The sequence below is a fragment of the Microbacterium meiriae genome (assembly GCF_025143875.1).
In the GTDB taxonomy this organism is placed as follows: Bacteria; Actinomycetota; Actinomycetes; order Actinomycetales; family Microbacteriaceae; genus Microbacterium; species Microbacterium meiriae.
In genome coordinates, this window is sequence record NZ_JAMBDU010000001.1 from 112548 (window position 1) to 166907 (window position 54360).

Sequence of the window (54360 nt, forward strand, 5' to 3'; positions counted from 1 at the left end):
CGACCGGCACCGAGATGATCGTGGCCGTGAGCGTGATGAGGACGGTGCCCCAGATCGCGTGCACGACGCCGCCGCCGTCGCCGACGACGTTGCGCATCGAGTAGGAGAAGAACTCGGCGTCGAAGCGCTCGATGCCGTTCGCCACCACGGTCCACAGCAGCGAGATCAGCGGCAGCAGGGCGATGAGGAAGGCCGTGGCGACGAGGGCCGTCATCAGGCGGTCCACGGCCTTCCGGCGGCTCTCCGCGATGGAGGAGATCACGGTGATGATCACCATGTAGAGCAGGATGCCGACGATGACGGTGCCCGCGATGTTGAAGTCGGCGAGCGGGGTGTCGGACCCGGCGGCGGCGACGCCGAAGACCGCGGCGGACACGACGAAGGAGACGCCGAGAAGGGCCCACGGCGCCCACTTCGGCAGACGGCCGGAGGTGAGGGCGGTGGTGCTCGCGGCGGGCGGAGCGCTGGTGAGGGCGGTCATGTCAGTTCGCTCCCGAGAACTCGGCGCGGCGGGCGACGATCCAGCGCGCCACCGCATTGACCGCGAAGGTCACGACGAAGAGGATGAGGCCGGTCGCGATCAGCGTGTTCACGCCGGTGCCGTGCGCCTCAGGGAAGGCGAGGGCGATGTTCGCGGGGATCGGCGTCGGGTTCGTGGCGGTCAGCACGAGGAAGCTGACCACCGCAGAGGGGGAGAGCACCATCGTCACGGCCATGGTCTCGCCGAGTGCGCGGCCGAGGGCCAGCATCGCGGCCGACACCATGCCGCCGCGGGCGAAGGGGAGGACGGCCATGCGGACCATCTCCCAGCGGGTGGAGCCGAGGGCGAGGGCCGCCTCCTCATGGAGCTTCGGGGTCTGCAGGAAGACCTCGCGGCAGATGGCGGTCATGATCGGGATGCACATCACGGCGAGCACGAGGGCGGCGGTGAGGATGGTCTTCCCGGTCGCGGAGACCTGACCGCCGAAGAACGGCACCCACGACGCGTTCTCGTTGAGCCAGACGTAGATCGGCTGCAGCATGGGCGCGAGCACGAGGCCGCCCCAGAGGCCGAAGACCACGGAGGGCACCGCGGCGAGCAGGTCGATGATGTAGCCGAGGAAGGCGGCGAGTCGGCGGTGCGCGTAGTGCGAGATGAAGAGGGCGATGCCGATCGCGATGGGCGCGGCGATCAGGAGGGCGATGAACGACGCCCAGAGCGTGCCGAAGACGAGGGGCCACACGTACACCCAGAACGACTCGCCCCGGAGGATGTGGTTGTCGGTGGTGTCGAGCTGGAAGGCCGGCAGGCTCTGGATGACGAGGAAGGCGGCGACGAGCGCCAGCACGACCAGGATGATGATGCCGGCCGCCAGCGCGGTGCCGGAGAAGACCCGGTCGCCGAGGCGCTGCTTGGCCTTGATCGGTGTGGGCGGCGCCGGTGTCGGTGCCGGTGCCGTTGTCGGCTCCTGCGCGGTCGTGCTCATGATCTCCCTGTTTCGGGCCGGGTGGAGATGGATCGGGTGCTGACCTGGCGGAGCCCCCGCGCCCGCTCGGGGACGCGGGGGCACCGTCGTCAGTGGATCGGCAGGATCAGCCGACCTGGATCAGGTCGATCGCGGCCTGGACCTGCTCGCGCAGGCCGTCCGAGATCGGGGCGCTGCCGGCGTTCTCCGCGGCGGCATCCTGGCCCTCGGCGCTCGCGACGTACGTGAAGTACTCCTTCACGAGCTCCGCGACGTTGCTGTCCTCGTACTGCTCGCAGCCGATGAGGTAGCTGACCAGGGCGATCGGGTAGGCGCCGTCCGCGGCAGCGGCCGGGTCGACGTCGAAGACGAGGTCACCCTCGCCACGGCCCTCGGCGAGCGGCGAGCCCTCGACGAGCTTCGCGGCGGCCTCGGCCGAGTAGGCGACGAAGTCCTCGCCGACGCCCACGGCGACCTGGCCGAGGCCGTCCGCCTGCGAGGCGTCGAGGAAGCCGATGGCGCCGTTGCCGGCGGTGAGAGCCTGCTTGACACCCGAGGTGCCCTGAGCAGCCTCGCCGCCCTGGATCGGCCACTCGTCCGAGACCTCGTAGGTCCAGACGTCGGGGGCCGTCGCGCTGAGGTACTTGGCGAAGGTCTCCTGCGTGCCGGAAGGGTCGGAGCGGTGCACCGGCGAGATGGCCAGGTCGGGCAGCTCGACGCCGTCGTTGAGGGCCGCGATGGCCTCGTCGTTCCAGTTGGTGATCGTGCCGGCGAAGATGCCCGCGATCGTGGCGGCGTCGAGGTTCAGCGTGTCGATGCCCTCGAGGTTGAAGGCGACCGCGACGGGGGAGATGTAGAGGGGGACCTCGACGATGTCGTCGGTGGTGCAGGCGCCGAAGCCGCCGGCGGCGATCTCCTCGTCGTTGAACGCGCGGTCGGAGCCGATGAAGTTGCTGCCGCCCTCGAGGAAGTTCTCGCGGCCGGTGCCGGAGCCGGTGGGCTCGTAGTTGACCGTCACGTCGGGGTTGGCCGTCTGGAATGCGGCGACCCAGGCCTCCTGGGCTGCGGTCTGCGAGGACGCGCCGGTCGCGTCGATCGTGCCGGAGAGCGTGGACTCCGAGGGCTCTTCGCTGGAGCCGCCGGTTCCGCCTTCGTTCGCGGCACAGCCGGCGAGGGCGAGAGCGGCGACGGCGCCGATGGCGCCGATTCGTGCGATTCGGGAGATCTTCACTGTGGATCCTTCGATCTTGGAGGGGTGGGGCCCGGTGCAGGGCACACAGTGACGCTAGGGGCGACGGTTAACGAGACTCTCCCGCGCAGGTGAACGGCAGGTGAACGGCCAGCGACTCTCTGGGGCCGATCCCCGTCGTTGTGCGGGTCCCAGGGGCGCCTCCTCCGTTCGAATCGCCCACTGTGCGCCATCCCCGGCCCGGATGCAGCCACGTGAGCGACTCGAACGAGGGAGGGGTCAGACCTTCGGCGCGTGGGTCTCGATCGAGATGATGCCGGAGCCGGGGTTCGTCGCCGAGACATGCGCCACGGAGAACGCGCCGGTCTCCAGATCGGCGGCGCTGCTGACGTAGGAGCCGTGCACGGTGCCGGTCGCGAGGGCGATCTCCGAGAGGAGCGCGGGGAGCACGGGGCCGTGACTGCAGAGCACCGCGGGCTTGCCGGCACGGATGCGGCGACCGACGACGGAGCGGAGGTCGGCGACGCCGTCCTCCCATGCGTCCTGGCTGATCTTCTCGGTGAGGACCGGCTTGCGGTCCAGGGCCTTGGCGAGCGGGGTGACGGTCTGCACGCAGCGCACCGCGTCGCTGGTGACGATCTTGCGCACGCCGAAAGCGCGGAGCGGTCCGACGATGGCCTTGGCCTGCCGCTTCCCGCGGTCGGTGAGCGGCCGGGCCGCGTCCGCCTTGTCCCACTCCGACCGGGGCAGGGCCTTCGCGTGCCGGAGGGCGATCACCGGGAAGGTCCGCAGCACGCCGTCGTCCACCAGCGCCGCGAACGCATCGAGGATCTCGAGGTCCACCGGGTAGCTCAGCGCGGCACGCGCCTTCTTCACGCTGACCCACTCGAGGGCGGCGATCTCGCGGTTCGGCACGAACGTCGAGGCGCGGATCGCGGCATCCGTGGCCTCGGCCGCCCAGTAGTGGACGACCTTCTGCTTGCGGGACGCGAGGTGATAGCGGCTGATCCCGACGGGGACGCCGAGGGCCACCCGGATGCCGGTCTCCTCGTGCACCTCGCGCACGGCGGTCTCCGCGAGCATCTCGCCCGGGTCGACCTTGCCCTTCGGGAGGGTGACGTCGCGGTACTTGGTGCGGTGGATGAGCAGGATGCGCAGCTTGCCGTCGACCAGACGCCACACGACGGCCCCGGCCGCATACACGGCCTTGTCCGCCCACTTCGCGTCCGCCGCGGACGCCGGGAGCTGGACCTGCCGCGCCGTCATCGAACCGCCCGCGCCCGACGACGTCGCTGGATCATCCCCATGGTCTTATCCTGCAGGTCGACGAGCGGCTTGCCATCGGCATCCACGGCGTGGCGCTCCCACACTCCGTCGCGGCCGAGATGCCACGACGAGGTCTGGTCGTCCATCGCCAGGTCGAAGAAGGCGGTCAGCTCCTTGAGGTGCGCGGGGTCGGTGACCCGCACCAGGGCCTCGACGCGACGGTCGAGGTTGCGGTGCATCATGTCGGCACTGCCGATGTACACCTGCGGGTCGCCGTCGTTCTCGAACGTGAAGATGCGGGAGTGCTCGAGGTAGCGGCCGAGGATGCTGCGGACCGTGATGTTGTCGCTGATCCCGTCGAGATCGGTCCGCAGGCTGCAGATGCCGCGCACCCACACGTCGACCTTCACCCCGGCGGCACTGGCGCGGTACAGCGCGTCGATGATCTCCTCGTCGACCATCGAGTTGACCTTGATGCGGATGTGCGCGGGCTTTCCCGACTCGGCGATCCGGCGTTCCGCGTCGATCAGCCGGACGAGGCCCTTGCGGAGGTGGAGCGGGGCGACGAGCAGACGCTTGAACTTCTTCTCGATCGCGTATCCGCTGAGCTCGTTGAACAGCCGCGTGAGATCCTTGCCGACCTGGGCGTCGGCGGTGAACAGCCCGAAGTCCTCGTAGATGCGGCTGGTCTTCGGGTTGTAGTTGCCGGTGCCGACGTGCGAGTAGTGCTGGAGCTTGCCGTCCTCCTCGCGGATCACGAGGGCGAGCTTGCAGTGCGTCTTGAGGCCGACCAGGCCGTACACCACGTGCACGCCGGCCTTCTCCAGCTTGCGCGCCCACACGATGTTGTTCGCCTCGTCGAATCGCGCCTTCACCTCGACGAGCGCGAGCACCTGCTTGCCTGCCTCGGCCGCGTCGATGAGGGCCTGCACGACGGGGCTGTCTCCGGAGGTCCGGTACAGCGTCTGCTTGATGGCGAGCACGTGCGGGTCGCGGGCGGCCTGCTCGAGGAACGCCTGCACGCTCGTGGTGAAGGACTCGTACGGGTGGTGCACGAGGACGTCGGACTTGCGGATCGCCTTGAAGATGTCGGCTCGGTTGCTCGACCCCGCGGGCTGGAAGGCGACGGCGGTGGTGGGCAGGTGCGGCGGGTACCGCAGGTCCGGACGGTCGATCCGCGACAGGTCGAACAGGCCGCGCAGGTCGAGGGGACCAGGGAGGCGATAGACCTCCAGGTCCGTGATGTCGAGTTCCCGGACCAGCAGGTCCATGGTGACATCGTCCATGTCATCGGTGATCTCGAGCCGGATCGGAGGGCCGAACCGACGACGCAGCAGCTCGGCTTCGAGTGCCTGGATGAGGTTCTCGCTCTCGTCCTCCTCGATCTCCACGTCCTCGTTGCGGGTGAGGCGGAACGCGTGGTGGTCGAGCACCTCCATGCCGGGGAAGAGGTCGCCGAGGTGGTTGGCGATGAGTTCCTCCAGCCGCAGGAAGCGCTTGATCTCGCCGCCGCCCGGCACCTCGACGAAGCGCGGCAGCATGGGCGGCACCTTGAGTCGCGCGAACTCCTGCCGGCCGGTCCGCGCGTTGCGGATGCGGATGGCGAGGTTCAGGGAGAGGCCGGAGATGTACGGGAACGGGTGCGCCGGGTCGACCGCGAGCGGCATCAGCACCGGGAAGACCTGCGCCCCGAAGTAGTCCGACAGCGCCCGGCGCTCGTCGTCGGTGAGATCGGACCACTCGGTGATCTCGATGCCGGAGTCGGCGAGAGCGGGACGGACGAGCGTCGTCCACGCGTCCGCGTGGCGGAGCTGGAGCGCGTGGGCCTCCCGCGAGATGTCGGCGAGGGCGTCGACGGGGGAGCGCCCGATGTTGGTCGGCACGGCGAGACCGGTCATGATGCGCCGCTTGAGCCCGGCGACACGCACCATGAAGAACTCGTCGAGGTTGCTGGCGAAGATCGCCAGGAAGTTCGCCCGCTCCAGCTCCGGCAGCGACGGATCCTCCGCGAGTTCCAGCACGCGCTGGTTGAACGCGAGCCAGCTCAGCTCGCGGTCCAGATAGCGGTGGTCGGGGAGCTGCGAGTCCGGCGCCTCGACGGCGTCGTCGAAGTCGTCGTCTTCGGCGTCACCGAGGCCGGCGTCGGCGAGTGCGGGATCGATCATGGGGTACATCTAAGCACCGGCAGGTGTCGGACGTGTGAACAGCGGTCAGCGCGAGCCGACCAGGCTGTCGTCCTCGTAGACGTTGAAGCGGTAACCGACGTTGCGCACCGTTCCGATGATCTGCTCCTGATCGCCGAGCTTGGCGCGCAGCCGCCGCACGTGCACGTCGACGGTCCTGGTACCGCCGAAGTAGTCGTACCCCCACACCTCGCTCAGCAGCTGCTCACGGGTGAACACCCGCGAGGGATGGGTCGCGAGGAAGTGCAGGAGCTGGAACTCCTTGTAGGTGAGGTCGAGCGGTCGCCCGTGCAGCTTCGCCGAGTACGACTGCTCGTCGATCGTGACCCCGGAGGCCTGCACGCGCGCCGGCTCCGCGACCTCGTCCCGTCGGGCGAGCGCGAGGCGCACGCGGGCGTCGATCTCGGCGGGGCCGGCGGTGGACAGCAGCACATCGTCGATGCCCCATTCGCCCGACAGTGCGCTCATGCCGCCCTCGGTCACGACGAGCAGGAGCGGCGCATCCTGCCCGGTCGCCCGCAGCAGACGGCACAGCGACTTCGCCCCGACGAGGTCGTGACGGCCGTCGACGATCACGATGTCGTACTCCGGGGCGTTGATGAGCTGGGCCGGCTCGGCGGGGATCTGCCGCGTGCGATGACTCAGCAGCTCGAGGGCGGGCAGCACCTGCTCCGAGAGCGGAGCATTGGTCAGAACCAGCACCAGGGCCACGCGCACTCCTCACCGGCGGGGGGATCGACGCCGTGCCGCCATGATAGCGGCCGCCGATGCGCAAGAATGGTGACATGTCAGAACCGGCTCTCGCGCCCCGCAACGCCTTCACCGGCGTGATCGCGGTCTGGGCGACCGCGTTCGTCGGCAGCATCGTCATCGGGATCTTCGCTCCGGAGGAGTGGCGGATCCCCTGGATGCTCGTGGGCTTCGGTGCGGTCGTGCTCCTCTCCTTCGCGGTGCAGCTCTGGTACGGCCGCACGCAGGGCTTCATCTTCCGCGTCGCGAGCAGCGTGACGGGCTCCCTGCTGCTGATGGGGATCATCTCCGTCGGCTTCGGCCTGGCCGCCCTCATCCCTGCCTGAGCCGGATCGCCGGGGGTAAGGTGGAGGTCATGGACATCATGGCGCTCGAAATCTTCTTCATCGGCCTGCTGGGCCTGGCGAGCCTCGCGATCGTGTTCGTCTCGGCCGTGGTGCTGCGCAACCTCTTCCGCGGCCAGCGCTGACGACATCGTGATCGAGCTCCCCACAGACCTCCCCGCCGACCTCGCCCCGCTGGCGTGGTTGATCGGCGTGTGGGAGGGCTCCGGGGTGATCGACTACCCCGTCGGGGAGGAGCGGCTGCAGGGGGAGTTCACCCATCGCGTGAGCTTCAGCCATGACGGCGGACCGTTCCTCAACTACGCGGCGACCGCGACGTTCGTCGGCGACGATGCCGCACCCGCCGTCCCACTGACCGCCGAGTCCGGGTTCTGGCGACTGGCGCGACCGGCTGCGGCGACCGATGCGGGTCCCGCCCTGCTCCCGCCGACGGCGACGCCCGTGACCCGCACCGTCGACGACGTCGAGACGCTGCGATCGCCCAACGGCGCCTTCCCACTCGAGGTGTCGCTGGCCCGCTCGGACGGCATGCTCGAGTACTACGTCGGTGAGATCAACGGTCCTCGTGTCGACCTCTCGTCCGACGCCATCGTGCGCGGCGCCGGTGCCAAGGACTACGCCTCCGCCTCGCGGATGTACGGGCTCGTCGACGGGCACCTGCTGTGGGCGTGGGACATCGCGGCCCTCGGCACACCTCTGCGGGCGCACGCCTCGGCGCGTCTCGCCCGCGTCTGAACGGAGCACACCGTGAGCAGCAGCGTCTTCGACGGCGTCCCCGGAGCGATCACGGGTGAGCGCGGGATCGCCCACTTCGGCGATCCCTTCCGCGAGCAGCGGCGTCTCGCAACCGGAACGGCCATCGCGCCCCTCGACGACCGGACGGTCATCGAGGTGTCCGGCCCCGAACGCCTCCCGTGGCTCGACTCCATCACGTCCCAGGCGGTGAGCGGCTTGCGCGCAGGGGAGAGCACCGAGCTCCTCGTGCTCGACCCGCAGGGGCGGGTGGAGCACGCGGCCGGCGTCCTCGACGACGGCATCTCGACCTGGCTCCTCGCGGACGCCGGCGACGCCGAGGGACTCGCGACGTGGCTGACACGGATGAAGTTCCGCACCCAGGCCACCGTCGAGCTGCGCCCCGACCTCGCGCTGCTCGGATTCGTCGACGGCGGCTCCGCTGCCGACCGCGTGCGCGGCCTCGACGGTGTGCGGGTGTGGGTCGACCCCTGGCAGCGCATCAGCGTGGGCGGCCACCAGTACGCCGCGGTGCCCTCCCACCCCGGGGCGGACCTCGCCTGGCGGATCGGCATCGTGCCCGAGACGGCGGCGCGCGCACTCGGCGCTGACCTCGACCGCGAGGACGTCGCCGGGCTGCTCGCCGCCGAGGCCCTGCGGATCGCCGCCTGGCGTCCGCGCTGGGCGGCCGAGGTCGACGAGCGGTCGTTGCCGCACGAGTCGGACTGGCTCCGCAGTGCCGTGCACTTGAACAAGGGCTGCTACCGCGGCCAGGAGACGGTCGCGAAGGTGCACAACCTCGGGCATCCGCCGCGGCGTCTCGCCCTGCTCCAGCTCGACGGCAGCGACGCCGTGCTTCCGGAACCCGGTGCTCCGGTGTTCGCGGGTGATGACGAGGTCGGGCACATCACCTCCTCCGCGCGGCATCACGAGGACGGGCCGATCGCCCTCGCCCTCCTGTCCCGCCGTGCCCCCGTCGGCGACCTCGTCGTCCGCGCCGAGGGGATCGACATCGCCGCGTCCCAGCAGATCATCGTGCCCGCGGACGCCGGCGCCACCGCGGATGTGCCGCGACTGACGCGGCTGTCCCGCCGTCCCACAGCGCCGGATCCCCGCGACGCCGGAGTCTGAGCTGACGGGCGCCGGTCAGACCGGTGCCACCGCCTCCCACGGCAGGGTGAGCTCTCCCAGTCGCCAGCGGCTCCGTCCGCCCTGCACGGGCCAGCCCTGCGCGCGCAGGGCGGCCACCGCGGCGAGGAAACGCTGCGTGGCTCCGAAGGTCGACAGGGGAGCGGCGCGCTCCCACTCCCGGTCCAGGTCGACGAGCAGTGCGTGGATGCGCTCGCCGGGGACGTTGCGATGGATGAGGGCCTTGGGCAGCCGCTCCGCGACGATGCTCGGGACCTCGAGTCCGCGGAGGCGAAGGGAGATGGAGAAACGGAGGGGAGCGCCGACGGGATCGACATCCACCCAGCTCGCGACGCGCCCGATCTCGTCGCAGGTCCCCTCCACCAGCAGTCCTTCCGGCGAGAGGCGGTGCGCCATCGTCCGCCAGGCGCCTGCGACCTCGGCTTCGTCGTACTGCCGCAGGACGTTCATCGCCCGGATGACGGCGGGGCGCCGGCCGTCAGGGAGCGGCACCTCGAATCCGCCGCGGGCGAAGGAGACGCGGAGGTCGGCGGGGAATGGAGTCCGGCCGGCTCGGACCTCGCCGAGCTGCTGCTCTGCGGTGGACACCCGCTCCGGATCGAGTTCCAGACCGCGCACCTCCGCGTCCGGCCGCACTCGTCGCAGTCGTGCGGCCAGCTCGAACGCGGTCACCCCGCTCGCCCCGAACCCGAGGTCGACGACGAGCGGGTCCGCGGCGCGACGGAAGGCGGGGGAGGCGGCGATCCACCGGTCGTTCCGACGCAGCCGGTTCGTCCCGGTCGTGCCGCGGGTCGGCCGACCGAGGGGAGATGACGCCATGCGTCCATCCTCCCTCCTCCGCCGCTGCGCCCGCTCCGCGCCCCCGGATAAACTGGCGACATGACTGCGAAGCGCACCCTGATCCTGCTCCGCCACGGCCAGAGCGAGTGGAACGAACTGAACCTCTTCACCGGCTGGGTGGACGTCCGCCTGACCGAGCAGGGCAAGGGCGAGGCCCGTCGCGGCGGTGAGCTGCTCGCCGAGTCCGGCATCCTGCCCGACGTGCTGCACACGTCGCTGCTGAGCCGAGCCATCCAGACCGCCGACATCGCGCTGGATGCGGCCGACCGGCTGTGGATCCCGGTGAAGCGGTCGTGGCGCCTCAACGAGCGTCACTACGGCGCTCTGCAGGGCAAGGACAAGGCACAGACCCTCGAGGAGTTCGGCCCGGAGCAGTTCCAGCTGTGGCGCCGCTCGTTCGACGTCCCGCCGCCCCCGCTGGACGACGCGAGCGAGTTCAGCCAGGTGGGCGACGCCCGGTACGAGGGCATCGACGGCGAGGTGCCGCGCACGGAATCGCTCAAGCTCGTCATCGACCGCCTCCTGCCGTACTGGGACGCGGAGATCGTCCCCGACCTCGAAGCCGGCAAGACCGTGCTCGTGACGGCACACGGCAACTCGCTGCGCGGCCTCGTCAAGCACCTCGAGGGGATCAGCGACGACGACATCGCCGGCCTGAACATTCCGACCGGCATCCCGCTCGTGTACGAACTCGACGAGAACAACGCGCCGACCGGTCCCGGCCGCTACCTCGACCCGGAGGCCGCCGCCGCCGGTGCTGCGGCCGTGGCCGCCCAGGGCAAGAAGTAACCGAGACCCCGGTTTCACGTCGAGACCCCCTGCTGCAGGCGACTGCAGCAGGGGGTCTCGGCGGTAAGGCGGGGTTTCGGGTCAGGCGTGACCGAGCTGCTCCTGCTGCTCCACCGCGAGGGCGATGTCCTCCTCCTCGACGTGCCAGTCACCCGTCGCGAGGTAGACGACCTTCTTGGCGACGGCGACCGCGTGGTCCGCGAACCGCTCGTGGTACCGGCTGGCGAGCGTCGCGTCGACCGTGGCGACGGCCTCGCCCTTCCAGTTGTCGCTGAGCACCTTCTCGAAGACGCTGGCGTGCAGCTCGTCGACGTCGTCATCGGCGTTGCGGATGGCGTCCGCGAACTTGAGGTCCTGCGTGCGCAGGAGCTCGGCGAGCGTGCGGGAGATCTCCACGTCCAGCTCGCCCATCTTCACGAAGGTGCCCTTGAGGCCCTTCGGGATCGCGCGCTCCGGGAACCGCAGCCGCGCGAGCTGGGCGATGTGCTCGGACATGTCGCCCATCCGCTCCAGGGACGCGCTGACGCGGAGCGCCGTGACGACGATGCGGAGGTCGCGCGCGACCGGCTGCTGCCGGGCGAGGATCTCGATGGCCTGCTCGTCCAGCGCGACCGCGAGCTCGTCGATCTTGGCGTCGTCGGCGATGACCTCCTCGGCCAGCGCGACGTCGCTCGTGGCGAAGGCGCGGGTGGCCTTGTCGATGGAGACCGTCACGAGCTCGGCGATCTCGACGAGGCGGGACTGCAGGTCCTCGAGGGACTGGTGGAAGACTTCGCGCATGGTGGGCGCAACCTTTCGTTCGGATCCCGGCTGACGGTCCAGCGCGGGGCGGCGGGGCGTCCGCATGGGGGAGGACTGCGCGCGCGCAGGCCTGAAGCGATTGTCTGCTCCGAAGGTTAACGAACGGTGCCCAGCGAGTGAATAGTACGTCTCCGCTCCCCGTGATGGCGCGGGAACCCGCCGGATCGACGGTGAACGCGCTCTACGCTGGAGTCATGACCCTGCCGCAGCTCGCGCTGTCCTCCCTCGCCATCGGGTTGGCGATCGGCGTGGGCCTCTCGCTCCTCGTGGTCTGGGCGTACCGCGCCCGGGCGCGGGCGGAGGAGGAGACCTCGATGGTCATCCCGACCGGGATCACCGACGTGCTGCGCAGCATGGACGATGCCGCGTGCGTCGTGGACGTCTCGGGGCTCGTGCTGGCCACCTCCAAGGCCGCGGCGCGTTTCGGGATCGAGGTCGGGTCGACGCTCGACAATCCGGAGCTCCGGCAGCTCGTGCGCGGTGTGCGCTCGACGGGGGAGACCGCGACGGCCTCGATGCGGATCACCCGCGGCGGTCTCAGTCTCGACCCCCGGCTCGTGTCGGCCAGGGCGAGCGCGATCGGCACGCGCCTCGTGCTCCTCATCATCCGGGACGTGACCGAGCAGGAGCGCCTCGATCAGATGCGCCGCGACTTCGTGGCCAACACGAGCCACGAGCTGAAGACGCCCGTCGGCGCGGTGAGCCTGCTCGCCGAGGCCATCGAGTCCGCCGCCGACGATCCCGCTCAGGTCCGCGCGTTCGCCTCCCGGATCTCGGCGGAGGCCGGCCGGCTCGGCCAGCTCACCGGGCGCATCATGAGCCTGTCGCGGCTGCAGGCGGAGGACGGGCTGACCGAGGTCGCGCCCGTCTCGATCGACGAGGTCATCGCCTCCTCGATCGAGGCCCATGTCGTGCAGGCGGACTCGGCCGGCGTCGAACTCGCCCGCGGCGGCGACCGCGGCGTGTGGGTCCGCGGCGACGCGCAGATCCTCATCGAGGCCGTCGGCAACCTCATCGCCAACGCGATCGTCTACTCGCCCCGCGGCTCCCGGGTGGGCGTCGGGGTGAAGGCCGACGACGACGTCGTGGAGATCGCCGTGTCCGACCAGGGCATCGGGATCGTCGAGGCCGATCGCGAGCGCATCTTCGAGCGGTTCTACCGTGCCGACGAAGCCCGCTCGCGGCGCACCGGCGGCACCGGCCTCGGGCTGTCCATCGTCAAGCACGCCACTCAGCGGCACGGGGGAGAGGTGCGGCTGTGGTCGCGCCCCGGCCGAGGATCGACGTTCACCATCCGCCTGCCCCGCATCGACGCCCCCGCGAACAGCGGGCAGGGCAAGAAGAGCAAGAAGAAGCGCGCACGCAAGGCCGCCCCCGCGACCGGGGCGACGCGCGTCCGAAACGGAGAGACCGCATGACCCGCATCCTTCTCGTCGAAGACGAGCCCGACCTCGCCGACCCCCTCGCGTACCTGCTGCGCCGCGAGGGCTACGAGGTCGAGATCGCCGAGGACGGTCCCGGTGCGCTGACGGCGTTCCGGGAGCGCGGCGCCGACATCGTGCTCCTCGACCTCATGCTGCCGGGGATGCCGGGGACCGAGGTGTGCCGTCAGATCCGTTCGACGTCGGCGGTGCCGATCATCATGCTGACCGCCAAGGACTCCGAGGTCGACATCGTGGTCGGGCTCGAGCTCGGCGCCGACGACTACATCACCAAGCCCTACTCGTCGCGGGAGCTCCTCGCCCGGATGCGGGCGGTGCTGCGACGCGTCGTGCAGGCCGAGGGCGAGTTGGACGAACGGGTGCTGGAGGGCGGGCGCGTCTCGCTCGACATCGATCGGCACACGGTGTCGGTCGCCGGCGAGCAGATCAATATGCCGCTGAAGGAGTTCGAGCTTCTGGAGGTGCTGATGCGCAACTCCGGTCGGGTGCTCACGCGCGGCCAGCTCATCGACCGCGTCTGGGGGAGCGACTACTTCGGCGACACCAAGACGCTCGACGTCCACATCAAGCGCATCCGCTCGCGGATCGAGGAGAACCCCAGCGAGCCGGTGATGCTCGTGACCGTCCGCGGCCTGGGATATCGCTTCGAGGGCTGACGACAGACAGAAGAGGCCGGCACCCGCGGGTGCCGGCCTCTTCTGTTTGTCTGCGGACTCAGTCCTGCGGAGCGAGGTCCGAGTAGTACGGCAGCGTGCCGTCGAGGACCGGGATCTCGGTCGTCACACCGGCGGAGTCGCCGGACTGGAAGTGCATCGCGACGGTCGCGCCGGGCATCGTGTCGAGGCCGGTGATCTCCACGGGCTCCTCGTCGGCGCCGAAGCTGATCCTTCCGCCGGCAGGCACGGTGATCTGGAAGGGGTCGCCGCCCTCCAGCGAGACCGTGAGGGTGGCGCGGTCCTGCGACGGGTTGACCACGGCGCCGACGAAGTTGCCGACCGAGCCGTCCTCGTTCGCGATGATCAGGGCGTTGCGCACGGCGATGGGGCCGTCCTGATCGGAGACGTTCACGCCGTCGGAGGCGGCGTACTCGGTCTTCGTCGCCTGAGGGGTGATGAATGTGCACCCGGTCGCGCCGAGCAGAACGAGGGCGCTGATGGCGGCAGACGCGACAAGGCGCGATTTCACGGGTCCTCCTGAGGTCCGACGGGATATCCCTCCCCATTCTATGGGTAAGTCCGGAGCGCGCAGGGAACAGGGAGCGCGAACCTTAGCGCATATCCCCTGTGGTATCCTTGAGGTTGCCGAAAGGACATGTTTTTATGCTTTTTGAGGTTGGCGAGACCGTCGTCTATCCGCACCATGGCGCTGCGACCATCATCGAGGTCAAGGAGCGCATCATCAAGGGCGAGGCGAAGAAGTACCTGAAGCTCAACGTCACGCAGGGTGATCTCATCATCGAGGTCCCGGCTGAGAACGTCGACCTCGTCGGCGTTCGCGACGTGATCGGCAAGGAGGGCCTCGACCACGTGTTCGAGGTGCTGCGCGCGCCGTTCACGGAGGAGCCCACCAACTGGTCGCGCCGATACAAGGCGAACCTGGAGAAGCTCGCGTCCGGCGATGTCATCAAGGTGAGCGAGGTCGTGCGCGACCTCTGGCGCCGTGACCAGGACCGCGGCCTGTCCGCGGGTGAGAAGCGGATGCTGGCCAAGGCCCGGCAGATCCTCATCTCCGAGCTGGCGCTGGCCGAGAAGATCGATGAGGACAAGGCGGGCGCACTGCTCGACGAGGTCCTCGCGTCCTGAGACGTCCTCCACGAAAGGCGGGTGCTGCGGCACCCGCCTTTCGTCGTTCCCGCGGGTAACGTGAAGCTGTGAGCATCCTCCCCGTCCCGCACACCGCGATCATCGTCGTCGCCGCCGGCTCCGGCACCCGTCTCGAGGCGGGGGCACCCAAGGCCTTCGTCGGCATCGACGGGCGCACGATCCTGCGGCATGCCCTCGACGGTGTCTTCGCGGCGGCCCCGATGCAGGTCGTGGTGGTCGCCCCGTCGGGCTACGAAGGTGACGCGCAGACGGAGCTGCTGGCGGCTGCCGGCGATCGCGCCGACCTGGGCCGCGTGGTCACGGGAGGAGCGACGCGGCAGGAGTCCGTCGCCGCCGGACTCGCGGCCCTGTGGGGAGACATCACGACGGTGCTCGTGCACGATGCCGCCCGCGCCCTCACGCCGCCTACCGTCATCGATGCCGTGGCGGCGGCCGTGGTCGGCGACGCCGGAGCGGTGCCGAGTCTGCCCGTGGTCGACACGCTCAAGCGGGTGGCCGACGGCCTCGTCGTCGGCGCCGTGGATCGCGCGGAGCTCGCGGCCGCGCAGACGCCGCAGGGATTCCCGCGCCGATTGCTGGAAGCGGCGTACGCGGAGGCGACAGCCCAGGGCGCCGAGTACACGGATGACGCCGCGCTCTTCGCCGCAGCCGGGAATGCGGTGCGGCTGGTGCCCGGCTCGGAGCGTTCGTTCAAGATCACCACCCCCGCCGACCTCGAGCGCGCGCGCCTCCTCGTGGCGACGACTCCGGGGGCGCCCTCCGCGGCGGCGCGGCCGTCGGCGGTCGTGGTCGACGCTCCCCGCGTGGGGATCGGCACGGACGTGCATGCCTTCGGCGGCGACGGGGCGCTGTGGCTGGCGGGGCTGGAATGGCCGGGGGAGCCCGCGCTCTCCGGGCACTCCGACGGCGACGCCGTCGCCCACGCCATCGTCGACGCGCTGCTCGGGGCTGCAGGGCTCGGCGACATCGGGCAGCACTTCGGCACGGCCCATCCGGAGTACGCGGGGGCTCACGCGGACGTCTTCCTCTCCCGCACCGGGGAGCTCCTGGCGGAGGCGGGGTTCGCGATCGGCAACGTGTCCGTCCAGTTCCAGGGCAACCGTCCGCGATTCAGCGGACGCCGCGGGGAGGCCGAGGCGGCGCTGTCGGCGGCGCTCGGGGGCGCCCCGGTGACGGTCACGGCCACGACGACGGACGGTCTCGGGTTCCCCGGGCGGGGCGAGGGGATCGCGGTCACGGCCGTCGCCGTCGTCATCCCGCGACCGGAGCGGGGTCTCCCAGCGCCCGCCGAGTAGGCTTGAGCGGTGACTCTCCGCCTCTACGACACCCGCGCACAGCTGCTGCGCGACTTCGTGCCTCTCGATCCCGAGAACATCACGATGTACGTCTGCGGACCCACGGTGCAGTCCGGACCGCACATCGGTCACGTCAGAGCTGCTCTGAGCTTCGATCTCCTTCGCCGCTGGCTGACATACCGCCACGGGCGCGTGACCTTCGTGCGCAACGTCACCGACATCGACGACAAGGTCCTCGCGAACGCCTCGGAGTCCGAGCCGTGGTGGGCGCTCGCCTACCGGATGGAGCAGGAGTTCGCCGCCGCCTACGCCGGCATCGGCATCCTCCCGCCCACTTACGAACCGCGTGCGACGGCCTCCGTGCCGCAGATGCAGGAGCTCATCGCGCTGCTCATCGACCGAGGCCACGCGTACCCCGCTCCCGATGGCTCGGGAGACGTGTACTTCGACGTGCGCTCCTGGCCGTCCTACGGCGACCTCACCCACCAGTCCGTGGACGCGATGGAAGCCGCGCAGGACGCCGACCCGCGCGGCAAGCGCAACCCGCAGGACTTCGCCCTCTGGAAGGGCGCCAAGGCCGACGAGCCCGCCGACGCGACGTGGGCGTCGCCGTGGGGTGCCGGGCGCCCCGGCTGGCACATCGAGTGCTCGGCCATGGCGAAGCGGTACCTCGGTGCGGAGTTCGACATCCACGGCGGGGGACTGGACCTGCGGTTCCCGCATCACGAGAACGAGCTCGCGCAGTCGAGTGCAGCGGGCGACGGCTTCGCCCGGTACTGGGTGCACAACGGCCTCGTGACCGTCGACGGACAGAAGATGTCGAAGTCGCTCGGCAACTTCACGCTCGCGCGGGACGTGCTCGCTGAGCGGGACCCGCTCGTCGTGCGCTACGCCCTCGCGGCGGCGCACTACCGATCGAGCCTCGACCTCTCGGAATCCTCCTGGGCGGAAGCGGAGGCGGCGCTCGGCCGCATCCGCTCCTTCCTGGAGCGGGCGCTCCGCGCGGCCGGCGACGGGATCGGCGCCGATGACGCGCAGAGCCTGCCCTCGGCGTTCATCGATGCGATGGACGACGACCTGGGTGTGCCGCAGGCGCTGGCCGTCGTGCACGAGAGCGTGCGGGCCGGGAACTCGGCTCTGGACGCGGGCGACACCGCAGCGGCCCTGGACGCGGCGCGGGCGGTGCTCGGCATGACCGGTGTGCTCGGCCTCGTCGAGGACGCGGGCTCCCGTAAGGCCGGGGATGCGCAGGCAGCGGCGCTCGACGCGCTGGTGCAGGAGATGATCGCGCAGCGCGCCACCGCGCGCGCGGAGAAGGACTGGGCGGCGGCGGATCGCATCCGAGACGCGATCGCCGCCGCAGGAATCACGCTGGAGGACACTCCGGCCGGAACTCATTGGAGTATCGATGGCTAAGCCAGGGCGCCCCGGCGCGAGCAAGGGAAACAAGAAGGGCCCCACCAAGGGCACGGGAGGTCTGGGGCGCAAGGCGCTCGAGGGGCGTGGCCCCACGCCGAAGGCGGAGGACCGCGCGTGGCACCCCGCCGGTAAGCGCAAGGCCGCGGCCGAGCGCTTCGCCGCGGCCGGGGGCAAGGGCAAGCCCGGCGGGCGTCCGGCCTCCGGGGGCAACCCGAACCGCACCGCCAGGTCGAAGGACAACACCACCGACACCGAGACGGTCACCGGCCGCAACTCGGTGCTCGAGGCGCTGCGGGCGAAGATCCCGGCGACCGCGATGTACATCGCGCAGCGTGTCGAGATGGACGACCGGGTCAAGGAGATGCTGTCGATCGCGACCCACCGGGACATCCCGGTGCTCGAGGTCACCCGCCAGGAGCTCGACCGCATGGCCGGCTTCGACGGCGTGCACCAGGGCGTGGCGCTCAAGGTGCCGCCGTACGAGTACGCCCACCCGCAGGACCTGCTGGAGGAGGTCATCGACCGCGGCGAGACGCCGCTGTTCGTCGCCCTCGACGGCATCACGGACCCCCGCAACCTCGGCGCGATCATCCGCTCGACGGCGGCGTTCGGCGGCCACGGCATCATCCTGCCGCAGCGTCGCTCCGCCGGTGTGAACTCCGCGGCGTGGAAGACGAGTGCGGGGGCGGCGGCGCGCATCCCGGTCGCCCTGGCATCGAACCTCACCACCCAGCTCAAGGAGTTCAAGAAGCAGGGCGTCTTCGTGCTCGGGCTCGACGGCGACGGCGACGTGTCGCTGCCGGCGCTGGAGCTGGCGGACCGCCCCGTCGTCATCGTCGTGGGCTCGGAGGGCAAGGGCCTGTCCCGCCTCGTGACCGAGACCTGCGACCAGATCGTCTCCATCCCCATCTCCGCGGCGACCGAGTCGCTGAACGCGGGCATCGCGGCCTCGGTCGCGCTGTACCAGGTCGCGACCGTCCGCGCCGCGGACTGACCGAGAGGAACACGCATGGCCCGCATCATCGTCCTGGGAGGAACCGGCTACGCCGGACGCCACATCGTCGCGGAGGCGGTGAGCCGTGATCACGCGGTCGTCGCCATCTCGCGCTCGACCCCCGCGGATCCGGTCGCGGGTGCGGCCTACGTGCAGGGGTCGGCGCTCGACCCCGCGACGCTGACCGAGGCGTTCGCGGGAGCGGACGCCGTGGTCTCCGCGCTCTCGCCGCGCGGTGACATGGAGGACCGCGTCCTCGAGGCGCTGACGAACGTGGTCGCGCTGCTCGACGGCACCGAGACGCGGCTCGGCGTCGTGGGCGGCGCGGGCGGCAGCCTCGTCGCGCCGGGCGGTCCCCGTCTGTTCGATCAGGGCTTCCCGGAGGAGTACAAGCACGAGGCGCAGGTCGGCATCGACTCGCTCGCGCTCCTGGAGCGCACGGCCGAGAGCCTGGACTGGTTCTTCGTGCACCCGGCCGAGGTCTTCGGACCGTGGGCCGAGGGGGAGCGCACCGGTCGCTATCGGGACGGCGGCGACGTGCTCGTCCGCGATGAGGACGGCAAGTCCTACATCTCCGGGGCGGACTTCGCCGTCGCGATCGTCGACGAGATCGAGCAGGGCAACCACCACCGCGAGCGGTTCACCGTCGGCTACTGACGCCGTCCGCCCCGGCGCCGGTTCGGAGGGGCGGCCTCAGACGAGGTCGCGCCAGTCCACCTCGTCGTCGTCGCCGAGCGCCAGCGTGCCGGTGACGACGGGCAGGCCCATCGTCTCCGTCGGGGGTCCCATGATGGTGGCTTCGTCGCGCCGGTGGCGGAGCACATCGTTGATGTAGCTCGTCAGCACCTCCGCGAGGGACACCGAGCGTCCCTGCGCCTGCGACAGATACCAGCGGTGCTCCAGCACCTGGTGGAACACCTCGGCCGGCTCCAGCTTGGCGCGCAGGTCGTACGGGATGGCGCGCACGACGGGCTCGAAGACGCGCGTGAGCCACTCGTGCGCGTACATCTCCTCGTCCGCCCACTGCTTGGTGGAGCGGGCACGGAACTCGTCGAGGTCGTTGAGGAGCCGTCGCGCCTGGTTCTCCTCGACGTCGAGACCGGTGAGGCGGATGAGTCGGCGCTGGTGGTGTCCCGCGTCGACGACCTTGGGCTGGATCTCCACCACGGTGCCGTCCGCGGTCGTCGACATCGACATCTCGTCGATGTCGAAGCCGAGGGCGTTGAGCCGCTCGACCCGCTCGGTGATGCGCCAGGTCTCGGCGGCGGAGAAGGACTCCTGCGCGGTGAGCTCGGCCCACAGCGAGCGGTAGGAGGACACGATGCCGTCCGCGATGGCGACCGCGTCGACGCCGTGCTCCAGCCGACCGCCCGCGGCGAGGTCCATGATCTCACCGGCGATGTTCGTGCGGGCGAGATCGAGATCGTAGGCGCGCTGTCCGTCCGTCAGGCCCTCCTCGTGCAGCTCCCCGGTCTCCGCGTCCACGAGGTACGCCGCGAACGCTCCGGCGTCCCGGCGGAACAGGGTGTTGGAGAGCGAGACGTCGCCCCAGTAGAAGCCGACGTTGTGCAGACGCACGAGCAGCAGGGCCAGCGCGTCGACGAGACGGGTGGCCGTGTCCGGGCGGAGCACCCGGGTGAAGAGCGCCCGGTACGGCATCGAGAAGCGCAGGTGCGAGGTGACCAGCGCCGCGGGCAACGGATCACCCGACGAGTCCGTGCGGCCGGCGATCACCGCGACCCGCTCCACGCACGGCACGTCGAGGCGCGCGAGGTTGCCGAGCATCTCGTACTCCCGCCGTGCCATCTCGGTCGTCGTCTCCTTGACGGCCACCACGCGACCCGAGAGGTCCGCGAAGCGGACGAGGTGGCGCGAGAGGCCTTTGGGGAGGGAGACGATGTGCTCGGACGGCCACTTCTCCAGGGGCGTCGACCACGGCAGGGCGAGCAGCCCGGGGTCGACCGTCTTGGCGGTGATCCGGAGGGATTCCTGCATGGGGACTCCTGAGGGGTGCCGGGGAAAAGACGCGGCGCGGGCGACCGAAGTCAGCCCGCGCCGCGGTGGAGGTGTCCGATCAGGCCGAGACGACTGGCTTGTCGTTCAGGCGGTCGCCGGACTCGAGGTCGAACGCGTGCACGTGACCCGGGTTCGCGGCGAGGGTGACGGTCTCCCCGGCGTTCGGGTGGTTGCGGCCGTCGACGCGGGCGACGAGGTCGGTGCGCTTGCCGTTGATCTCGGTGTGGCCGTAGAGGTAGCCGTCGGCGCCGAGCTCCTCGACGAGGTCGACGACGACCGAGAGGCCCTGACCGTCGGCCGGGCCGACGGTGATGTCCTCGGGGCGGACGCCCACGGTGACCTGGGAGCCGTTGGCACGGCCGACGGTGTCGCGGTCGAGCGGGACGACCTCGGTACCGAAGCGCACGCCGCCGTCGGCCAGGTCGGCCGAGAACAGGTTCATCGCGGGCGAGCCGATGAAGCCGGCGACGAAGACGTTCTCCGGCTTCTCGTACAGGTCGCGCGGCGAACCGACCTGCTGGAGCAGACCGTCCTTCAGCACGGCGATGCGGTCACCCATGGTGAGCGCCTCGGTCTGGTCGTGCGTGACGTAGACCGTGGTGACGCCGAGGCGGCGCTGCAGCGACGCGATCTGCGTACGGGTCTGGACGCGGAGCTTGGCGTCGAGGTTCGACAGCGGCTCGTCCATGAGGAAGACCTGGGGCTGACGGACGATCGCGCGACCCATGGCGACACGCTGACGCTGACCACCGGAGAGCGCCTTCGGCTTGCGGGTGAGGTACTGCTCCAGGTCGAGGAGCTTCGCGGCCTCGAGGACGCGTGCGGCACGCTCCTCCTTGCCGACGCCGGCGATCTTGAGCGCGAAGCCCATGTTCTCGGCGACGGTCATGTGCGGGTACAGCGCGTAGTTCTGGAACACCATCGCGATGTCGCGGTCCTTCGGCGGCACATCGGTGACGTCGCGGTCGCCGATGAGGATGCGGCCGGAGTTGACCTCTTCGAGGCCGGCGAGCATGCGGAGGGAGGTGGACTTACCGCAACCGGAGGGACCGACCAGGACGAGGAACTCGCCGTCTCCCACCTCGAGGTTGAGCTTGTCGACAGCCGGACGGGTGCCGCCGGGGTACAGGCGGGTGGCCTCGTCGAAAGTCACAGATGCCATCGTGTTTCTCCTTCACCGGCAGGTACGTGCCGGACGATCCGTAGTGAATGAAGCGGCGGAGCGACCCGCCGTGACCCTCCATCGGGTCGGGATCAGTATGGCACGAACGGCCGCACCTGGGTATTTCTCAGCCTCACTGGTTAGCATCGAACCCGGCCGTGCGCAGCGGCGATCACCGCCCGACGGTGGTCGGGGCCAACCCGGACCCCCTGAGACTCAAGAGGAACGATGTCGAGCGACGAAACGCCGAACGTCCCCGCCCCTCGCAATTCGCGCGAGGCCGTGCGGGAGAAGGCACAGAAGGTGCACGCCCAGCAGTCGCGGGCGCGTCTGATGCGACGGATCATCATCGGCGCGGTCGCGATCATCGCGGTCGGCGCGATCGGGACCGCGGTGACGCTCGCCGTGACCTCGCAGACGTCCAAGCCGCAGCTCAGCCCGAGCGGCATGGAGGCCGACGGCGTCGTGGTGACGGACATCGCCTCCGCCGCCATCGCCGGCACCGCCTCCGCCACGCCGGAGCCCGAGCCCACGGAGGCCGGTGCGACCGAGACCCCGGCACCGGAGCCCACCGCGGCCGGTGCGGTGGACGTGCACGTGTACGTCGACTACCTCTCGCCCGACGCCGGCAAGTTCGAGCGCGCCAACGCCCGTCTGCTCGCGCAGTGGATCGAGGACGGCGCCGCGACCGTGAGCTACCACCCGGTCGCCCTGCTCACCGCCAGCTCCAACGGCACCAAGTACTCGCTGCGCTCCGCTGCCGCCGCCGCCTGCGTCGCCACGCACTCGCCGGACCAGTTCTACGCGTTCAACCACGACCTCCTCGACGACCAGCCCGACGTGGGCAGCGACGGGATGTCCGACGAGGAGCTCGCCAACCTCGCGGGCGCCGTGGGCGTGGACGACGCGAAGACCGTGCGCTCGTGCATCGAGGACGGCGACTACGTCAACTGGGCGAAGGAGGCGACGACGCGTGCGCTCAAGGGGCCGCTTCCCGGCTCCGACGACCTCGTGCTCACCGCCGCCCCGATGATCGTCGTCAACGGCGAGGCCTATGTCGGCGCGCTGGACGACCCGCAGGAGCTGTCGACGTTCGTCATGTCCGTCGCCAGCGAGGCGTACTACGAGTCGACGTCCCCGACGCCGACCCCGACCGCCACCTCGGCGCCGGCGGAGTAGACCGCCGCGCGTCCCCGCCATCGCTAAGCTGTGATGGCATCCGCCGACTTGGCGCAATTGGTAGCGCACCGTACTTGTAATACGGGGGTTACGGGTTCGAGTCCCGTAGTCGGCTCCGCACGCGAAGGCCCGCATGCCCTGGGAAACACCGGGGATGCGGGCCTTCTGTTCATCCAGGTGAGGAGGGCAGCCCACTTCACCGGCGCCCACGGCCCCAGCGCTAGGCTCTGCGCATGAGCGCACCCGCGGACGAGTCCGACCCGTCGCTGATTCCGCAGCGGCTCGCACTGCAGCGACGGAGGACGTGGGCGATCGTGCTCGCCGTCTTCTGGACGGTGAGCGCCGCCTGGTGGCTCGGCTCTGGTCTCTTGACGGACGCGCGCGCCCTGGATGTGATGCGGGTGGCCGTCGGAGCGGTGAGCGTGATGTTGGCGATCGCGTACGCGCTCACGTTGCGGCGCGCGCAGCGGGACATCCGAGACCTCGACGCGCGACACGGAGCGGACGCGGGCCGCCGATATCCTGCAGGTTCGCCGTGATGTCAGGGCGCCCGCATATCGCGTAGCACGTCGGAGGGTGTTATGTTACTGGGGTGCAGGTGGTCGGCACCCCGCCCCGGCCACCTGCGCATCTTTTCCGATCCCCCGTGGGAATGTTCGCGCCGCTCGCTGCGGTTGTCTCGGACATGACCCGCATCGGCTCCAGTGACCTCGACGTCTTCCCCCTCGCCCTCGGCGGCAACGTGTTCGGCTGGACCGCCGACCGTGACGCGTCGTTCGCCGTCCTCGACACCTTCCTCGACGGGGGCGGCGACTTCATCGACACGGCGGACTCCTACAGTGCCTGGGTGCCGGGCAACGAGGGCGGCGAGAGCGAGACGATCATCGGGGCGTGGCTCGCGTCGCGGCGGCCCCAGGGTGTCGTCGTGGCGACCAAGGTCAGCCAGCATCCCGACTTCCGCGGCCTCTCGGCCGGGAACGTCCGCCGCGCGGCGGAGGCGTCCCTCGCTCGCCTCGGCGTGGACGAGATCGACCTCTACTACGCGCACTTCGACGATGAGTCGGTGCCGCTGGAGGAGACGGTCGAGGCGTTCGGCGCCCTCGTCACGGACGGACTCGTGCGGCACGTGGCGGTGTCGAACTACACGGCCGACCGCATCCGGCAGTGGATCGACATCGCCGACCGGCTCGGCGTCGCGCGCCTCGTCGCCATCCAGCCGCATTACAACCTCGTGCACCGCAACGACGTCGAGGACACCATCATCCCCGTCGCCGAGGAGTTCGGGCTGGGCCTCGTGCCTTATTACGCGCTGGCGAGCGGCTTCCTGACCGGCAAGTACCGCTCGACGGATGCCGGGGGAGAAGGGTCGCCGCGCGCCGCCAGAGCCGCGAAGTACGCCACCGCGGCTGGACTTCGGATCATCGACGCGCTGGATGAGATCGGCGCCGCGCACGACGCATCCGTCGCCGCGACGGCTCTGGCCTGGCTGCGGGCGCAGCCGACCGTGGTGGCGCCCATCGCCAGCGCTCGGACGGTGGATCAGGTTCCGGATCTGCTCGCCGGAGCGCGGCTGGAGCTGTCGTCCGAGGAGGTCGAGCGCCTGAACCGCGTGTCGGCCTGGACGCCGCCTCAGAGCTGACCCGGCCTCACCGCCCGACGAGCCCGAGCCGGTGCGCGAGGATCACGGCGTGGATCCGGTCCCGTGCCCCGAGCTTGGCCAGGATGCGGCCGACGTGCGTCTTGACCGTGGACTCGCCGACGTAGAGGGTCGCCGCGATCTCGGCGTTGGAGAGTCCCGTTCCCATCGCGAGGAAGACCTCCTGCTCGCGGTCGGTCAGGGAACGGTATCCGGCGTCGTCGACCGCCTCGGCCGCGGGCGCGGTGCTTCCGAGCTGCGGACCGACATGCTCCAACAGCATGCGGGTCACCCGCGGCGCCAGGGCGGCGTCGCCGCGGTGCACGGCACGGACCGCGGAGAGCATCTCGTGGCGCTGGGCGTCCTTCAGGAGGAAGCCGCTGGCGCCGGCGCGGATCGCACCGAAGGCGTACTCATCGAGATCGAACGTCGTGAGGACGAGCACCCTCGTCTCGGGATGCGCGCCGACGATGGCTCTCGTCGCGGCGATCCCGTCGAGCTCCGGCATGCGGATGTCCATGAGTACGAGGTCAGGGGCGAGGGCAGCGCTCTGGGCGATCGCGGCGTTCCCGTCGGCGGCTTCTCCGATGACGACGATGTCGGGCTCCGCCTCCAGGACCATGCGGAAACCCAGACGGATCAGCTCCTGATCGTCGACCAGGAGCACGCGGATCGGCGCTGTCATGTGTTCTCCTCTCCGCCCGGCGACACGGCCGGGGCCTCGGCCGACGTCGGCAGGACAGCCCGCAGGGTCCATCGCCCCTCGCCGTCCGGCCGGGACTCCAGGGTGCCGCGGACGTGCGCGGCGCGCTCCGTGAGCCCTCGTAGTCCGAAGCCGCCCTCAGTGGGAGCCCCGGCCACGCCGTCGTTGACGATCTCCACCCTCACGGTAGCGGGCGTGTACTCGAGGCGCACGGACGCCGTGGTCGCCGTCGGCGCGTGCCGCATCGCGTTCGTCAGCCCCTCCTGCACGATCCGGCCGAGGGCATGGGCCACGTCGGACGACACCTCCGCCTGACCGGCTGTGGCGAGGGTGACCGGATACCCGGTCCGCTGCGCCGCCGCGACGGTCTCCTGCGGTGACGCGGGAGACACCGGCGCGAGGAGCAGCGGCGCGTCGTCGTCTCGCAGCACGCCGAGCATCGCCCGCATCTGGGTGAGCGCGCTGCGGGCGGTGTCCGCCGCGGAGGTGGCGGCTGCGCGGGCCTGCTCTCGGTCCGGGGTGGCGGCCGCTCCCTCGGACAGCGCCACGACCACGGTCAGGGAGTGCGACACGATGTCGTGCATCTCCCGCGCGATCCGCGCGCGCTCGGCGGCTGCGGCGAGCTGCGCCTGCTGATCCCGCTCCACGAGAAGCTGCCGCGAGCGATCGATGACGGCGTCCAGATAGCGTTTGCGGTTGCCCACGTTCGCGCCGATCAGGGTGCCGATGAGCCCGAGTACGACCGTGCCGAGGAGCGCGTTGACCGCCTCTTGAAGGGTGAAGACGCCGGCCCAGAGGAGGAGCCCGGCCCCGGAGGCGGTCGTCGCGACCCCGATGCCGAAGGCCGTCCACGCCGCGCGGGCGGAGCGGTAGACGGCGAGGGAGTAACCGGCGATCAGCAGGAGCGGGCTGCTCCCGGGCAGGGCGGTGAACAGGAGGAAGGCTTCGAGCAGGATCGCCGCGACCGCGGGAAGCCAGGGCTTCCGTCGACGCCAGAGCAGGGTGGCGCACGCCGCGATCACGCACAGCGGCAGCAGGGCGGCGAGCACGAGCCCGACGGGCCCGCGGTCGGCGTCATCGATGCGCGCGGCGGGGGTGATCGTGAGGATGATGCAGAGCAGGGTGAGCAGGACGTCGGCGAGGACGGGATGGCGCGCCCAGAAACGACGGAACACCCCGGGAGGACGAGGGAGCCGTAGCCCCTCGTCCTCCCGGACGGTGTCCGTTCCGCGTCGCGTCGCCGGCACCCGGTGTCCTACGCGTCGCGCGTGCGGAGGACGGCCCAGGCGGCCAGCAGGCCGCCGACCACCCAGCAGCCCAGCGTGAGGTAGGCGACCGGAGCGTCGAGCGTCGCCGTGTCACCGGGCAGGATCGCGTTCTGCGCGGCGGCGACCGGCAGGTAGGCCGAGGCGTCGATCACCCAGGCCCAGGCCTCGCCGGCCATCGAGAAGAAGCTCGCGACGATCGGGAGCACGAACAGCAGACCGACCGTCGCCGCGATCGCCCCGGCGCCCGAGCGCAGGATGAAGCCGAAGGCCACACCGATCAGCGCGAAGACGGCCATGGCGAGCGAGGCGACCACGATCGGCAGGACGGAGCTCGAGGGGTCCGACCAGTCGATGCCCCGCTCGCGTCCCGCGACCACGGCGGAGACGGCCGCCGCCGCGGCACCGAAGATGACCAGCGACGACACGAACAGGAAGCCCGCGAGCACGAGCGACTTCGCCAGCAGCACGGACCCGCGGATCGGGTCGGCTGTCAGCGTCGAGCGGATCATGCCCGTGGAGTACTCCCCGGTCACCGAGATCGCGCCGATGATGCCGGCGAGCAGCATCGTGAACTGGATAGGCATGACGACGGCCTGGATCGGGTCGAACCCGGGGGCGTCGATCGCCTGGGCGATGAGGACGGCGATGCCGATCGTGAGCACGGCGGCGATCGCGATGGACCACCACGTCGACCGGAGGGTGGTGAGCTTGATGGCCTCGCCTCGCACTGCGCGCGCGAACGTGAGGCGCCGGCCGGAGTCGGCGGCGGGGGGTGCGACGGCCGGGGTCGTCACGGCGGGGGCGGCGGTCATGAGAGCTCCTTCGTGCGGTACTCGACGGCGTCGCCGGTGAGGGCGAGGTAGGCCTCTTCGAGGGATCCGGTGGTCGGGGTGAGTTCGTGCAGCGGGATCCCCCGCTCCGCGGCGAGGTCGCCGATGCGCGCCGCCGGGATCCCAGCGATGTCGAGCAGATCGGGAGCCGCGCTGACGATCTCCACGTCGGGACCGCCCACGGCGGCCACGAGGTCGGTCGGGCGCGGCGTCCGCACGCGCACGCGGTTGGTCGTCCACGAACGGACCAGCTCGGCGAGCGGGGCATCGGCGAGGACCTTGCCCCGTCCCATCACGATGACATGGTCGGCGGTCTGCGCCATCTCGCTCATGAGGTGACTCGACAGCAGCACCGTCCGGCCCTCGGAGGCGGCGTGTCGCACGAACTGCCGCACCCAGCGGACGCCCTCGGGGTCGAGGCCGTTGACGGGCTCGTCGAGGATGAGGGTATGCGGATCGCCCAGCAGTGCGGAGGCGATCCCCAGGCGCTGCCCCATGCCGAGGGAGAACTTCCCGGCGCGCTTCCGGGCGACCGAGCCGATGCCGGCGAGCTCGATGACCTCGTCGACGCGGGAGGTGGGGATGCCGTGCGTGGCGGCCATCGCGCGGAGGTGATCGCGCGCCGTCCGTCCGGTGTGCACCGCCTTCGCATCCAGCAGCACGCCCACCTCGGTGAGCGGTGCGCGGAGCTTGCGGTACTCCCGCCCGGCGACGGTCGCCGTCCCGGCCGTCGGACGGTCGAGCCCGACGATCATGCGCATGGTCGTCGACTTCCCTGCGCCGTTCGGTCCGAGGAAGCCGGTGACGCTGCCGGGCTGCACGGTGAAGGACACGCCGTCCACGGCGGTCTTGTCCCCGAATCTCTTGGTGAGGCCTTCTGCGGTGATCATGGGCTCCACGCTACGGATCGGCGGGTCGCGGCGCGTCCTCCCGGAGGACGATTCCCGGAAGCGGTGGGATCGTCCTCCGGGAGGACCGTGTGGGGGAGGACGGGTGGGCTGCGTCGCTCCGATAGTGTCGACAGGTGACCCCCGCCCGCCGACTCCCCGCTCCTCTGGCCCTCGGGGGAGCCGTCGCGATCGGGGTCATGACCGCGGTCCAGGCGCGCATCAACGGCGTGCTGGGCGTGCGCGTCGACAACGGCATCGTCGCCGGTTTCCTGTCCTTCGCCGTCGGGCTCGTGGCGCTCGCCGTGGTCATCTCGTTCCTGCCCTTCGCCCGGCGCGGCGCGATGCGCCTCGGACGGGGGATCCGGGAGCGCAGCATCCCGTTCTGGATGCTCCTCGGCGGTGCCTGCGGTGCGCTCACCGTGTCCACTCAGGGGTTGACGGCGGGGATCCTCGGCGTCTCGCTCTTCACCGTCGGCGTCGTCGCGGGACAGACCCTGCACGGCCTCGTCCTCGACCGCATCGGCTTCGGCCCGGCCGGCGTCGTGGCCGTGACCCCCGGTCGCGTGATGGGCGGCGTGCTGGCCCTCGCCGCGGTCGGCATCTCCCTCTCCGGCGATGTGCTCGCGACCGCCCCGCTGTGGATGCTGCTGCTTCCGTTCGCCGCCGGCGTGGGCATCGCCTGGCAGGCGGCGACCAACGGGCGGCTGGCCCAGCGCGTGCAGTCGCCGATCGCCGCCACCCTGATGAGCTTCATCGCGGGCACCCTGGTGCTGGCGGTCGCCGCCGGCACCAGCGTCGCGGTGCGGGGGTGGCCAGCCGCGCTGCCGACCGAGCCCTGGCTCTACCTCGGCGGGTTCCTGGGAGCGGGGTACATCCTGCTCGGCGCGTTCATCGTCGCGCACACGGGCGTGCTGCTGATGGGCCTGGGCTCGGTGCTCGGGCAGCTCGTCACGTCCGTCGTGATCGACCTGCTCTGGCCGGCGCAGGCGGGACCGGCACTGTGGCAGGTGATCGCGATGGTGATCGTTGCGGTCGGCTCGGTCCTCGTCGCGGTGCCCTGGCGTCGCCGCCGGCTCTAGGAACCGCTCTTCCTGGCGGCCTTCTTCGCCTTCTTCTTCGCCTTCTTGCGGGCCTTCTTGCGGGCCTTCTTCTCCGCCGTGGCGGCCTTCTTGTCCGCGGCCTCCCGCGCGGCTTCCTCCGCAGCCGCCCGGGCTTCGGCGGAGAGCTTCGGCGGGCGGGTCAGGAGGGTGCGGGCGTCGACGGTCTTGCGTCGGCCCGGGCTCTTGCCCTCCGGCTTCGCGCCGATGTAGAGCCACCCGAGGAGTTCCTCGTCCGGACCCAGTCCATGCATCCGCGCGACCGGCTCCGAGCGCGTGTAGTGCCCAGTGCGCCAGATGACGCCCCACCCCGCCTCATCGAGCAGCAGGCTCAGCACATGGGCGACGCCGGACGCCACCGCCTCCTGCTCCCAGCGCGGTACCTTCTCGCTCGGGCGGTAGCTCGCGACCACCGCGATGAGGAGCGGAGCACGCAGCGGCTTCGTGGACGGCTCCGCGTCCCCCTGCGCCTCGGCGATCGCGGCGCCGAGCGCCTCACGGTCCGCGCCGCGGAGTTCGATCAGACGCCAGGGGCGCAGCGACGAGTGGTCGGCGACGCGGCCGGCGGCGCCGACGAGCGTCACCAGCTCCTCACGTCCGGGAGCGGTGTCGCCGACCTTCGACCAGGACTGCCGTGCGCGGACGGCGTCGAGGGCGCTCACGACTCGTCGGGAGTGAAGTTCAGCGCGATCGAGTTCATGCAGTAGCGGTCACCGGTGGGCGTGCCGAAGCCGTCCGGGAAGACGTGGCCGAGGTGCGAGCCGCACGACGCGCACCGGACCTCGGTACGGACCATGCCGAGGCTGTCGTCCTCGAGCAGCTCCACCGCGTCCGGGCGGACCGACTCGTAGAAGCTCGGCCAGCCGCAGCCCGAGTCGAACTTGGTGCCGCTCTTGAAGAGCTCCGCACCGCAGGCGCCGCAGGTGTAGAGGCCGGCGCGCTCCTCGTCGAGCAGCTCACCGGTCCAGGCGCGCTCGGTCGCCGCCTGGCGCAGCACGGCGTACTGCTCCTCGCCGAGCTCTTCGCGCCACTCGTCTTCGGTCTTGTTCACGCTGTAGGGCATCGTGTCCTCCTGAGTCCCTTCCATTCTCCCTTGTGCGGAGCCTTCGTGGCGCTCCGCGTCAGAATGGACGAATGACCGACGCCGTGCACGAGCGCTATGCCCGATTCGCCGCGATGGAGGCGCCGGGGCGCAGCGCCCTGTATGCGGAGTGGGCGACGGGGGTCGCCGAAGACCAGGAGATCACACGCCTCCTCCAGCGGATCCCCGCGACCCGACGTCAGCCTCCCCTCGTCTTCGCCGTGTCCCGCCTGCTCGGAGCCGGTCATGGGCCGTACTCGGAGTGGCGTCGCTTCGTCCTCGCGCACGCCGACCGGCTCGTCGAGGAATGCACACGGCGCGCGCTCCAGACCAACGAGCCGCTGCGTACCGCCGCGCTGCTCCCGGTGCTCTCCGAGATCGACGGACCCCTCGCTCTGCTGGAGGTCGGCGCCTCCGCCGGCCTCTGCCTGTACCCCGATCGCTATTCGTATCGCGTCATCGACGGAGACGGGCTCGTCCGTCAGGCGCTCGATCCCCTCGACGGCCCCTCGTCGGTGGTGCTCGAGAGCGTCGTCTCCGGCGACCTGCCGTCGCTGCGGATGCCCGAGGTCGTGTGGCGTGCGGGGATCGACCTCGCGCCGCTGGACGCCGCCGACGACGAGGATCGGCGCTGGCTGCGCGCTCTCGTGTGGCCGGGCGAGGAGGGGAGGGAGCAGCGCATCACGGCCGCTCTCGACATCGCGGCCGCCGACCCGCCTCTTCTCGTCGCCGGAGACGCGGCTGTCCACCTGGAGGACCTGGCGCGGGCCGCCCCGGCGGACGCCACGCTGGTGATCACGACGCCGGGCGTTCTCGTGCACATCCCGCGGGCGGAGCGGGAGGCGCTGGTCGCGAGGATCGCGGCGCTCCCCGCGCACTGGGTCACGATCGACCCGCCCGCCCTGCTCGACGTCTGGGATCCGCCGGTCGCCGCGGAGACGTGGCCCGGGTTCGTCGTCGCGCTCGACGGTCGGGTGCGCGCCGCTGCCGATCCGCTCGGCGCCCGGTGGGAGTGGCGCGCGGGCGAAACGCCGACCACGACCTAACCTGAGGACATGCCCGCAGACCACCTCACGGAGCGCGATCGCGCGATCCTCGCCCTGGAGGCCGCCTGGCCGCGCCACGGCGGCATGAAGGAGGAGGTCATCCGTACGCGGCTGGGGATGAGTGCGGCGCGCTACTACCAGCTCCTCGGTCGGCTCATCGACTCGGAGGCGGCCCTCGCCTTCGATCCGATCCTCGTCGGCCGCCTGCGTCGGCTGCGGGATGCCAGGAGCGCCCGGCGGTCGGCGCGGGTCCCCGGCTTCACGGGCTGACCCGACCCGCGGCACGCGATCGGGCTCGTCGCGGAACGGTTTGCCAGGGACGTGCCGCTAGCATCGAGGGGTGTCCAAGCCCCCCCGTGACCGTTTCGACGAGGTCCCCCGTTCCACCGGACGCGTGGGAGCACACCGCGCCGAAGCCCCGGGCATGAACGGCTGGGTCGTGCTGCTGTGGTCGTTCGTCGCCGCTCTCGTGCTCATCATCGCCGGCATCTTCGGCGCCCTGGCCGTCATGGGACGGATCGACCTCTTCCCGGAGGCGGCGCCGTCCGCGGCCCCCACGCCTGAGCAGACCGGGGTGATCGACCCGAGCTATTCGGTGCTCATCCTCAACGCGACCCCGGACAGCGGGCTGGACGATCAGATGCGCGACACCCTCATCAACGCCGGGTGGGCGGCGGCGACCGTGCTCGCCAGCGACAGCGCCAGCGACGACTTCGAGACCACGACCGTCTACTACGTCAGCGCCGAGGACGAGGAGGCGGCGAAGGGCCTCGCCGGCGTCATCGGCGGTGCCGAGGTGCAGCAGAGCGACTACTACGCCGGCCAGACGGAGGACGGGCAGAAGCAGCTCACCATCGTGATCGGCGTCGACCGGGCCGCGTCGGTGCCCGAGACTCCCGCGCCCTGACGCCCGTCTCCCTCCCGGATCGTGCGGCTTGCACTCGATGGTGTCGAGTGCCAGAATGGCGTTAGCACTCTCTCACTCTGAGTGCTAAACCCACCGTCTACGTCCAGGAGGGACGACAAAACTCATGGCAAAGATCATCGCCTTCGATGAGGAGGCCCGCCGCGGCCTCGAGCGTGGCCTCAACATCCTCGCCGACGCGGTCAAGGTGACCCTCGGCCCGCGTGGTCGCAACGTCGTGCTCGAGAAGAAGTGGGGCGCCCCCACGATCACGAACGACGGTGTCTCCATCGCCAAGGAGATCGAGCTGGACGACCCGTACGAGAAGATCGGCGCGGAGCTCGTCAAGGAGGTCGCCAAGAAGACCGACGACGTCGCCGGTGACGGCACGACGACCGCCACGGTGCTCGCCCAGGCCCTGGTCCGCGAGGGGCTGCGCAACGTCGCGGCCGGCGCCGACCCCATCTCGCTCAAGCGCGGCATCGAGAAGGCCGTCGCCGCGATCACCGAGGAGCTGCTGAGCACGGCGAAGGAGATCGACTCCAAGGAGCAGATCGCCGCGACCGCCTCCATCTCGGCCGCCGACCCGGCGATCGGCGAGCTCATCGCCGAGGCCATCGACAAGGTCGGCAAGGAGGGTGTGGTCACCGTCGAGGAGTCGCAGACCTTCGGCACCGAGCTCGAGCTCACCGAGGGCATGCGCTTCGACAAGGGCTACCTGAACCCGTACTTCGTCACGGACCCGGAGCGCCAGGAAGCCGTCTTCGAGGACCCGTACATCCTCATCGCGAACCAGAAGGTCTCCAACATCAAGGACCTCCTGCCCATCGTCGACAAGGTGATCCAGGACGGCAAGGAGCTCGTCATCATCGCCGAGGACGTCGAGGGTGAGGCCCTCGCGACCCTCGTGCTGAACAAGCTCAAGGGCATCTTCAAGTCGGTCGCCGTCAAGGCTCCCGGCTTCGGCGACCGCCGTAAGGCGCAGCTGCAGGACATCGCGATCCTCACGGGCGGCCAGGTCATCACCGAAGAGGTGGGCCTCAAGCTCGAGAACGCCACGCTCGACCTGCTCGGCCGTGCGCGCAAGGTCATCGTCACCAAGGACGAGACCACGATCGTCGAGGGTGCCGGCGAGGCCGACCAGATCGAGGGTCGCGTCACGCAGATCCGTCGCGAGATCGAGAACACCGACAGCGACTACGACCGCGAGAAGCTGCAGGAGCGCCTGGCGAAGCTCGCCGGTGGCGTGGCCGTCATCAAGGCCGGCGCTGCGACCGAGGTCGAGCTCAAGGAGCGCAAGCACCGCATCGAGGACGCCGTCCGCAACGCGAAGGCGGCCGTCGAGGAGGGCATCGTCCCCGGTGGTGGCGTCGCGCTCATCCAGTCCGGCACGAAGGCGCTCGACGCTCTCTCGCTCGAGGGCGACGAGGCGACCGGTGCGAACATCGTGCGCGTCGCGATCGAGGCTCCGCTGAAGCAGATCGCGCTGAACGCCGGTCTCGAGCCGGGCGTCGTCGCCAACAAGGTGTCCGAGCTCCCCGCGGGCCAGGGCCTGAACGCCGCCAGCGGCGAGTACGGCGACATGTTCGCACAGGGCATCATCGACCCGGCGAAGGTCACGCGTTCCGCGCTGCAGAACGCCGCGTCGATCGCCGGTCTGTTCCTGACGACGGAGGCCGTCGTCGCCGACAAGCCGGAGAAGGCTGCTGCTCCCGCGGGTGACCCCACGGGCGGCATGGACTTCTGATCCTCTGACAGGATCGGAGACCCCGGTCTCACCGACAGAAAGCCCCCGGCTCCGGCCGGGGGCTTTCTGCGTGTCCCTCAGCGGAACAGGCTCGCCGAGTACTGATCTGCGTCGGCGTACTGGGTGGCCACGGCGCCGAGCGAGGTGCCGATACCGTCCAGGACGAGCTCGACGTGCTGCTGGGCGCCCTGCCACTCCTCCGCGCACCCCTGGAACGCCGTGGCGGCGGTGCCGACCCAGGCGGTCTGCAAGTGCCTGAGCTGCGACATGAGGGTGGCGGATTCGGCGCGCAGACGCTCGATGGTGGCGCGCGTCGCGGCTTCGGCCGCGTGGACGGCGTCGGTGTCGACGGTGAAGACGGTCATGGGAACTCCCTTCGAGGAAACCCCGACGATACGCAGGCGGCAGTCCCGGGGCGCCCGGAGAGGGAGCGCGGCACCGCGGACGGGAGAACGCCGCGGTGCGAGCCGACTGTGCAGAAGAGGCGGTTACGGCAGGTCGAGGCGGTCGAGCGGCTGCGTGTCCTCGAGGAGATGCTCCGGGGTCGAGCGCGCCGGCGCCAGTGGCAGCGTCACGGTGAAGGTGGCTCCGCCTCCAGGGCTCTCGGAGACCGCGATGTCGCCGTTCAGAGCCTTGAGGATGGAGGCGACGATGGCGAGCCCGAGACCGGATCCACCGGTCTCCCGTGCCCGGGACGTGTCGGCGCGCCAGAACCGCTCGAAGATCTGCTCCCGGATCTGCGGGGGGACACCCTCGCCGTGATCGACGATCGAGATGCTCGCGGTCCCGGCGACGCGGTCCGAGTCCACCACGATCTCGATCGGACTGTCCTCCGGGGAGAAGCGGCGCGCGTTCCCCAGGAGATTCGTGACCACCTGGCGGACCTTGTTCTCCTCGCCGAGCACGATCGGCGGCGTCCGGACCGGGATGTCCGCGACCTCGGTGAAGTCGATGGCGGGGGGCTGCTCCGCCGTGCGCGGACGGCGGCGCAGCCGCGACAGGGTGGCCCGGGGCCGGGTCTTGGGTGCGGGGTCCTGGGCGATGGGCACCACGGGCGTGCGGATGGGGGCGGTCGGGACGTTCTCGACCGTCCGGTCGATCACGGAGATCACGCGTCCGGGCGCCGCGGCGCGCACGTCGAGGGCGGCGTCGCGGGCGATGGGGCGGAGGTCGAGAGGGACGATCTCCGGCTCGCGCTCCTCGTCCAGCCGTGCGAGCGCGAGGAGATCCTCCACGAGCACGCCCATGCGGATCGCCTCCTTCTCGATGCGCTCCATCGCCCGAGCGGTGTCCTCCTCGCCCTTGATCGCGCCCATGCGGTACAGCTCGGCGTACCCGCGCACGCTGACGAGCGGGGTCCGCAGCTCGTGACTGGCGTCTCCGATGAACCGGCGCATGTGCTGCACCGTGCGGTCGCGTTGGGCGAGGGACCGGTCGACGCGGTCCAGCATCGTGTTGATGGCCGCATTGAGGCGGCCGACCTCGGTGGTCGGCTCCAGGTCGGTGAGCCGCTGTCGGAAGTCGCCGGCGGCGATCGACATGGCGGTCTGCTCCACCTGCCCGAGCCGTCGGAAGGTCAGCGTCACGAGGCCGCGGGTGAGCAGCGCTGCGACGAAGATCGTGATGAGGGCGATGGTGATGTAGATGCCGAAGTACTGACTGATGATGCGGTCGGCTTCGGCGAGGGGGAGCGCCACCATCTGGATGCTGAGCGGGTCGCCCTCCTGCTGCACGACCGCGGCAGCAGCGTGGTAGACGCCGCCGTCCGCGTCCTCGAGCGCGAGGACCTGCTCCTCATTCGCCTGGGCGTCGGAGAGCGAGTACTCGGCGGGGAAGACCGGAGCTCGGCCCGACGCGCTCGGCGCGGTCGCGCGGAGGGTGCCCTCCGCGTCGTAGACCGCGAACGAGAAGTCACGCGGCTTCTCGTCTCTCGGCGTGTAGGTGGTGACGCCGTCGATCGTCGTCGTGTCGAAGTACCGGTTGACGAGGTCGCTGGTCACCAGCGCAGGGAGCTGCGCGTTGATGTTCTCCACCAGGGCGTTCCGCAGCAGCGGTACGGTCCCGATGCCCGCGACGAGGAGGCCGAGCGCGAGGACGGCCACGGTGACGCCGGTGACCTTGGCGCGGAGGCTGATGCGCCGCCACCACGCGGTGACCGCATCCGGCTTGTGCGCCATGCGGTCCTCCCTGCTGCGACGGCGGTGCCGTCCGGGGACGGCGGGTGCGGACTTGACGGTCTCAGACCGTCTTGCCCACCTTGAGCATGTACCCGAAGCCGCGCTTCGTCTGGATCAGCGACTCCTCGGTGTGCGGGTCGATCTTGCGGCGGAGGTACGAGATGTAGCTCTCCACGATGCCGGCATCGCCGTTGAAGTCGTACTCCCAGACATGGTCGAGGATCTGCGCCTTCGACAGCACCCGGTTCGGGTTCAGCATGAGGTAGCGCAGGAGCTTGAACTCGGTCGGGCTCAGGTCGATCGGCTCCTTGCCGACGTGCACGTCGTGCGTGTCCTGGTCCATCGACAGCTCGCCGGCGCGGATGATCGACTCCTCGTCGGCCTGCATCGTGCGGCGGAGGATGGCCTGGGCCCTGGCGACGATCTCGTCCAGGCTGAACGGCTTGGTGACGTAGTCGTCGCCGCCGGCGTTGAGTCCCTCGATCTTGTCCTCCGTGCCGTCCTTGGCCGTGAGGAAGAGGATGGGTGCGGTGAAGCCGGCGCCGCGGAGGCGCTTGGTCACGCTGAACCCGTTCATGTCGGGGAGCATGACGTCGAGGATGATGAGGTCCGGCTCCTCTTCGAGGACGGCGGAGATCGTGGCGGCGCCGTTGGCCACCGTCTTCACCTGGAACCCGGCGAAGCTGAGACCCGTGGAGAGCAGGTCGCGGATGTTGGGCTCGTCGTCGACGACCAGGATGCGCGCAGCAGTCATGACCCCATTATGGTGACTTCGGCCATGCGCGGGCTGATTATCCTGCGGAACGGCGTGGATGCGGTCGATCCGTCGGCAGGTGGATGTGCTGCACAGGCGGTCGGGGGAGGATCGAGGCATGAGTTCGATCGAGGACGCCACCGCCGCCCCCGTCACCCCGTCCGCCGCGTCTCCTGAGGGGTCCGACGGAGGGCTCGAGTACCACCGTCTGGCGCTCCTCCGCCCGCGCCCCCGGTGGTGGAAGCCGCTGCTCACCGGGCTCCTCGGCATCGCGTTCTACCTCGCGATCCTCGTGCTCGTGATCGTGCCGCTGGTCGTCGTGTCCGCCCTCGTCCCGGGCTGGGCGGCGGAACTGCAGATGATGTTCCGGACCACCGCCTACTTCCAGCTCGACCGTCCGTGGCTCCTCGTGGCGCTCGTGCTCCCGCTCATCCTCATGATCCCGGCGCTGCTGCTCGCCTCGCGGGTGGTGCAGGGGCGGGGCGTCGGCCTGCTCTCCTCGGTCACCGGGCGGCTGCGGATGGGGTGGCTCGGCCGGACCCTCGTGCTGGCGCTCGCCGTGTTCGTGGTCTACTTCGCCGTGGTGCTCGGCTGGTCGGCCGCCGCCGGCGACGCGGTGACGCCCGACTTCTCCCACCCGGGGCTGCTGCTCATGGTGGTGCTCCTGCTCGTGCTGATCCCGTTCCAGGCCGCAGCGGAGGAGTACGTCTTCCGGGGGTACCTCATGCAGCTCGTCGGGAGCTGGCTGAGGCACCCCGCCTTCGCGATCCTGCTGCCGGTGCCGCTGTTCGTGCTGGGGCACGGCTACGACGTCTGGGGTGCGGCGAGCGTCGGCCTCTTCGCCGTCGTCGCCGCCTGGCTGACGTGGCGCACGGGCGGTCTGGAGGCGGCGATCTCGCTCCACATCGTCAACAATCTGCTGATCTTCCTGCTCGGCTCCGTCGCCGTGGTCGATGCGAACGCGACCTCGGGCACGCCCGTCGATCTCCTCGGCTCCGCGCTGGCGATGCTCGTCTTCGCCGTCGTCGCCGACCGCTGGGCCCGCCGCCGGGGCATCGAGCGGACCGCAGCGATCACCGACGGCGCCGCGGGCACGCATCAGCTCCCGCGGATGCTGCGCGGCTGAGCGGCCGTCACCGCCGTCAGGCGGCGATCGCCTCGGCGTCCATGATCGTGTAGCTGTACCCCTGCTCCGCGAGGAACCGCTGCCGGTTCTGCGCGTAGTCCTGGTCGATCGTGTCGCGTGCCACGAGCGTGTAGAAGCTCGCGGTGTGGCCGGACTGCTTCGGACGGAGAAGGCGCCCGAGACGCTGGGCCTCCTCCTGCCGGGAGCCGAACGAGCCGGACACCTGGATGGCGACCGATGCCTCGGGGAGGTCGATGGAGAAGTTCGCGACCTTGGACACCACGAGCAGCGAGATGTCGCCCTCCCGGAATGCCCGGTACAGCTCTTCCCGCTCCTCGACCGGAGTGGACCCGGTGATCTGCGGGGCATCGAGCGCCTGCGAGAGCGCGTCGAGCTGGTCGAGGTACTGGCCGATGACGAGGATCTGCTCGCCCTGGTGAGCCGCGATCAGCTCGCGCACCGCGTCGATCTTGGCCGGGGCGGAGGCCGCGAGCCGGTAGCGCTCGTCGTCGGTGGCCGCCGCGTACTCCAGGCGGTCCGCCGGGGGAAGGTCGACTCGCACCTCGAAGCAGGCGGCGGGGGAGATGAAGCCCTGCGCCTCGATCTGCTTCCAGGGGGCGTCGAAGCGCTTCGGGCCGATCAGGCTGAAGACGTCGCCCTCGCGGCCGTCCTCGCGGACCAGGGTCGCGGTGAGGCCGATCCGGCGGCGGGCCTGGAGGTCGGCGGTGAGCTTGAACACGGGCGCCGGCAGCAGGTGCACCTCGTCGTACACGATGAGGCCCCAGTCCAGCGCGTCGAGGAGGGCGAGGTGCGCGTACTCGCCCTTCCGCTTCGCGGTGAGGATCTGGTACGTCGCGATCGTGACGGGTTTGACCTCCTTGGCCTGCCCGGAGTACTCGCCGATCTCCTCGGGGGTGAGGCTGGTGCGCTTGAGCAGCTCGTCCCGCCACTGCCGCGCGGACACCGTGTTCGTCACGAGGATGAGGGTCGTCGTCTTGGTGGCCGCCATGGCCCCGGCGCCGACGATCGTCTTGCCCGCACCGCAGGGGAGCACGACCACGCCGGAGCCGTCCTTCGAGAAGGCGTCGACGGCGTCCTGCTGATACGGACGGATGGCCCACCCGTCCTCGGCGAGCTCGATCTCGTGAGGGGTTCCTGGCGTGTAGCCGGCGAGGTCCTCCGCCGGCCAGCCGATCTTCAGCAGCTCCTGCTTGATCTGCCCGCGGGCCCAGGCGTCCACGACGAACGTCTCCGGGGTCGGGTGCCCGATGAGCAGCGGCTGGATGCGCTTGTTGTTCGCGACCTGGGCCAGCACGGCGGGGTCGGTCGAGCGCAGGATGAGCACGCCTTCATCGTCGCGCTCGATGACCAGGCGGCCGTACCGGTTGACCGTCTCGCGCAGGTCGACGGCGACCGAGGGCGGGACGGGAAAGCGCGACCACCGGTCGAGCGTCTCCAGCATGTCCTCGGCGGTATGTCCGGCGGCGCGGGCGTTCCACAGCCCGAGCCGCGTGATCCGGTAGGTGTGGATGTGCTCGGGTGCGCGCTCCAGCTCGGCGAAGATCGCGAGCTCGTGGCGGGCGCTCTCGGCGTCGGCGTGGGCGACCTCGAGGAGCACGGTGCGGTCGCTCTGGACGATCAGGGGGCCATCAGACATAGCTGACCAGTCTACCGGCCCGTGGCTGCACGGGGCCTAGGTCGGGACGACGGTCGCGGCGCGGATGCTCGACACGGGCAGGGTGCGCTCGACATCGGCCGCCCTGTCCCTTCCCCGCAGCCGTCCGCCGCCGATCCCGGTGGCCTCGAGGAGGAGGTCCCTGGTGGATCCGTCCGGCATGCCGACCGTCACCCGCAGCACGGCCTTCGCGCGCACCGCCGCCTCCAGCTCCCTGTCCAGCCACGCGGCGTCCGCGTCGGGTCCCTGGCGTTCGCGCAGCCGCGCGATCAGCGGTGCGTAGTCGGGGGCGGGGGCGGGGTCGGGTACGGCAGCCGGGTGTCGCGTGCGTACAGCGACGGTCCCGTCGCGATCGACGAGGGTCGCCGGGTACCTGGCGTCGGTCAGCGCCCAGTAGACCGTGTCCTGCCCGACCTTGGTCGTCAGCGAGCCGACGTGCGCGGTGAGCCCGAGCGGCCGGAGCGACTGGTCGACCGCCATGGCTTCGAGGAGGTGCGCGTCCGTGCTCTCCACCCGCGTGCGCCCCGTCTCCTCGTCCACGGAGACCCGCACGAGTCCGTGGCGTTGGCCGGTCTGCGCGACGAGGTAGCCGAGGGGCTGCGGAATGCCCGTGAGCGAGATCTCGCCGAGGAACCCCAGGATCGAGGCCTCGTCCTCCCCTGCGGCGAACGCATGTGCGACCGACTCCGTGGTGAAGCGGTACGACGAGGCCTGGGAGGCGGACTCCCGACGGGCCATGGTCCGCAGCCGCACGTCCAGGGCAGGCTGCAGGGGGCCCGGCGCGATCGCGGTGAGGTCGTTCTGGAGGAAGATCCGGTCCACCTCCGCGGGTAGGAGCGCCGAAAGGGCGGAGGGATCGGCCGCCTCGCCGCGCCGCAGCGCCGCGGACCACGGGGGCTCGGAGCCGTCCTCCGCGATGAGGCCGAGAAGACGAGCGGCCTCGAACTGTCGAGCCGCCTCCTCCGGCCAGGCCGGATCCCAGGGATGGGCGAGGGGCCATTGACTCGGCGGCAGCCACCCTCCCGTCGCCGTGCGGATCCCGCGGGGGAGCGTGTCACGGAAGGCGGTGGCCAGGAGGTTCCAGCGTGCGGGCGCGGGGGAACGGAGCCAGTCCTCAGCGGCCGGGGTGGTGCGCAGCAGGCGCTCGACGGGAGCGGCGAGACCGGCGCGCACGGCGAGCGCCACCAGCGGATCGACGCTCTCGACATCGAGGCCCGTCTCGGTGAGCTGACGCTTCTGGCCCGCGCTCACCGCACCGCCCATGAGGAGGGTGAACGGCTGCTCCCTGGCGAGGAGCAGGATGTCGGCGAGCACGCCGACGGTGGTGAAGGCGCGCTCCGCGGCGTGCGCGGAGACGGACTCCTCCGCTGCCGGTGCGGGGGTCTCGTCGAGGGGAGCAGGCCGAGACCTCCCGGCCACCGCCTCGGCGACGGGCGGGTGCGGTGTGCCGTCGGCGCGGAGCAGGGCGAGCGCGGTCAGACGCTCGCGGCCGGCGCCGGCTCCGTCTCCCGCCACGGCGTCGACGAGCGCGGCGGCCTCCGCGGCGGTCAGAGCGGGCAGCGCACGGCCGATCGACGCGGCGTCCAGCAGGGCCTCGGCCGCGTCGAAGAGATCCTGCCAGGCGACATCGGGACGCACACCGCGCGCGGTCAGCAGCGCCGTCAGCTCGTCATCGCTCGCCGCGGCCAGGTCGTCGGCCAACGGGCGTGCGTGCGTGCTCATCGATGCGGCCTCAGCGACGCGACTCGGCGCGACCCTTCCGCACGAAGCTCATCACCAGCAGCACGATGATCATGACGAAGGCGAGCGGCAGCCCCCAGTAGGGGATCGCGGCGATCACCGGCCACAGGCCCTCACCGAACGCGGCCCTGTCCATGCCGAGCGCGGTGCCGATGATGATGACGAAGAAGCAGATCACCGACGCGGCCGCGATACCGAGCGCGGTGAACGCCAGGATGCGGTCGATCCGACGGATGGGGACCTCCGGTCCGGGACTCTGCGTACTCATCCGCCCCAGCCTACTCGCACGCGCGGGAGCGGTTCCGTTCCGCCCGTGACCGGTAGGCTGGGGGACACGCGCACGAGCGCGCTCCGTCCGCATTCGATCCAGCGAGGTTCTCCCATGCCCACCGGCAAGGTCAGGTTCTACGACGAAGACAAGGGTTTCGGCTTCATCGCCAGCGATGACGGCCAGGACGTCTTCCTGCACGCCTCCGCGATGCCGGCCGGCACCGCGGTGAAGGCGGGTGCGCGCGTGGAGTTCGGCGTGGCCGACGGCAAGCGCGGTCTCCAGGCGCTGTCGGTCCGGGTGCTCGAAGCGCCGCCCAGTCTCGCGAAGGCGAAGCGCAAGCCCGCCGACGACATGGCGATCATCATCGAGGATCTCGTGAAGCTCCTCGACGGCATCGGCGGCGACCTGCGCCGCGGCCGCTACCCCTCCTCGAGCCACGGCCGCAAGATCGCGGCCGTCCTGCGCAAGGTCGCCGATGACCTCGAAGCCTGACGCCGACGCGCGGCTCGTCGAGGCGCACGACCTCGCGCTCGCCGCCCTGCGCGAGATCACCCCTGCCGCCACGGTCGGGCCGGCTGCCGGCTTCACGCCGGAGGAGGACGGATCCGTCTCCCTGCGATTCGAGAACCGGCTCCCCGGCTACCCCGGCTGGTACTGGACGGTGACGGTCGCCCGTGTCGAGGACGAGGAGCCCACCGTCCTCGAGGTCGAGCTGCTCCCCGGCGACGGTGCTCTGCTGGCCCCGGAGTGGGTGCCGTGGGCGGAACGCCTCGCCGAGTACCGCGCACACCAGGCGGAGCTGGCCGAGGCCGCCGCTGCCGGTGGTGAGAACGCCGACGGGGAAGAAGAGGACGCTGACGGCGACCTCGACGACGACGGCATCGACGATGACGAACTCGACGAGGACGGCTCCGACATCCTCCATGCCGGAGACCTCGACGGCGTGGACATCGACGAGCTCGACCCGTCCGATCAGGACGACGAGCTCGACGCGTCCGACGAGGACGACGAGGACGACGAGGCAGAGGACTCCGAAGACGACGACGCCGACGCCCGCGATGCGGACGCCGGCGACGAAGAGGAGTGAGGCGGACGCTCAGCCGCCCAGGTTCTCCTGCACGAAGTCGATGGCCCGGATGAGCTGACGCACGTCCTCCGGCTCGATCGAGACGAACGTCGCCACCCGCAGCTGGTTGCGGCCGAGCTTGCGGTACGGCTCGGTGTCGACGATGCCGTTGGCGCGGAGCGCCTTGGCGATCGCCGCGGCGTCGACGCTGTCGTCGAAGTCGATCGTCGCGACCACGGGTGAGCGGTGCGCCGGGTCGGTGACGAAGGGGGTCGCGACGGCGGACGCCTCCGCCCAGTCGTAGAGCGCCGACGATGACTCCGCCGTGCGCGTAGCGGCCCAGGCGAGACCGCCGTTGCCGAGGATCCACCGCAGCTGGTCGTCCAGGAGGAGCAGCGTCGTGAGCGCAGGGGTGTTCAGCGTCTGGTTGAGCCGCGAGTTGTCCACCGCGTGCTTCAGGCTCAGGAACTCCGGGATGTAGCGTCCCGAGGCGGCGATCCGCTCGATGCGGTCGATCGCGGCCGGAGACACGGCGGCGAACCAGAGTCCGCCGTCCGAGCCGAGGTTCTTCTGCGGGGCGAAGTAGTAGACGTCGGCCTGCGTCATGTCGACGTCGATGCCCCCCGCGGCGCTCGTCGCGTCGATCACCGTCAGGGCACCGTCGGCGCGGACGCGCTCGATCGGCGCGGCCACGCCGGTCGAGGTCTCATTGTGCGGCCACGCGTAGACGTCGACGCCGTCGACCGGTTCGGCCGCGCTCCGCGATCCGGGCTCGGCGGAGCGGACATCCGGCGCCTCGAGCCAGGGGGCTCCTGCCGCCTTGGCGAACTTGCCGCCGAACTCGCCGAACACGAGGTTCTGGCTGCGTCGCTCGATCAGGCCGAAGGCCGCGGCGTCCCAGAATGCCGTCGAGCCGCCGTTGCCCAGGATGATCTCGTATCCCTCGGGGAGACGGAAGAGAGCGGCGAGCTGCTCGCGGACGCTGCCGACGAGGTTCTTCACCGGTGCCTGGCGGTGCGAGGTCCCGAGGACGGAGGCCCCCGTCGTGACGAGCGCCTCGAGCTGCGCGCCGCGCACCTTCGAGGGGCCGCAGCCGAAGCGGCCGTCTGTGGGCAGGAGGTCACGGGGAATCTCGATCGCCATGGCTAGATTCTAGGGGGATCCCGCCGTTCCTCCCGTCCGCGACCCCGTCCGATGTCGCCGGAGGAATGTAGGCTTGCCTAAGAACTTCCGGAGGGCCCACATGACGGATCTGATCGACACCACGGAGATGTATCTCCGCACCATCCTCGAACTCGAGGAGGAGAACATCGTGCCGCTGCGGGCGCGCATCTCGGAGCGCCTCGGGCACTCCGGACCGACGGTCTCGCAGACCGTCGGTCGCATGGAGCGCGACGGCCTCGTCGTGGTGTCCGAGGACCGCACGCTCGAGCTCACCGACGCCGGGCGCCGCAAGGCCGTCGACGTGATGCGCAAGCACCGCCTCGCCGAGCGTCTGCTGTCGGACGTGATCGGGCTGGACTGGGCCTTCGTGCACGAGGAGGCCTGTCGCTGGGAGCACGTCATGAGCGAGCAGGTGGAGCGTCGTCTCGTCGAGCTGCTCGGGCACCCCACCGAGTCGCCGTACGGCAACCCGATCCCCGGTCTCGACCAGCTCGGCGACCTTCCCGCCCGCACCTTCGACGAGGGTGTGATCGGTCTCGTGCAGCGGCTGAACGCCGCAGGCGAGCCGGTCGAGGGGACGGTCCGCCGTCTCGCCGAGCCGGCCCAGGTCGACCCGGAGCTCCTGGAGCAGCTGCGTGACGCGGGCGTCGTGCCCGGGGCCCGCGGCGACTTCCGCTTCAACGAGGGCTATGTGCTCATCCAGATGGACGGCAAGGAGGAGGGTCTCGAGCTCCCCGTGGAGCTGGCCTCGCACATCTTCCTCGTCGGCGAACCGGCCTGAGAAGGCCTCACCGAGGATTGTCAGTTTCCCAGGGTGACATGATCGTTATCTTCCGGTAACCTCGGTCAGGTCCTCAGCGAAGAAGCCCGCTGGGGGCGAACCGCGAAGATCCGCCTTCCGGCTCGTCGTCTTCCCGACAGGGACGCACTCGAACCCGAGTAGTGCATCTCTGCCCTGGGGCAGAACGTCGACGGGCCAGCACCACCCGAGGTGCGAGGGCTCAGGAGGACCACGTTTTGGCCGCAGACATCGAACCGACCGCGAAGACATCTGAAGATCGAGTACCCGCCCGGCGCACCGGTGCACGGGTCAGTGCTCGGAAGATCGCAGCCCCCCTCCGGTCGGTGGCGATCTTCGGTGCTGTCGGCGCTCTCGTCGCCGCTGTCGCGCTGCCCGCCTACGCGGCGTCCAAGCCGACGGACGCCACGGCGCAGACCGTGCAGCAGCTCGCCGCGGTCGACGCGCAGTCGCTCGTCGTCGCGTCGGAGGCCACGGCCGCTCCGCTCGTGCGTGGTGCCTTCAGCGCGACCACGCCGGAGGAGATCGAGAAGAAGAAGGCCGAAGAGGCCGCCGCCGCCGCGGCGCGGGCCGCCGCTGCCGCTGCCTCCGCGTCCGCGTCCGCACCCTCGTCCGGCACCTTCAACACGGCCGGCTACGCACTCGTCGCTCCCGGCTCCGGCCAGGTCCGCTACCCGCTGCCGCTCGGCTCCTGGAACGTCAGCCGCACCGTCGGCGGCGGCCACAACGGCGCCGACATGCTCGCGCCCGCCGGCACGCCGATCTACGCCGCCGCGGCCGGCGTCGTGCGCGCCTCCGCCGAGAGCATCGGCGGCTACGGCGTCGCCGTCATGCTGGACAGCGTCGTGGGCGGTCAGCAGGTCCAGACCACGTACGGACACATGCTCTACGGGTCGCGCCAGGTGCAGGCCGGGCAGACCGTCGCCGCCGGACAGCTGATCGGCTATGTGGGCAGCACGGGACGGTCGACCGCGAACCACCTCCATTTCGAGGTCTGGATCAACGGCGGCCTCGTCGAGCCGATGTCCTGGCTCTCCGTCAACGCCGGCTGACCGGGACACGTTCTCGAGCATTCATCTCCCGTTCCGCCCCGGTCCTCGCGGGATGGGTTAGCCTGAACCCGTCGTCATACAGGCGGGAGAGGCTGATGGAGCGAACACCGAGCATCCGAACCATGGACGCTCTCGGTCGTCACGTCCTTCGGCATTGCCCGCAGGGATGCCGCGGTGCTGCCGCGCGCGAAAGGCGCCGTCTGTAGACGGCGCCTTTTCTCGTCCCTGCGAACACTCCTCCTCCTGCACGACGTCGTGTGAGTCGAGAGTGCCGGGAAGCCGTCCCGGCGGATCGAGAGGATGACGAATGCGCACACTGGTCCTGAACGCCGGATACGAGCCCTTGGCGATCGTGTCCTTCAAGAGAGCCCTCGTCCTGGTCATGAACGACAAGGCGACGGTCATCGAGAGAGTCGAGGACGACCCCGTCTGGGGAACCCACGGCGTCTACGATCGTCCGGCGGTGATCATCCTCTCCCGTTACGTGCGCGTCCCGCTCAGCCGTCGCGTGCCGGTCACCCGCCGCGGGGTCCTGCGGCGCGACGGGCATCGCTGCGGATACTGCGGCAAGGCCGCGGCGACGATCGACCACGTCCTGCCCCGCTCGCGCGGCGGCGCGGACTCCTGGGAGAACCTCGTCGCCTGCTGCCTGCGCTGCAACAACCTCAAGAGCAACCGCACCCCGCAGGAGATGCGGTGGCAGTTGCGGTTCACGCCGCGCCCGCCGCACGGGACGGCGTGGACGGTGCGCGGGGTGGAGCGCAGCGATCCCCGCTGGGAGCCCTACCTCGCCCTCGCCGCGTGAGAGCCAGCGCGAGGGCGCGCAACCGTGGTCCCGTAGACTGGCTGTGCGCCCTCGTAGCTCAGCAGGATAGAGCAGCCCTCTCCTAAAGGGCAGGTCGCAGGTTCGAATCCTGTCGAGGGCACTCCCGCTTCCGCATGCGTCAGGGCTGCCCGCGCCGCCACAGCTTCGACGGCCACCAGATGGTCTTCCCGATGTCGTAGGCGAGTGCCGGCACGAGGAGCGAACGCACCACGAACGTGTCCAGCAGCACGCCGAACGCGACGATGAACGCGAGCTGCACGAGGAAGAGGATCGGGATCACCGACAGTGCCGCGAACGTCGCCGCCAGCACCAGCCCGGCGGAGGTGATCACGCCGCCGGTGATGGAGAGCCCGCGGAGGATGCCCTCCCTCGTCCCGTGCTGCTTCGACTCCTCCCGCACCCTCGTCATGAGGAAGATGTTGTAGTCGATGCCCAGGGCGACGAGGAACACGAAGCCGTAGAGCGGGACCGCGGGGTCGGCACCGGGGAAGTCGAAGATGCCGTTGAACACCAGCGCCGAGACGCCCATCGCCGTACCGAAGGACAGCACCGTCGTGAGGATCAGCAGCACCGGCGCCAGGATCGAGCGCAGGAGCAGCATCAGGATGATCATGATGACGACGAGGATCACCGGGATGATGAGGTTGCGGTCGTGGATGGACGCGTCGTTCGTGTCGATCGAGGTGGCCGTCACCCCGCCCACCACGGCTCCGATGTCGTCGAGCTCTCCGCGCAGCTCGCGCACGGTGGAGGCGGCCGCGGCGGAATCGGCCGCATCCGTCAGCGTCCCCTGCAGGAGCACCTGTCCGTCGACTGTCGTGGGCTCCGGAGCGGGGGTCCCGGGAGGGCCGACGGCCGTGATCCCGTCCGTCGTCACCGGGGCGGACCCGCTCGGGGAATCGGCCGCGGTGACGGTCACCCCGTCGATCCCGTCGTTCGCGAGGAGCACGTCGGCGGCGTCCTGCAGGCGGTCCTCGTCCACGATCACGGAGACGGGGCTCCCTGAGCCGCCGGGGAAATGCTCACCGAGTGCGACCTGACCGTCGCGCGCCTCCGATGCTCCGAGCACGAGGTCGGACTGCGGGACGCCCTGTGCGTCGAGCTGTGTGACGCCCGCCGCGCCGGCGAGGAGGACGAGGGTGGTCGCGATCCAGATGACGCGGGGACGCTTCTTGATGAGGCCCGACAGTCGCGCCCAGAGGCCGGTGGTGCGCATGCCGTGCTCCTCGGCCACGACCTCGGGCTCGAACCGGGGACGCCGGGGCCAGAAGACCGCGCGTCCGAACAGCAGCAGCAGCGCGGGCAGGAGCGTGAGGGCCGAGAGCATCGCGAACACGATGCCGATCGCCGCGACCGGGCCGAGGGTGCTGTTCGACTTCAGGTCGCTGAGCAGGAGGCACAGGAGTCCCGCGATCACGGTGCCTCCGGAGGCGACGATCGGCTCGACCGATCCCTTCCACGCGGCGAGGAGGGCGACGCCCTTGTCCTGCGCGACCCGCAGCTCCTCCCGGAACCGCGCGACGAACAGGAGCGCGTAGTCGGTGGCGGCGCCGATCACGAGGATGAAGAGGATCCCCTGGGTCTGCCCGCTGAGCAGCAGGATCTCCCATTTCGCCAGCCACCACACGACGAGGAGCGCGACGCACAGCGCGAACAGGCTCGTGGAGAGCACGACGAGCGGCAGCAGGAACGAACGGTAGACGAGGACGAGGATCACGAGCACGGCGAGCAGGGCGACACCGAGCAGGAGTCCGTCGATGCCGGCGAACCCGGCGGCGAGGTCGGCTGTGAAGCCTGCCGGCCCCGTGATGTAGACCGTGACGTCGTCCGGTACCGCCGCGCGCAGCTCGTCGCCGAGAGCGGCGGTGGCATCGCTGAGCTCGGCGTCGCCGTCGATCGGGATGAAGGCCTGCACGGCCCGGCCGTCCTCGGAGGGGAGCGCGGGGGAGACGTCGTCAGTGACCCCCTCCACGTCCGGGGCGTCCGCCACCGCGGCGGAGATCGCCTCGAGTTCGGACGGCGTCAGCTCCTCCTCGGAGGTGAAGACCGCGATCGCCGGGATCGCGTCGCTGTCGGTGAACTCACCGAGGAGCTGCTGCACCGTCGTGGCGTCCGCGGACTCCGGCAGGTACGTCGTCTGATCGTTGGACGACACCTCGTCGACCTTGCCGAACAGCGGACCGCCGAAGGAGGCACCCGCCAGCCACACCAGGATGAGGGCGACCGGGAGGAACACGCGCAGCCAGGAGTGGCGTCGGGTGCGCTCGCGGGTCGGCGGCGTCGGTGCGGGGGCGGGGCGGGACATCGGGGTCCTTTCGGGAGAGGGGGCGGGGCGCGAAGGGTCAGGAGACCCAGGCGAGGATGAGGATCATCGTGGCGAGGAAGCCGGCGATGTAGTTGAGTGCGATGAACCGGCGCCAGGCGCGGTTGGTCCCGGCCGACGTCTCGTCGGTGACGTTCCACCACGGCGCGGCGTTGACGATGTAGGGCAGCGCCAGCACGGCGGCGAGCGGTCCGGGCCACGGGGTCAGCAGCATCGCACCGCCGGCGACGGCCCACAACACGAGGGAGAGCCGGACGGTCGCCCTGGCGCCGATCACGGTCGCGATGGAGGAGATGCCACCCTCGCGATCGGGCCCGATGTCCTGCACGGCACCGAACGCGTGAGCGGCCATGCCCCAGAGGAAGAACGCGACGAGCACGAGGACGCTGGTCGTGGTGACGGGCGCTCCGGCGAGGGAGAGGCCGACGAGGGCGGGGCTGACGAAGTGCGTGCTGGAGGTCACGGAGTCCAGGAACGGGCGCTCCTTGAAGCGCAGCACCGGAGCCGAGTAGGCGAGGACGGCGAAGACGCTCACGGCGAGCCACAGCCACGACGCCGGGGTGCCGACGGCGAAGAGGTAGACCAGGAACGGCACGTTCGTGGCGGCCGCCGCCCACAGCGTCGCGCGGTGGATGCGCGGGGACAGCAGCGCGCCCTCGATCCCGCCCTTGCGGGGGTTCGCCAGGTCGGAGGCGTAGTCGAAGACGTCGTTGATGCCGTACATCGCGAGGTTGTACGGCACCAGGAAGTACAGGGTGCCGATCACGAAGGTCGCGTCGATCTCCCTGGTGCTCAGCAGGTAGGCGGCGGCGAAGGGGAAGGCCGTGTTGATCCAGCTGATCGGCCGGGACGAGAGGAGGATCTGGGCGATGTCGTGGCCGATGCCGCCGCGGGGGGTCTTCTCCGTCATGCGTGCTCCTCCCGGTCTGCGGCGGTGCGCGTCCGGGATCGGCGCGCGCGCAGGGCGGTCCACAGCGCGGGGAGCAGCAGCACCCCGGCCAGCGGATACGCGAAGTCCTCGAGCGGCGCGAGACCGATGTGCACGCCGGCGAGCTGCGTCGGCTCGTAGTGGAACAGCCCGGTGGCGATCATGACGGTGTCGAACACGGCGGTCAGCACGAGGAGAGCGAGCGCGGTGAGCGTGAGGGCGCCGAGGTGCGGGGTGCGCCGCGCTCCGACGCAGAGGGCGACCGCGGCCAGAGCGGCGACGGCGAGGAACACGGCGGACAGCTGCAGGTAGGTCATCGCGCCGCTCCCTCCCCGGCGCTGACCCGACGGCGATCCAGAAGCCGGACGGCGCCGCCGTAGAGCACCATCGTGCAGACGACGAGGAAGATCAGGAAGATCGGCTCCTCCAGGGGGAGCTCCGGAGCCAGGACGATACCCGTGGCGATCGCCGCCTCGCCGCGGAAGAAGATCCCCGCCGCGATGCCGGCCACGTCCCAGACGAGGAAGAAGGCGAGTCCGACTATCGTGACGATGGCCGCCGACACGGCATCCCGCCAGAAGAAGAGACGGAACCGCCAGTCGAGCAGCAGCATGCAGCCGAGGGAGACGAGCAGGGCGGTCAGGTAGATCGCGCCCATCATGCCTTCTCGGGTGTGGCGGTTCGGGTGGCCGGCTCCGGCAACGGGCCGGGCGAGTGGTCGCCTCGGATGCGCTTGAGCACGATCTCGGCGCTGATGAGGCACATCGGCACGCCGACGCCGGGCGCGGTGGTCGCTCCGGCGTAGTACAGCCCCCGCACGCGCCGGGAGGCGTTCTGCGCGCGGAACATGGCGCTCTGCGAGAGGATGTGCGCGGGGCCGAGCATCCCGCCCCGCCACGAGTGGTAGTCGTCGCGGAAGTCGGCCGGACCCACCGTCTCCCTGACCACGATCCGCTCGCGCAGGTCGGGGATCCCCGACCACGCTGCGATCATGTCGACCGCGGCGTCCGCGGCCTTCTCGACCTTCGGCGAGCCGGCGCCGTCGCTCCCGCCGTGGCCGAGCTCGACGTCGGCCGGGACCGGGATCAGGACGAAGAGGTTCTCGTGCCCGTCCGGCGCGACCCCCGCGTCCGTCGCGCTGGGCCGACAGACGTAGGTGGACGCCGGCGTGGGGACGCCGGGGGTGCGACCGAAGATCGCGTCGAAGTTCGCATCCCAGTCGTCGGTGAAGAACAGCGAGTGATGGGGGAGCTCGGGCAGGGTCCCGCGGACGCCGAGCATCACGAGCACGCCGCCGGGTCCGCTCGTGCGCCGCGCCCACCAGGACTCCGGATAGGACTGCAGCGTGGGAGGCAGCAGCGCCGTCTCGGTGTGGTGGAGGTCGGCGCCGGAGACGACGATGTCCGCGTCCTCGACGTGCTGATGGCCGTCGCGATCCGTCCAGCCGACACCGGTCACGTGGGTCGCACCGTCCGCGTCCTGCGTGCGGATCCCGGTGACCTCGGCACCCGTGACGATCCGCGCGCCGGCATCCTGGGCCAGCGTCGCCAACCGCTCGACGACACGCCAGAAGCCGCCCTGCGGATACAGAACGCCCTGGTCGAGGTCGAGCGCGCTCATCAGGTGGTACATCGCCGGCGCCGTCCGCGGGTCGGTGCCCAGGAAGACGGCGGGGTAGCCGAGGATCTGCCGCAGCACCGGGTGCCGGAAGCGCCGGGCGGCGAAAGCCTGGAGGCGGGTGCCGAGCAGCGAGAACAGTCGCGGCAGCGCGCGCACCACCTCGGGAGCGGCGAGCGTCCTGGTGCGGGTGAACGGGTTGTAGAGGAAGTACCGCCTCGCCATGGAGCCGGCATCGTGGGCGGAGGCGAGATAGGTCTCGAGTGCCGCTGCGGAGCCCGGTTCCATCGACTCGAACAGCGCGGACACGGCTTCCCGCCCGGCGGGCACCGTCACGGGGTCGTCGCCGGACTCGGGCGAGCGGAAGACGCGGTACCCCGGATCCAGCAGCGTCAGGTCGAGCTGCTCCTCGGTGGTGGTCCCCATCATCGCGAAGTAGTGGTCGAAGACCTCGGGCATGAGGTACCACGACGGGCCGGAGTCGAATCGGAAACCATCGCGCTCGATGGTGCCCGCCCGTCCGCCGACGCGGTCGTTCTTCTCCAGCACCACGACGTCATGTCCGTCGCGCGCGAGCAGCCCAGCCGTGGCCAGACCGGCCACGCCCGCGCCGATGACGACGACGCGGCTCATCGGTCCCGCTCCAGGGCCGTGACGAGGACGGCGCGCGCAGCGAGCAGCGCCTTGATCGGGTCCGGCACGCGCACCCGGCGGCGGTACAGCTCCGCAGCCGGCGTGCGTGCGACGCGGTGCGTCAGGGCGGCGAAGAGGGCGAGGGCGCTCCGGACAGCGGCACGGGCGTCCTTCGGGAGCAGCGGGATCGCGGCTCTCGCGTCGGCGAGCTGACGGTGGACGGTGTCGACCCAGGTGTCGCGGTCGGCGTCGGTGAGAGGTTCCGTGCCGCCGAGGTAGCCGCGCTGCAGGCGGTCGGTGTCGTCGGCGAGGTCACGGAGGAAGTTCACGTTCTGGAACGCGGCGCCCAGCCGACGCGCTCCGCGGTCGAGGATGTCGAGCTCCTCCGGCGTCCGCGTGGCGTCGCGCAGGAAGACCCGCAGGCACATCAGGCCGACGACCTCCGCCGAGCCGTAGACGTACGCGGCGTGTGCGTCGGCGTCATAGGCGGTGAAGCCGGACGGGCCGGAGATGTCGGCCCTCATCGAGTCGAAGAACGGCTGGGTGAGGTCTTCGCCGATCCCGCACTCGCGCGCCGTTCGCGCGAACGCGTGCAGGATGAGATCGCTGCTGTAGCCGGTCCGCATGGAGCGATGGGTCTCCGTGATGTAGGAGTCCAGGGCCGCGGCCTGTGCACCGGCATCGAGTCCGGCCTCGGCGGCGACGCCGTCGACTATCTCGTCCGCGATGCGCACCATGGCGTAGATGTTGCGCACGTGCTGGCGATGGCGTCGCCCGAGAAGACGCGTCGCCAGTCCGAACGACGTCGAGTAGGTGCGGATGACGTCGGATGTCGCGATCTCGGCAGTCCGGCTGAAGCGTCGCAGCGCCGCGTCGTCGCGGGGCTCGGAAGGGGTCGCGGTCATCGGCTGCGGCCCTCGATCCGGTCGGCCAGAGCGAGGATGATGCGTCCGGCGTCGGCCGAGAGCGTGCCCGCCTCCTCGGCTTCCGCCAGGATTGTCGACACGGCCGCGAGCTGCTCCTCCACGAGTCCTCGGACGAATCCCTCCGCGCCGCACTCGCGGAGGCGGTCGCGCATCTCCGCCGCGTCGTCGATGCTGAGGTCGTTCTCGCCGAACCGCAATTCGATGCCGGGCCAGTGGCTGGTCATCCGGGCGTACGCGATGATCGCGGTCTCCTTGCCCTCGCGGAGATCGGAATACGGGTCCTTGCCGTGGGCGTCCGGGTCACCGAACACCGACAGCAGATCGTCCTGCAGCTGGTAGGCGAGACCGAGGTGGCCGCCGATCTCGGTCAGCTGCTCCTCGGCGGCGGTCGGAGCGCCGGACAGGATAGCCGCCGCGCGGAGCGGGAGGACGAACGAGTAGGCGGCGGTCTTCGACGCGCTGGTGGCGAGGATGGTGCGGAGGTCGGCCGCGATGATGCCGTCGCTGAGGGCGACGTCGGAGTGCTCCCCGGCGACGGTCTCGAACACGGTCGTCTCGAGGAGAGCGAGGAGCCGCTCCCGTCGCGGCGCGGGGACGTCGGCACGGGCGAAGCCGAGCACGGCGGTGGAGAGCAGGAGGTCTCCGAGGAGGATGGCGCTCGAGCGGCCCCAGTGCAGCGCCGTATCGCCGGCCTCGACGGGGCGACGGGAGACCAGGGAGCCGATGAGATTGGGACGGCGGCGGCGGGTGAGGTCGCCGTCGATGACGTCGTCGTGCAGGAGGAACGCGAAATGCAGCAGCTCGACATGAGCGGCCACGTCGATCGCCCGCGCCGTGTCCTTCTCCGTGAGGGGGGTCGTGGCGAGTGCGGACAGCAGGTCCATGAGCATGCGCGGGCGCAGGAGCTTCCCGCCGAGGGCGTGCTCGGCTGCCGTGTGCCACAGGGCGGCGAACTCCGCCCCGTAGTGCTCGGCGGCGGCAGTGCGCTCGGCGAACCGTCGTCGCAGCACCGCCTCGATCCTGGTGCCGAGGTCTTCTTCTGTCACCATGACCGCCATGGCTCAGACCTCCCCGTGTCGACGGAGGAGCGGGAGCTGCTCGGCGAGCCAGGGGCTGAAGGCGAACGGGGTGCGGATGACCGCGGCGAGCAGGTCATCGACATCGACCCACTCCCACTCCGCCACCTCGTCCGGGTTTGCCGACGGCTGCTCGTCGACCACCGCGACGTGCACCGGACAGATCTCGTTCTCCACGATGCCACTC

At 70.7% G+C, this 54360-nt stretch carries 57 protein-coding genes and 2 tRNA genes (2 of these 59 running past the window's edge); 27 read left to right on the top strand and 32 right to left on the bottom strand.

All coding sequences use genetic code 11. The annotated features are described in order from the left end of the window. From pstA to M4D53_RS00585, 6 genes are all read right to left on the bottom strand, one after another. A protein-coding gene (pstA, locus tag M4D53_RS00560) for a phosphate ABC transporter permease PstA (protein WP_259951402.1) crosses the window boundary here: on the bottom strand, positions 1-481 show its 5' portion. Its footprint begins 617 nt before the window's first position; only the first 481 of its 1098 coding nucleotides appear in the window; its start codon is at positions 479-481; its stop codon lies beyond the left edge, outside the window. A 1-nt stretch (position 482) separates the two neighbouring features. Next, positions 483-1466 (bottom strand): phosphate ABC transporter permease subunit PstC, encoded by a 984-nt coding sequence (gene pstC / locus M4D53_RS00565; RefSeq protein WP_187662094.1) that lies wholly within the window; start codon positions 1464-1466, stop codon positions 483-485. A gap of 106 nt (positions 1467-1572) precedes the next feature. After that, the gene (locus tag M4D53_RS00570) at positions 1573-2676 is read right to left on the bottom strand and encodes a phosphate ABC transporter substrate-binding protein PstS (protein WP_187662093.1); all 1104 of its coding nucleotides are present in this window, start codon (positions 2674-2676) and stop codon (positions 1573-1575) included. A gap of 237 nt (positions 2677-2913) precedes the next feature. Next, positions 2914-3900, bottom strand: coding sequence for an NUDIX hydrolase (locus tag M4D53_RS00575; protein WP_259951403.1), 987 nt, complete (start codon positions 3898-3900; stop codon positions 2914-2916). Continuing rightward, positions 3897-6065, bottom strand: coding sequence for an RNA degradosome polyphosphate kinase (locus M4D53_RS00580; protein WP_187662091.1), 2169 nt, complete (start codon positions 6063-6065; stop codon positions 3897-3899). Before M4D53_RS00580 ends, M4D53_RS00575 begins: the two co-directional genes overlap by 4 nt. 45 nt (positions 6066-6110) lie before the next feature. Beyond that, positions 6111-6794, bottom strand: a complete 684-nt coding sequence (locus M4D53_RS00585) for a winged helix-turn-helix transcriptional regulator (protein WP_060923071.1) — start codon at positions 6792-6794, stop codon at positions 6111-6113. Positions 6795-6868: 74 nt separating this feature from the next. Here M4D53_RS00585 and M4D53_RS00590 point away from each other — a divergent pair, with 74 nt between their 5' ends. The 3 genes from M4D53_RS00590 to ygfZ all read left to right on the top strand — a co-directional run bounded on the left by M4D53_RS00590 (position 6869) and on the right by ygfZ (position 9040). Further along, positions 6869-7159, top strand: a complete 291-nt coding sequence (locus M4D53_RS00590; RefSeq protein ID WP_187662090.1) for a hypothetical protein — start codon at positions 6869-6871, stop codon at positions 7157-7159. A 150-nt stretch (positions 7160-7309) separates the two neighbouring features. Beyond that, complete coding sequence (locus M4D53_RS00595; protein WP_259951404.1) at positions 7310-7912, top strand: nitrobindin family protein; 603 nt, start codon at positions 7310-7312, stop codon at positions 7910-7912. Positions 7913-7924: 12 nt separating this feature from the next. Further along, entirely contained in the window at positions 7925-9040 is a 1116-nt protein-coding gene (gene ygfZ, locus M4D53_RS00600) for a CAF17-like 4Fe-4S cluster assembly/insertion protein YgfZ (protein ID WP_259951405.1), read from the top strand. A gap of 15 nt (positions 9041-9055) precedes the next feature. Here the strand turns inward: ygfZ and M4D53_RS00605 are convergent, their stop codons facing one another. Then, complete coding sequence (locus tag M4D53_RS00605) at positions 9056-9877, bottom strand: class I SAM-dependent methyltransferase (RefSeq protein ID WP_259951406.1); 822 nt, start codon at positions 9875-9877, stop codon at positions 9056-9058. Positions 9878-9937: 60 nt separating this feature from the next. Here M4D53_RS00605 and M4D53_RS00610 point away from each other — a divergent pair, with 60 nt between their 5' ends. Continuing rightward, positions 9938-10687, top strand: coding sequence for a phosphoglyceromutase (locus tag M4D53_RS00610; RefSeq protein ID WP_101848551.1), 750 nt, complete (start codon positions 9938-9940; stop codon positions 10685-10687). A gap of 81 nt (positions 10688-10768) precedes the next feature. On the opposite strand, the gene phoU is transcribed toward M4D53_RS00610, so the two are convergent. Then, positions 10769-11467, bottom strand: a complete 699-nt coding sequence (phoU, locus tag M4D53_RS00615) for a phosphate signaling complex protein PhoU (protein WP_187662086.1) — start codon at positions 11465-11467, stop codon at positions 10769-10771. Positions 11468-11682: 215 nt separating this feature from the next. On the opposite strand from phoU, the gene M4D53_RS00620 reads away from it, so the two are divergent. Beyond that, positions 11683-12906 (top strand): sensor histidine kinase, encoded by a 1224-nt coding sequence (locus tag M4D53_RS00620; RefSeq protein WP_259951407.1) that lies wholly within the window; start codon positions 11683-11685, stop codon positions 12904-12906. Further along, a complete protein-coding gene (locus tag M4D53_RS00625) occupies positions 12903-13586 on the top strand; it encodes a response regulator (RefSeq protein ID WP_071328841.1) in 684 nt (227 codons plus the stop codon). Before M4D53_RS00620 ends, M4D53_RS00625 begins: the two co-directional genes overlap by 4 nt. Before the next feature lie 58 nt (positions 13587-13644). Here the strand turns inward: M4D53_RS00625 and M4D53_RS00630 are convergent, their stop codons facing one another. Continuing rightward, complete coding sequence (locus M4D53_RS00630) at positions 13645-14115, bottom strand: DNA modification methylase (RefSeq protein WP_187662084.1); 471 nt, start codon at positions 14113-14115, stop codon at positions 13645-13647. A gap of 134 nt (positions 14116-14249) precedes the next feature. Here M4D53_RS00630 and M4D53_RS00635 point away from each other — a divergent pair, with 134 nt between their 5' ends. The 5 genes from M4D53_RS00635 to M4D53_RS00655 all read left to right on the top strand — a co-directional run bounded on the left by M4D53_RS00635 (position 14250) and on the right by M4D53_RS00655 (position 19118). Beyond that, positions 14250-14732 carry a CarD family transcriptional regulator gene (locus M4D53_RS00635; protein WP_045255828.1) on the top strand — a complete coding sequence of 161 codons (483 nt, stop codon included), beginning with the start codon at positions 14250-14252 and terminating at the stop codon, positions 14730-14732. Positions 14733-14800: 68 nt separating this feature from the next. Beyond that, entirely contained in the window at positions 14801-16048 is a 1248-nt protein-coding gene (gene ispD / locus M4D53_RS00640) for a 2-C-methyl-D-erythritol 4-phosphate cytidylyltransferase (protein WP_259951409.1), read from the top strand. Between the two features lie 9 nt (positions 16049-16057). Next, positions 16058-17464, top strand: a complete 1407-nt coding sequence (gene cysS / locus M4D53_RS00645) for a cysteine--tRNA ligase (RefSeq protein ID WP_259951410.1) — start codon at positions 16058-16060, stop codon at positions 17462-17464. After that, on the top strand, positions 17457-18461 hold the full coding sequence (gene rlmB, locus M4D53_RS00650) for a 23S rRNA (guanosine(2251)-2'-O)-methyltransferase RlmB (RefSeq protein ID WP_187662081.1): 1005 nt from the start codon (positions 17457-17459) through the stop codon (positions 18459-18461). The genes cysS and rlmB overlap by 8 nt, the downstream gene beginning before the upstream one ends. A gap of 15 nt (positions 18462-18476) precedes the next feature. Beyond that, a complete protein-coding gene (locus tag M4D53_RS00655; protein WP_259951411.1) occupies positions 18477-19118 on the top strand; it encodes an NAD(P)-dependent oxidoreductase in 642 nt (213 codons plus the stop codon). Between the two features lie 36 nt (positions 19119-19154). Here M4D53_RS00655 and M4D53_RS00660 read toward each other — a convergent pair whose 3' ends face one another. Continuing rightward, the gene (locus M4D53_RS00660) at positions 19155-20456 is read right to left on the bottom strand and encodes a DUF4032 domain-containing protein (protein ID WP_259951412.1); all 1302 of its coding nucleotides are present in this window, start codon (positions 20454-20456) and stop codon (positions 19155-19157) included. Positions 20457-20535: 79 nt separating this feature from the next. Next, positions 20536-21639 (bottom strand): ABC transporter ATP-binding protein, encoded by a 1104-nt coding sequence (locus tag M4D53_RS00665; protein WP_187662078.1) that lies wholly within the window; start codon positions 21637-21639, stop codon positions 20536-20538. Between the two features lie 228 nt (positions 21640-21867). On the opposite strand from M4D53_RS00665, the gene M4D53_RS00670 reads away from it, so the two are divergent. The 4 genes from M4D53_RS00670 to M4D53_RS00685 all read left to right on the top strand — a co-directional run bounded on the left by M4D53_RS00670 (position 21868) and on the right by M4D53_RS00685 (position 24457). After that, entirely contained in the window at positions 21868-22818 is a 951-nt protein-coding gene (locus tag M4D53_RS00670) for a thioredoxin domain-containing protein (protein WP_187662077.1), read from the top strand. Positions 22819-22860: 42 nt separating this feature from the next. After that, positions 22861-22933, top strand: a tRNA-Thr gene (locus tag M4D53_RS00675). Between the two features lie 118 nt (positions 22934-23051). Beyond that, positions 23052-23357 (top strand): hypothetical protein, encoded by a 306-nt coding sequence (locus M4D53_RS00680; RefSeq protein WP_259951414.1) that lies wholly within the window; start codon positions 23052-23054, stop codon positions 23355-23357. A 146-nt stretch (positions 23358-23503) separates the two neighbouring features. Continuing rightward, a complete protein-coding gene (locus M4D53_RS00685) occupies positions 23504-24457 on the top strand; it encodes an aldo/keto reductase (RefSeq protein WP_259951416.1) in 954 nt (317 codons plus the stop codon). A gap of 7 nt (positions 24458-24464) precedes the next feature. Here M4D53_RS00685 and M4D53_RS00690 read toward each other — a convergent pair whose 3' ends face one another. From M4D53_RS00690 to M4D53_RS00705, 4 genes are read right to left on the bottom strand one after another with little or no spacing between them, the layout of a single operon-like run. Continuing rightward, positions 24465-25139, bottom strand: a complete 675-nt coding sequence (locus tag M4D53_RS00690; protein WP_259951417.1) for a response regulator transcription factor — start codon at positions 25137-25139, stop codon at positions 24465-24467. Continuing rightward, complete coding sequence (locus M4D53_RS00695; RefSeq protein WP_259951418.1) at positions 25136-26404, bottom strand: sensor histidine kinase; 1269 nt, start codon at positions 26402-26404, stop codon at positions 25136-25138. Before M4D53_RS00695 ends, M4D53_RS00690 begins: the two co-directional genes overlap by 4 nt. An 8-nt stretch (positions 26405-26412) precedes the next feature. Beyond that, on the bottom strand, positions 26413-27237 hold the full coding sequence (locus tag M4D53_RS00700) for an ABC transporter permease (RefSeq protein WP_259951420.1): 825 nt from the start codon (positions 27235-27237) through the stop codon (positions 26413-26415). Next, a complete protein-coding gene (locus M4D53_RS00705; protein ID WP_259951421.1) occupies positions 27234-28145 on the bottom strand; it encodes an ABC transporter ATP-binding protein in 912 nt (303 codons plus the stop codon). The genes M4D53_RS00700 and M4D53_RS00705 overlap by 4 nt, the downstream gene beginning before the upstream one ends. Before the next feature lie 164 nt (positions 28146-28309). On the opposite strand from M4D53_RS00705, the gene M4D53_RS00710 reads away from it, so the two are divergent. After that, entirely contained in the window at positions 28310-29224 is a 915-nt protein-coding gene (locus M4D53_RS00710; RefSeq protein ID WP_187664202.1) for a DMT family transporter, read from the top strand. On the opposite strand, the gene M4D53_RS00715 is transcribed toward M4D53_RS00710, so the two are convergent. Together M4D53_RS00715 and msrB are read right to left on the bottom strand one after the other, a co-directional pair. Beyond that, on the bottom strand, positions 29221-29904 hold the full coding sequence (locus M4D53_RS00715) for a nitroreductase family protein (protein WP_396818000.1): 684 nt from the start codon (positions 29902-29904) through the stop codon (positions 29221-29223). The genes M4D53_RS00710 and M4D53_RS00715 overlap by 4 nt on opposite strands. Next, complete coding sequence (msrB, locus tag M4D53_RS00720) at positions 29901-30305, bottom strand: peptide-methionine (R)-S-oxide reductase MsrB (RefSeq protein WP_101848572.1); 405 nt, start codon at positions 30303-30305, stop codon at positions 29901-29903. Before msrB ends, M4D53_RS00715 begins: the two co-directional genes overlap by 4 nt. 71 nt (positions 30306-30376) lie before the next feature. Between msrB and M4D53_RS00725 the strand changes: the two genes are divergently transcribed. The 4 genes from M4D53_RS00725 to groL all read left to right on the top strand — a co-directional run bounded on the left by M4D53_RS00725 (position 30377) and on the right by groL (position 34020). After that, complete coding sequence (locus tag M4D53_RS00725) at positions 30377-31369, top strand: DUF2332 domain-containing protein (RefSeq protein ID WP_259951422.1); 993 nt, start codon at positions 30377-30379, stop codon at positions 31367-31369. A gap of 9 nt (positions 31370-31378) precedes the next feature. Then, positions 31379-31639, top strand: a complete 261-nt coding sequence (locus M4D53_RS00730) for a DUF3263 domain-containing protein (protein WP_259951423.1) — start codon at positions 31379-31381, stop codon at positions 31637-31639. Between the two features lie 70 nt (positions 31640-31709). Continuing rightward, positions 31710-32276: a LytR C-terminal domain-containing protein gene (locus M4D53_RS00735; protein WP_311198669.1), complete on the top strand. Its 567-nt coding sequence runs from the start codon at positions 31710-31712 to the stop codon at positions 32274-32276. Positions 32277-32400: 124 nt separating this feature from the next. Next, positions 32401-34020, top strand: coding sequence for a chaperonin GroEL (groL, locus tag M4D53_RS00740; protein WP_025105526.1), 1620 nt, complete (start codon positions 32401-32403; stop codon positions 34018-34020). Between the two features lie 77 nt (positions 34021-34097). Here the strand turns inward: groL and M4D53_RS00745 are convergent, their stop codons facing one another. From M4D53_RS00745 to M4D53_RS00755, 3 genes are all read right to left on the bottom strand, one after another. Beyond that, positions 34098-34385 (bottom strand): WXG100 family type VII secretion target, encoded by a 288-nt coding sequence (locus tag M4D53_RS00745; protein ID WP_187662068.1) that lies wholly within the window; start codon positions 34383-34385, stop codon positions 34098-34100. A 123-nt stretch (positions 34386-34508) separates the two neighbouring features. Continuing rightward, positions 34509-36197 (bottom strand): sensor histidine kinase, encoded by a 1689-nt coding sequence (locus M4D53_RS00750; RefSeq protein WP_259951424.1) that lies wholly within the window; start codon positions 36195-36197, stop codon positions 34509-34511. A gap of 61 nt (positions 36198-36258) precedes the next feature. Next, positions 36259-36951 carry a response regulator transcription factor gene (locus M4D53_RS00755; RefSeq protein ID WP_025105529.1) on the bottom strand — a complete coding sequence of 231 codons (693 nt, stop codon included), beginning with the start codon at positions 36949-36951 and terminating at the stop codon, positions 36259-36261. 118 nt (positions 36952-37069) lie between these two features. On the opposite strand from M4D53_RS00755, the gene M4D53_RS00760 reads away from it, so the two are divergent. Then, positions 37070-38077, top strand: a complete 1008-nt coding sequence (locus M4D53_RS00760) for a CPBP family intramembrane glutamic endopeptidase (RefSeq protein WP_259951426.1) — start codon at positions 37070-37072, stop codon at positions 38075-38077. Between the two features lie 16 nt (positions 38078-38093). Here the strand turns inward: M4D53_RS00760 and M4D53_RS00765 are convergent, their stop codons facing one another. The 3 genes from M4D53_RS00765 to M4D53_RS00775 are packed head-to-tail and all read right to left on the bottom strand — an operon-like array spanning position 38094 to position 41760. Beyond that, the gene (locus M4D53_RS00765; protein WP_259951427.1) at positions 38094-39734 is read right to left on the bottom strand and encodes a DNA repair helicase XPB; all 1641 of its coding nucleotides are present in this window, start codon (positions 39732-39734) and stop codon (positions 38094-38096) included. A 36-nt stretch (positions 39735-39770) separates the two neighbouring features. Continuing rightward, a complete protein-coding gene (locus M4D53_RS00770; protein ID WP_259951428.1) occupies positions 39771-41474 on the bottom strand; it encodes a helicase-associated domain-containing protein in 1704 nt (567 codons plus the stop codon). 10 nt (positions 41475-41484) lie between these two features. Next, on the bottom strand, positions 41485-41760 hold the full coding sequence (locus tag M4D53_RS00775; protein WP_071328822.1) for a multidrug ABC transporter ATPase: 276 nt from the start codon (positions 41758-41760) through the stop codon (positions 41485-41487). Positions 41761-41874: 114 nt separating this feature from the next. Between M4D53_RS00775 and M4D53_RS00780 the strand changes: the two genes are divergently transcribed. After that, positions 41875-42255, top strand: a complete 381-nt coding sequence (locus tag M4D53_RS00780) for a cold-shock protein (RefSeq protein WP_025105533.1) — start codon at positions 41875-41877, stop codon at positions 42253-42255. Next, positions 42239-42850, top strand: a complete 612-nt coding sequence (locus M4D53_RS00785) for a DUF3027 domain-containing protein (protein ID WP_259951431.1) — start codon at positions 42239-42241, stop codon at positions 42848-42850. The genes M4D53_RS00780 and M4D53_RS00785 overlap by 17 nt, the downstream gene beginning before the upstream one ends. Positions 42851-42859: 9 nt before the next feature. On the opposite strand, the gene serC is transcribed toward M4D53_RS00785, so the two are convergent. Beyond that, positions 42860-43972, bottom strand: coding sequence for a phosphoserine transaminase (serC, locus tag M4D53_RS00790; protein WP_259951432.1), 1113 nt, complete (start codon positions 43970-43972; stop codon positions 42860-42862). Between the two features lie 100 nt (positions 43973-44072). Here serC and M4D53_RS00795 point away from each other — a divergent pair, with 100 nt between their 5' ends. The 4 genes from M4D53_RS00795 to M4D53_RS00810 all read left to right on the top strand — a co-directional run bounded on the left by M4D53_RS00795 (position 44073) and on the right by M4D53_RS00810 (position 46770). Beyond that, a complete protein-coding gene (locus M4D53_RS00795) occupies positions 44073-44774 on the top strand; it encodes an iron-dependent transcriptional repressor DtxR (protein ID WP_025105536.1) in 702 nt (233 codons plus the stop codon). Between the two features lie 344 nt (positions 44775-45118). After that, positions 45119-45844, top strand: coding sequence for a M23 family metallopeptidase (locus M4D53_RS00800; RefSeq protein WP_232089064.1), 726 nt, complete (start codon positions 45119-45121; stop codon positions 45842-45844). Between the two features lie 307 nt (positions 45845-46151). Continuing rightward, positions 46152-46649 carry an HNH endonuclease gene (locus M4D53_RS00805; protein WP_060921795.1) on the top strand — a complete coding sequence of 166 codons (498 nt, stop codon included), beginning with the start codon at positions 46152-46154 and terminating at the stop codon, positions 46647-46649. A gap of 47 nt (positions 46650-46696) precedes the next feature. Continuing rightward, positions 46697-46770, top strand: a tRNA-Arg gene (locus tag M4D53_RS00810). An 18-nt stretch (positions 46771-46788) separates the two neighbouring features. Here the strand turns inward: M4D53_RS00810 and M4D53_RS00815 are convergent. The 8 genes in view from M4D53_RS00815 to idi are tightly spaced (at most 37 nt apart) and all read right to left on the bottom strand, a layout consistent with a single transcriptional unit that may run on beyond the window. Continuing rightward, a complete protein-coding gene (locus tag M4D53_RS00815) occupies positions 46789-48975 on the bottom strand; it encodes an MMPL family transporter (protein WP_259951433.1) in 2187 nt (728 codons plus the stop codon). A gap of 37 nt (positions 48976-49012) precedes the next feature. Further along, positions 49013-49903 (bottom strand): prenyltransferase, encoded by an 891-nt coding sequence (locus tag M4D53_RS00820; protein ID WP_259951434.1) that lies wholly within the window; start codon positions 49901-49903, stop codon positions 49013-49015. Next, positions 49900-50238, bottom strand: a complete 339-nt coding sequence (locus M4D53_RS00825; RefSeq protein WP_259951435.1) for a lycopene cyclase domain-containing protein — start codon at positions 50236-50238, stop codon at positions 49900-49902. Before M4D53_RS00825 ends, M4D53_RS00820 begins: the two co-directional genes overlap by 4 nt. Continuing rightward, positions 50235-50579: a lycopene cyclase domain-containing protein gene (locus M4D53_RS00830; RefSeq protein WP_259951522.1), complete on the bottom strand. Its 345-nt coding sequence runs from the start codon at positions 50577-50579 to the stop codon at positions 50235-50237. The genes M4D53_RS00825 and M4D53_RS00830 overlap by 4 nt, the downstream gene beginning before the upstream one ends. After that, the gene (gene crtI, locus M4D53_RS00835) at positions 50579-52171 is read right to left on the bottom strand and encodes a phytoene desaturase family protein (protein ID WP_259951436.1); all 1593 of its coding nucleotides are present in this window, start codon (positions 52169-52171) and stop codon (positions 50579-50581) included. Before crtI ends, M4D53_RS00830 begins: the two co-directional genes overlap by 1 nt. Continuing rightward, entirely contained in the window at positions 52168-53076 is a 909-nt protein-coding gene (locus M4D53_RS00840) for a phytoene/squalene synthase family protein (protein WP_259951437.1), read from the bottom strand. The genes crtI and M4D53_RS00840 overlap by 4 nt, the downstream gene beginning before the upstream one ends. After that, positions 53073-54146, bottom strand: a complete 1074-nt coding sequence (locus tag M4D53_RS00845) for a polyprenyl synthetase family protein (protein ID WP_259951438.1) — start codon at positions 54144-54146, stop codon at positions 53073-53075. Before M4D53_RS00845 ends, M4D53_RS00840 begins: the two co-directional genes overlap by 4 nt. Positions 54147-54158: 12 nt before the next feature. Continuing rightward, positions 54159-54360, bottom strand: partial view of an isopentenyl-diphosphate Delta-isomerase gene (idi, locus tag M4D53_RS00850; protein WP_187662053.1) — the end only. 320 nt of this gene lie beyond the right edge of the window; the window shows 202 of its 522 coding nt (coding positions 321-522); its start codon lies beyond the right edge, outside the window; its stop codon occupies positions 54159-54161.

Bases quoted from the DNA above. Each gene is read 5' to 3' on its own strand.
- groL (WP_025105526.1), top strand. From the start codon at position 32,401: ATGGCAAAGATCATCGCCTTCGATGAGGAGGCCCGCCGCGGCCTCGAG.
- crtI (WP_259951436.1), bottom strand. From the start codon at position 52,171: ATGAGCCGCGTCGTCGTCATCGGCGCGGGCGTGGCCGGTCTGGCCACG.
- M4D53_RS00775 (WP_071328822.1), bottom strand. From the start codon at position 41,760: ATGAGTACGCAGAGTCCCGGACCGGAGGTCCCCATCCGTCGGATCGAC.
- M4D53_RS00700 (WP_259951420.1), bottom strand. From the start codon at position 27,237: ATGACCGCCGCCCCCGCCGTGACGACCCCGGCCGTCGCACCCCCCGCC.
- serC (WP_259951432.1), bottom strand. From the start codon at position 43,972: ATGGCGATCGAGATTCCCCGTGACCTCCTGCCCACAGACGGCCGCTTC.
- M4D53_RS00665 (WP_187662078.1), bottom strand. From the start codon at position 21,639: ATGGCATCTGTGACTTTCGACGAGGCCACCCGCCTGTACCCCGGCGGC.
- M4D53_RS00680 (WP_259951414.1), top strand. From the start codon at position 23,052: ATGAGCGCACCCGCGGACGAGTCCGACCCGTCGCTGATTCCGCAGCGG.
- M4D53_RS00690 (WP_259951417.1), bottom strand. From the start codon at position 25,139: ATGACAGCGCCGATCCGCGTGCTCCTGGTCGACGATCAGGAGCTGATC.
- M4D53_RS00580 (WP_187662091.1), bottom strand. From the start codon at position 6,065: ATGATCGATCCCGCACTCGCCGACGCCGGCCTCGGTGACGCCGAAGAC.
- M4D53_RS00770 (WP_259951428.1), bottom strand. From the start codon at position 41,474: ATGAGCACGCACGCACGCCCGTTGGCCGACGACCTGGCCGCGGCGAGC.
- M4D53_RS00725 (WP_259951422.1), top strand. From the start codon at position 30,377: ATGACCGACGCCGTGCACGAGCGCTATGCCCGATTCGCCGCGATGGAG.
- M4D53_RS00685 (WP_259951416.1), top strand. From the start codon at position 23,504: ATGACCCGCATCGGCTCCAGTGACCTCGACGTCTTCCCCCTCGCCCTC.
- M4D53_RS00755 (WP_025105529.1), bottom strand. From the start codon at position 36,951: ATGACTGCTGCGCGCATCCTGGTCGTCGACGACGAGCCCAACATCCGC.
- M4D53_RS00795 (WP_025105536.1), top strand. From the start codon at position 44,073: ATGACGGATCTGATCGACACCACGGAGATGTATCTCCGCACCATCCTC.
- M4D53_RS00670 (WP_187662077.1), top strand. From the start codon at position 21,868: ATGTCGAGCGACGAAACGCCGAACGTCCCCGCCCCTCGCAATTCGCGC.
- M4D53_RS00815 (WP_259951433.1), bottom strand. From the start codon at position 48,975: ATGTCCCGCCCCGCCCCCGCACCGACGCCGCCGACCCGCGAGCGCACC.
- M4D53_RS00625 (WP_071328841.1), top strand. From the start codon at position 12,903: ATGACCCGCATCCTTCTCGTCGAAGACGAGCCCGACCTCGCCGACCCC.
- pstC (WP_187662094.1), bottom strand. From the start codon at position 1,466: ATGAGCACGACCGCGCAGGAGCCGACAACGGCACCGGCACCGACACCG.
- M4D53_RS00750 (WP_259951424.1), bottom strand. From the start codon at position 36,197: ATGGCGCACAAGCCGGATGCGGTCACCGCGTGGTGGCGGCGCATCAGC.
- M4D53_RS00605 (WP_259951406.1), bottom strand. From the start codon at position 9,877: ATGGCGTCATCTCCCCTCGGTCGGCCGACCCGCGGCACGACCGGGACG.
- M4D53_RS00655 (WP_259951411.1), top strand. From the start codon at position 18,477: ATGGCCCGCATCATCGTCCTGGGAGGAACCGGCTACGCCGGACGCCAC.
- M4D53_RS00575 (WP_259951403.1), bottom strand. From the start codon at position 3,900: ATGACGGCGCGGCAGGTCCAGCTCCCGGCGTCCGCGGCGGACGCGAAG.
- M4D53_RS00785 (WP_259951431.1), top strand. From the start codon at position 42,239: ATGACCTCGAAGCCTGACGCCGACGCGCGGCTCGTCGAGGCGCACGAC.
- M4D53_RS00635 (WP_045255828.1), top strand. From the start codon at position 14,250: ATGCTTTTTGAGGTTGGCGAGACCGTCGTCTATCCGCACCATGGCGCT.
- M4D53_RS00620 (WP_259951407.1), top strand. From the start codon at position 11,683: ATGACCCTGCCGCAGCTCGCGCTGTCCTCCCTCGCCATCGGGTTGGCG.
- M4D53_RS00820 (WP_259951434.1), bottom strand. From the start codon at position 49,903: ATGACGGAGAAGACCCCCCGCGGCGGCATCGGCCACGACATCGCCCAG.
- M4D53_RS00805 (WP_060921795.1), top strand. From the start codon at position 46,152: ATGCGCACACTGGTCCTGAACGCCGGATACGAGCCCTTGGCGATCGTG.
- M4D53_RS00610 (WP_101848551.1), top strand. From the start codon at position 9,938: ATGACTGCGAAGCGCACCCTGATCCTGCTCCGCCACGGCCAGAGCGAG.
- M4D53_RS00760 (WP_259951426.1), top strand. From the start codon at position 37,070: ATGAGTTCGATCGAGGACGCCACCGCCGCCCCCGTCACCCCGTCCGCC.
- M4D53_RS00730 (WP_259951423.1), top strand. From the start codon at position 31,379: ATGCCCGCAGACCACCTCACGGAGCGCGATCGCGCGATCCTCGCCCTG.
- M4D53_RS00780 (WP_025105533.1), top strand. From the start codon at position 41,875: ATGCCCACCGGCAAGGTCAGGTTCTACGACGAAGACAAGGGTTTCGGC.
- M4D53_RS00590 (WP_187662090.1), top strand. From the start codon at position 6,869: ATGTCAGAACCGGCTCTCGCGCCCCGCAACGCCTTCACCGGCGTGATC.
- M4D53_RS00660 (WP_259951412.1), bottom strand. From the start codon at position 20,456: ATGCAGGAATCCCTCCGGATCACCGCCAAGACGGTCGACCCCGGGCTG.
- M4D53_RS00825 (WP_259951435.1), bottom strand. From the start codon at position 50,238: ATGACCTACCTGCAGCTGTCCGCCGTGTTCCTCGCCGTCGCCGCTCTG.
- M4D53_RS00705 (WP_259951421.1), bottom strand. From the start codon at position 28,145: ATGATCACCGCAGAAGGCCTCACCAAGAGATTCGGGGACAAGACCGCC.
- M4D53_RS00830 (WP_259951522.1), bottom strand. From the start codon at position 50,579: ATGGGCGCGATCTACCTGACCGCCCTGCTCGTCTCCCTCGGCTGCATG.
- M4D53_RS00845 (WP_259951438.1), bottom strand. From the start codon at position 54,146: ATGGTGACAGAAGAAGACCTCGGCACCAGGATCGAGGCGGTGCTGCGA.
- msrB (WP_101848572.1), bottom strand. From the start codon at position 30,305: ATGCCCTACAGCGTGAACAAGACCGAAGACGAGTGGCGCGAAGAGCTC.
- M4D53_RS00765 (WP_259951427.1), bottom strand. From the start codon at position 39,734: ATGTCTGATGGCCCCCTGATCGTCCAGAGCGACCGCACCGTGCTCCTC.
- rlmB (WP_187662081.1), top strand. From the start codon at position 17,457: ATGGCTAAGCCAGGGCGCCCCGGCGCGAGCAAGGGAAACAAGAAGGGC.
- phoU (WP_187662086.1), bottom strand. From the start codon at position 11,467: ATGCGCGAAGTCTTCCACCAGTCCCTCGAGGACCTGCAGTCCCGCCTC.
- M4D53_RS00745 (WP_187662068.1), bottom strand. From the start codon at position 34,385: ATGACCGTCTTCACCGTCGACACCGACGCCGTCCACGCGGCCGAAGCC.
- M4D53_RS00840 (WP_259951437.1), bottom strand. From the start codon at position 53,076: ATGACCGCGACCCCTTCCGAGCCCCGCGACGACGCGGCGCTGCGACGC.